36 protein-coding genes (2 of these 36 cut by a window edge) are annotated in these 57,671 nt (G+C 74.3%); 16 read left to right on the forward strand and 20 right to left on the reverse strand.

Features of this window, described 5'->3' with window-relative positions; translation table 11 throughout:
• Positions 1 to 305, reverse strand: partial view of a hypothetical protein gene (locus tag ACFXDE_RS04915; protein ID WP_380490964.1) — the 5' portion only. The gene continues 502 nt to the left of window position 1, outside the view; the window shows 305 of its 807 coding nt (coding positions 1-305); its start codon is at positions 303 to 305; its stop codon lies beyond the left edge, outside the window.
• Positions 306 to 498: 193 nt separating this feature from the next.
• Here ACFXDE_RS04915 and ACFXDE_RS04920 point away from each other — a divergent pair, with 193 nt between their 5' ends.
• The gene (locus ACFXDE_RS04920; protein ID WP_380491187.1) at positions 499 to 6,210 is read left to right on the forward strand and encodes an RICIN domain-containing protein; all 5,712 of its coding nucleotides are present in this window, start codon (positions 499 to 501) and stop codon (positions 6,208 to 6,210) included.
• Between the two features lie 125 nt (positions 6,211 to 6,335).
• Here the strand turns inward: ACFXDE_RS04920 and ACFXDE_RS04925 are convergent, their stop codons facing one another.
• Together ACFXDE_RS04925 and ACFXDE_RS04930 are read right to left on the reverse strand one after the other, a co-directional pair.
• Positions 6,336 to 7,193: a hypothetical protein gene (locus tag ACFXDE_RS04925; protein WP_380490966.1), complete on the reverse strand. Its 858-nt coding sequence runs from the start codon at positions 7,191 to 7,193 to the stop codon at positions 6,336 to 6,338.
• Positions 7,186 to 7,698, reverse strand: a complete 513-nt coding sequence (locus ACFXDE_RS04930; RefSeq protein WP_380490968.1) for a SigE family RNA polymerase sigma factor — start codon at positions 7,696 to 7,698, stop codon at positions 7,186 to 7,188. The genes ACFXDE_RS04925 and ACFXDE_RS04930 overlap by 8 nt, the downstream gene beginning before the upstream one ends.
• Positions 7,699 to 7,951: 253 nt before the next feature.
• Between ACFXDE_RS04930 and ACFXDE_RS04935 the strand changes: the two genes are divergently transcribed.
• Positions 7,952 to 8,782: a hypothetical protein gene (locus ACFXDE_RS04935; protein WP_380490970.1), complete on the forward strand. Its 831-nt coding sequence runs from the start codon at positions 7,952 to 7,954 to the stop codon at positions 8,780 to 8,782.
• 627 nt (positions 8,783 to 9,409) lie between these two features.
• On the opposite strand, the gene ACFXDE_RS04940 is transcribed toward ACFXDE_RS04935, so the two are convergent.
• The 13 genes from ACFXDE_RS04940 to ACFXDE_RS05000 form a co-directional block, all read right to left on the reverse strand.
• Complete coding sequence (locus ACFXDE_RS04940) at positions 9,410 to 11,074, reverse strand: ABC transporter ATP-binding protein (protein WP_380490972.1); 1,665 nt, start codon at positions 11,072 to 11,074, stop codon at positions 9,410 to 9,412.
• Positions 11,071 to 12,060 carry an ABC transporter permease gene (locus ACFXDE_RS04945; protein WP_380490974.1) on the reverse strand — a complete coding sequence of 330 codons (990 nt, stop codon included), beginning with the start codon at positions 12,058 to 12,060 and terminating at the stop codon, positions 11,071 to 11,073. The genes ACFXDE_RS04940 and ACFXDE_RS04945 overlap by 4 nt, the downstream gene beginning before the upstream one ends.
• Complete coding sequence (locus tag ACFXDE_RS04950; RefSeq protein ID WP_380490976.1) at positions 12,057 to 13,019, reverse strand: ABC transporter permease; 963 nt, start codon at positions 13,017 to 13,019, stop codon at positions 12,057 to 12,059. The genes ACFXDE_RS04945 and ACFXDE_RS04950 overlap by 4 nt, the downstream gene beginning before the upstream one ends.
• A gap of 44 nt (positions 13,020 to 13,063) precedes the next feature.
• Positions 13,064 to 14,782: an ABC transporter substrate-binding protein gene (locus tag ACFXDE_RS04955; RefSeq protein WP_380490978.1), complete on the reverse strand. Its 1,719-nt coding sequence runs from the start codon at positions 14,780 to 14,782 to the stop codon at positions 13,064 to 13,066.
• 161 nt (positions 14,783 to 14,943) lie between these two features.
• Positions 14,944 to 15,036, reverse strand: a complete 93-nt coding sequence (locus tag ACFXDE_RS04960; protein ID WP_380435284.1) for an Ms4533A family Cys-rich leader peptide — start codon at positions 15,034 to 15,036, stop codon at positions 14,944 to 14,946.
• Between the two features lie 96 nt (positions 15,037 to 15,132).
• The gene (locus ACFXDE_RS04965) at positions 15,133 to 16,392 is read right to left on the reverse strand and encodes an MFS transporter (protein ID WP_380490980.1); all 1,260 of its coding nucleotides are present in this window, start codon (positions 16,390 to 16,392) and stop codon (positions 15,133 to 15,135) included.
• A complete protein-coding gene (locus ACFXDE_RS04970) occupies positions 16,389 to 17,648 on the reverse strand; it encodes a cytochrome P450 (protein ID WP_380490982.1) in 1,260 nt (419 codons plus the stop codon). The genes ACFXDE_RS04965 and ACFXDE_RS04970 overlap by 4 nt, the downstream gene beginning before the upstream one ends.
• On the reverse strand, positions 17,645 to 18,397 hold the full coding sequence (locus ACFXDE_RS04975; protein ID WP_380490984.1) for a CatB-related O-acetyltransferase: 753 nt from the start codon (positions 18,395 to 18,397) through the stop codon (positions 17,645 to 17,647). Before ACFXDE_RS04975 ends, ACFXDE_RS04970 begins: the two co-directional genes overlap by 4 nt.
• Complete coding sequence (locus tag ACFXDE_RS04980) at positions 18,390 to 25,691, reverse strand: amino acid adenylation domain-containing protein (RefSeq protein WP_380490986.1); 7,302 nt, start codon at positions 25,689 to 25,691, stop codon at positions 18,390 to 18,392. The genes ACFXDE_RS04975 and ACFXDE_RS04980 overlap by 8 nt, the downstream gene beginning before the upstream one ends.
• A 38-nt stretch (positions 25,692 to 25,729) precedes the next feature.
• A complete protein-coding gene (locus tag ACFXDE_RS04985) occupies positions 25,730 to 25,924 on the reverse strand; it encodes an MbtH family protein (protein ID WP_380490988.1) in 195 nt (64 codons plus the stop codon).
• Between the two features lie 56 nt (positions 25,925 to 25,980).
• Entirely contained in the window at positions 25,981 to 32,256 is a 6,276-nt protein-coding gene (locus ACFXDE_RS04990) for an amino acid adenylation domain-containing protein (RefSeq protein ID WP_380490990.1), read from the reverse strand.
• 5 nt (positions 32,257 to 32,261) lie between these two features.
• On the reverse strand, positions 32,262 to 34,898 hold the full coding sequence (locus tag ACFXDE_RS04995) for a condensation domain-containing protein (RefSeq protein WP_380490992.1): 2,637 nt from the start codon (positions 34,896 to 34,898) through the stop codon (positions 32,262 to 32,264).
• Positions 34,888 to 36,669, reverse strand: a complete 1,782-nt coding sequence (locus ACFXDE_RS05000) for a carbamoyltransferase (RefSeq protein WP_380490994.1) — start codon at positions 36,667 to 36,669, stop codon at positions 34,888 to 34,890. Before ACFXDE_RS05000 ends, ACFXDE_RS04995 begins: the two co-directional genes overlap by 11 nt.
• 257 nt (positions 36,670 to 36,926) lie before the next feature.
• On the opposite strand from ACFXDE_RS05000, the gene asnB reads away from it, so the two are divergent.
• From asnB to ACFXDE_RS05050, 10 genes are read left to right on the forward strand one after another with little or no spacing between them, the layout of a single operon-like run.
• On the forward strand, positions 36,927 to 38,819 hold the full coding sequence (gene asnB / locus ACFXDE_RS05005) for an asparagine synthase (glutamine-hydrolyzing) (RefSeq protein WP_380490996.1): 1,893 nt from the start codon (positions 36,927 to 36,929) through the stop codon (positions 38,817 to 38,819).
• Positions 38,816 to 39,601, forward strand: a complete 786-nt coding sequence (locus ACFXDE_RS05010) for an aspartate/glutamate racemase family protein (RefSeq protein WP_380490998.1) — start codon at positions 38,816 to 38,818, stop codon at positions 39,599 to 39,601. The genes asnB and ACFXDE_RS05010 overlap by 4 nt, the downstream gene beginning before the upstream one ends.
• Positions 39,598 to 41,331, forward strand: a complete 1,734-nt coding sequence (locus ACFXDE_RS05015; protein ID WP_380491000.1) for an AMP-binding protein — start codon at positions 39,598 to 39,600, stop codon at positions 41,329 to 41,331. Before ACFXDE_RS05010 ends, ACFXDE_RS05015 begins: the two co-directional genes overlap by 4 nt.
• Positions 41,328 to 43,898, forward strand: coding sequence for an amino acid adenylation domain-containing protein (locus ACFXDE_RS05020; RefSeq protein WP_380491003.1), 2,571 nt, complete (start codon positions 41,328 to 41,330; stop codon positions 43,896 to 43,898). The genes ACFXDE_RS05015 and ACFXDE_RS05020 overlap by 4 nt, the downstream gene beginning before the upstream one ends.
• Positions 43,895 to 46,075, forward strand: coding sequence for an amino acid adenylation domain-containing protein (locus ACFXDE_RS05025; RefSeq protein WP_380491005.1), 2,181 nt, complete (start codon positions 43,895 to 43,897; stop codon positions 46,073 to 46,075). The genes ACFXDE_RS05020 and ACFXDE_RS05025 overlap by 4 nt, the downstream gene beginning before the upstream one ends.
• Positions 46,072 to 47,037, forward strand: coding sequence for a TauD/TfdA family dioxygenase (locus ACFXDE_RS05030; protein ID WP_380491007.1), 966 nt, complete (start codon positions 46,072 to 46,074; stop codon positions 47,035 to 47,037). Before ACFXDE_RS05025 ends, ACFXDE_RS05030 begins: the two co-directional genes overlap by 4 nt.
• A complete protein-coding gene (locus tag ACFXDE_RS05035) occupies positions 47,034 to 48,620 on the forward strand; it encodes a condensation domain-containing protein (protein WP_380491009.1) in 1,587 nt (528 codons plus the stop codon). Before ACFXDE_RS05030 ends, ACFXDE_RS05035 begins: the two co-directional genes overlap by 4 nt.
• A complete protein-coding gene (locus tag ACFXDE_RS05040; RefSeq protein ID WP_380491010.1) occupies positions 48,611 to 50,122 on the forward strand; it encodes an argininosuccinate lyase in 1,512 nt (503 codons plus the stop codon). The genes ACFXDE_RS05035 and ACFXDE_RS05040 overlap by 10 nt, the downstream gene beginning before the upstream one ends.
• Complete coding sequence (locus ACFXDE_RS05045) at positions 50,119 to 51,033, forward strand: kinase (protein ID WP_380491012.1); 915 nt, start codon at positions 50,119 to 50,121, stop codon at positions 51,031 to 51,033. Before ACFXDE_RS05040 ends, ACFXDE_RS05045 begins: the two co-directional genes overlap by 4 nt.
• A gap of 12 nt (positions 51,034 to 51,045) precedes the next feature.
• Positions 51,046 to 53,280, forward strand: coding sequence for a pyridoxal-phosphate dependent enzyme (locus ACFXDE_RS05050; RefSeq protein WP_380491014.1), 2,235 nt, complete (start codon positions 51,046 to 51,048; stop codon positions 53,278 to 53,280).
• Positions 53,281 to 53,305: 25 nt separating this feature from the next.
• On the opposite strand, the gene ACFXDE_RS05055 is transcribed toward ACFXDE_RS05050, so the two are convergent.
• The 4 genes from ACFXDE_RS05055 to ACFXDE_RS05070 all read right to left on the reverse strand — a co-directional run bounded on the left by ACFXDE_RS05055 (position 53,306) and on the right by ACFXDE_RS05070 (position 55,219).
• Positions 53,306 to 54,088 carry a thioesterase II family protein gene (locus tag ACFXDE_RS05055; RefSeq protein ID WP_380435267.1) on the reverse strand — a complete coding sequence of 261 codons (783 nt, stop codon included), beginning with the start codon at positions 54,086 to 54,088 and terminating at the stop codon, positions 53,306 to 53,308.
• A complete protein-coding gene (locus ACFXDE_RS05060; RefSeq protein ID WP_380491017.1) occupies positions 54,088 to 54,732 on the reverse strand; it encodes a LuxR C-terminal-related transcriptional regulator in 645 nt (214 codons plus the stop codon). Before ACFXDE_RS05060 ends, ACFXDE_RS05055 begins: the two co-directional genes overlap by 1 nt.
• An 83-nt stretch (positions 54,733 to 54,815) precedes the next feature.
• Complete coding sequence (locus tag ACFXDE_RS05065; RefSeq protein WP_380435265.1) at positions 54,816 to 55,028, reverse strand: response regulator transcription factor; 213 nt, start codon at positions 55,026 to 55,028, stop codon at positions 54,816 to 54,818.
• Positions 55,029 to 55,033: 5 nt separating this feature from the next.
• Entirely contained in the window at positions 55,034 to 55,219 is a 186-nt protein-coding gene (locus ACFXDE_RS05070) for a hypothetical protein (protein ID WP_380491019.1), read from the reverse strand.
• A gap of 161 nt (positions 55,220 to 55,380) precedes the next feature.
• On the opposite strand from ACFXDE_RS05070, the gene ACFXDE_RS05075 reads away from it, so the two are divergent.
• From ACFXDE_RS05075 to ACFXDE_RS05090, 4 genes are all read left to right on the forward strand, one after another.
• Positions 55,381 to 56,424 (forward strand): LuxR C-terminal-related transcriptional regulator, encoded by a 1,044-nt coding sequence (locus tag ACFXDE_RS05075; RefSeq protein ID WP_380435263.1) that lies wholly within the window; start codon positions 55,381 to 55,383, stop codon positions 56,422 to 56,424.
• 79 nt (positions 56,425 to 56,503) lie between these two features.
• Positions 56,504 to 56,941: a hypothetical protein gene (locus ACFXDE_RS05080; RefSeq protein ID WP_380491022.1), complete on the forward strand. Its 438-nt coding sequence runs from the start codon at positions 56,504 to 56,506 to the stop codon at positions 56,939 to 56,941.
• Positions 56,942 to 57,032: 91 nt separating this feature from the next.
• Positions 57,033 to 57,413 carry a cupin domain-containing protein gene (locus ACFXDE_RS05085; protein ID WP_380491024.1) on the forward strand — a complete coding sequence of 127 codons (381 nt, stop codon included), beginning with the start codon at positions 57,033 to 57,035 and terminating at the stop codon, positions 57,411 to 57,413.
• 111 nt (positions 57,414 to 57,524) lie between these two features.
• Positions 57,525 to 57,671 carry the start of a DUF488 domain-containing protein gene (locus tag ACFXDE_RS05090; RefSeq protein WP_380435260.1) on the forward strand. 219 nt of this gene lie beyond the right edge of the window, so only the first 147 of its 366 coding nucleotides appear in the window; the start codon lies at positions 57,525 to 57,527; the stop codon falls past the right edge of the window.

The following is a 57,671-nucleotide window of genomic DNA, read 5'->3' on the forward strand; positions in this document are numbered from 1 at the left end:
CGGCCCGGGGCGCTCACCCAGACGTGCTCGGTGCCGTCCTTCTCGCCCTTGTCCTCGAAGGTGACGGTGCGGGTGAGCACGTCCTTGACGGAGTTGGTGAGCTGCTTGGCGGTCTCCGGGTCCAGCGACGGCTCGGCGCTGGGGGAGGCCGTCTTGGCGCCGTCGGACTTCTTGGCCTCGTCGGCGGCCGCCTGCAGGTCGAAGGTGATCCACTTGCCGGCCAGGACGTCCCGGACCGGGGCCGGTTCGGCGGGCAGGTCCTTGCCGGCGGCGTCGACCTCGGACGGATCCTCGCCGGCCAGCACGCCGAGCGGGCCGGAGGGCCTCCTGGGATCCGCCGTTGACCTGCGTTGATCAGTTGTATACGGGCGGTCTGTAGCTTCGGCGGGCCCGCGCTCGCCGAGCGTGGGGCTTGATCGGCATGCCAGTACGAAGGTGAGGTCGCCGACGCTCATGCGCCGCGATTTCTTCAGATCCACAATCCGGTCCTTGGCGACCGTGGTGACCGCGGGGGTGCTGATGGTTCCCCTGTTGGGGGCCGTCGCACCGGTCGCGGAGGCGGCCGAGGAGCCGCCGTACCTGCACCCGTGTTTGGACACGAGCAGGAAGCTGCCCACGTTCGTCTACCGTGGGGTCGGCCTCAATCGCGGCAACCCGGGGGACGACAACCAGGGCACGGTGGGTCCCCTCGTCGAGGGTATGGACCCGGACACGATCTTCCGTGACGGATTCAGGTCCAGGGGCTCGGTGGCGGGTTTGTCGTCCTTTGACCTGTACACCCACGTGGACGGAGATAAGGCCACCGGCCACAGCACCGCGGACTCGGGCTACGTCAGCACGAGTGACGAACAAGGGACGGCGAACGCGTTCGCCGCGCGCAACACCGGCTTCAGCGAGGTGGAACGCGCCCCCGACGGCACGGTGGTGAGGGCGTGGAAGGAGGGCTGGGTCTACAAGATCAGGCCGGATAAACGCTTCTTCTACGTTCCGGACCAGTTCCCCCCGGAGGACCTTCCCACGAGTGCCAAGGGCGAGTACGAGTGGGCGGCGATCGGGGCCATCCCCGGCGAGTTCGTGGAATCGGCAGTGCATGTACGCCAGGCGTACAACAGGGTCCTCGGGGGGGCGATTCTGCCCAGCAACGTCTTCGATGTGCTGGACGAGAAGCACAGGACCATCCCGCAGCCGGATCAGACGGCGATACCGGATCTCGGGAAATTCGGCTGGAACTCGCGGCTTTGGGTGGCCGAAGCACCGAACATGGCGAACGAGAAGGAGTGCTTGGACAGCCCCGCCGACGAAGACCCCGAGTGCAAGAAGCCCGACGCGACGACGGGCAGCACACCCGCGACGCTGAGGTCCGCCGCGCTGCGGTCGACCGCGACCACGGTCGCCGCCGCCGGCGCTGCGCCGAAGGTGTCGACGGCGGCGCTGACGGCCTCCGCCGACGCGCCGGTCGCCGCCCCGGCCACCCCGGCCGCCACCGACGCGGGCCGTGCGCGGCCGTTCGACGGTGCGACGTACCAGCTCACGGCGGCGGCGTCGGCCTACGGTCCGACCTTCAACCTGGACGTGCGCGGCGGTGTGAAGGCCGACGGCACGGTGGTCCAGGCGTACGCCCGCAACTGCACCGCCTCGCAGAACTGGCGGCTGCGCGAGGTGGCGAACGGCCGGTACGTGGTGGAGAGCGCCCTGGCCCAGGGCACCCTCCTCCAGCAGGACGCCGACAGCCACAACACCGTCATCCGGCCGGTGCAGAACGACGCGGCGGGCCGGCCCAACGGCAGCACCGGCCAGCAGTGGACGTTCAAGGACACCGGTGACGGCACGTTCAACCTCGTCAGCGCGGCCGACCAGTCCTGCCTGACCATGGCCGGGCAGCAGTCCGCCGGGCTGAGCGTCCGGCCGTGCGACGGCGGGATCCCGCAGAAGTGGAAGCTCGCCGCGCCGTGCGTGCCCGCCGACCCGGGCTCGCCGAGTGGTGCCGGGCGCACGGTGCCCGGCTACCAGGGCCTGCCGTGGCCGGCCGTCAAGGGACACCCCGAGCTGACCTGGCCCGCACTGCCCGGCGCGCCGGGCATCCCGTGGCCGTCGGTGCCCGGCTACCCGGACGTGCCGATGCCGGGCCGACCGGACCTTCCGGCCGTCGACTGGCCGGGCGCGCCGCAGCTGCCGGCCGTCCTCCTGCCGACCCAGCAGGGCAGCACCGGCTGGCCGACGGTGCCCGGATTCCCCGGGGTCGCCTGGCCGACGATGCCGGGCACCAAGAACGTGCCGTGGCCGATCCTGCCTCTGCCGGTCGCTCCTGGCGCCGACCCCGGCAGCGAGGTGATCATTCCCGGCCGGCCCGTACCGGCCACCCCCGGCGTCGCCGGTCATCCGGAGCTGAAGTGGCCGACCGTGCCCGGCTTCCCGGACGTCAAGTGGCCGTCGGTGCCCGGCGCGCCGGACGTCCCGTGGCCGGGGCACCCGGACCTGCCCGCCATCTCCTGGCCGGGCGCGCCGAACCTGCCCACGGGCGGCCGGCCCTCGCTGCCCGGCTTCCCCGCCTGGTCGTGGCCGTCGATCCCGAACTTCCCGAACGTGCCCTGGCCGTCCCTGCCGGGTCTGCCGACGACTCCGTGGCCCGCCGCCTCGGGGTTCCCCAACCTGCCGGACAAGCCGCTCCCGGCGGACCCGCCGGTCCGAGCGTGCAGGAATCCCCACAAGCCCGACCCGGGCAAGCCTGACCCGGGCAAGCCTGACCCGGGCAAGCCCGACCCCGGCAAGCCCGACCCGGGCACCCCCGGTGGCGACAACGGTGGGACCAACCCCGGGACCAACCCCGGGACCGGGACCAAGCCGGCGCCCTCGCTGCCCGGGATCACGCTACCCGGCTTTCCGTTCCTGCCGCTGCTGCCGCCGTTCGGCTGGGGCCCCGGCGGGCCCGGCGGGCCGAGCCTGCCGGGGGGCGGTCCCTCCGGTGGCGGGCAGCAGCCCGATCCGACGCAGGGGATCCGCGTCGTCTCCGCGGCCGATCCGCAGCTCGTGCCGGACGTGCGCGACGGGGTGGCGAACGCCGGCACCCCCGTGCAGGCCTGGCAGCCGAACACCACCGACTCGCAGCGCTGGGCGTTCTGGGACCGCGGCAACGGCAACTGGCTGATCGAGACGCGGCTCACCTACGGCCGGAGCCGGCCGGAGGAGCGGCTGGTGCTCGGCCACGACACCGCCACCCACCGCACGGCGCTGCAGCCGGTGGCGGCCGGCCGGAACGACCTGCTGTGGCGGTTCGCCGACGCGGGGGACGGCCGGAGCACGATCGCCAACGGCGACGGCGGCGGTTGCCTCACCCTCGCCGCCAAGGGCCAGCCGCTGACCGTCGCGCCCTGTGACGGCTCCGACCGCCAGAAGTGGCGACTGAACGGCGTGGTCGCGGACGGCGGCGGGAACGGCCCCGCCCCCGTCACCGTGTACTCGGCCTTCCCCGGCAAGTGCCTGGACGTCGCCGGCGGCAAGACCGCCGACCGGACCCCGACCGACCTGTACGACTGCAACGCGAGCCCGTCCCAGCAGTGGACCCCGTCCGCGCGCAGCGGCGTGCTCACCCTGAAGGCGTTCGGCAAGTGCCTGGACGTCGCCGACGGCAAGACCGCCGGCGGCACCCGGGTCGGCCTGTACACCTGCAACGACAGCCCCGCGCAGAACTGGCAGCAGGGCCCCGGCTACTCGCTGGTCAACCCCGCCTCCGGTCGCTGCCTGGACGTGACCGACGGCAAGGCCGTCAACGAGACCCCGCTCCAGCTCTGGGACTGCAACCAGAGCGACTCCCAGCGCTGGGGCCTGGGCACCGTCCCGCCCCGGCAGGAGAAGCAGCCGGCCCCGCAGCCGGCCCCGCAGCCGGGCACCACGCCGGTGGTGAGTCCCGGCATCGGCTCCTCGCAGGTCGCCACCCTGCGCTCGGCGAACGCCGGCCTGGTGGCGGACCTGGACCGCGCGAACACCGCCGCCGGGACGCCGGTCAAGGCGCTCGGCGCCAACGGCAACGACGCGCAGCGCTGGGCGTTCTGGCCGACGGCCGACGGGCGGTGGATCATCGAGACCCTGCTCACCGACGGGAAGACGGCGGCCGGTCAGGGCATGGTGATGGACCACGACCCGGGCAGCCACCGCGCCCACCTCATCCGGGTCTCGGACGGCAACGCCAACCAGCACTGGGCGTTCCGCGACGCCGGCGGCGGCTGGTACTGGATCACCAGCGACACCGACAACGGCTGCCTGACCGCCGCCAACAGCGGTGAACAGCTGGGCATCTGGGCCTGCGACGGCTCGGACCGGCAGCGCTGGCGACTCGACAACATCCAGAACGGGCCTACCCAGGGCGGCGACAGCGGCTCCGGCGGCGGTAGCACGGGCGGTTCGACCGGTGGTGGTTCGACCGGTGGTGGTTCGACCGGTGGTGGGGGCTCGACCGGCGGCGGCACCGCTGGTGGTGCGGTTCCCGGTGGCAGTGCCGGGAGTCCGGGTTCTCCGCAGGCTCCGGGGGGCAGTGATCCCCGGCACGGTGTGACGGGGTCCTTGGTGTCCGGGAACAACTGGATGGTCGCCGACCTCGACCGTGGTTCCAATGCCTCGGGTACGCGGATCAAGTCGCTTGGTGCCAACGGTGCCCTCGCTCAGCAGTGGACGCTCTGGCAGAAGCCGAACAGCCAGTGGCTGATCGAGACCAAGGTTGGTGGGGGGATGGTCATGGACCACGACCCCAGTACTCACCGCACCCATCTCATCGGTTCGCAGGAGGGCAATGCCAATCAGCTGTGGCGTTTCCAGGAGGGTGCGCGTGGTTGGTACCGGATCATCTCGGCCACGGACGGTGGTTGCCTCACTGCCGTGAACAATGATCAGGACCTGGCCATTTGGCAGTGCCGTGACACCACCGCTCAGTGGTGGAAGCTCGACACGTCGCCCTTCGACGGCGGCGGTGGCAGCACGGGCGGTTCCACTGGTGGCAGCACGGGAGGTGGCAGCACCGGCGGGGGTTCGACCGGCGGCGGCACCGGTGGTGGTGCGGTTCCCGGTGGCAGTGCCGGGAGTCCTGGTTCTCCGCAGGCTCCGGGGGGCAGTGATCCGCGGCATGGTGTGACGGGGTCCTTGGTCTCTGGCAACAACTGGATGGTTGCCGACCTCGATCGCGGTTCCAATGCCTCGGGTACGCGGATCAAGTCGCTCGGTGCCAACGGTGCCCTCGCTCAGCAGTGGACGCTCTGGCAGAAGCCGAACAGCCAGTGGCTGATCGAGACCAAGGTTGGTGGGGGGATGGTCATGGACCACGACCCCAGTACTCACCGCACCCATCTCATCGGCTCGCAGGAGGGCAATGCCAATCAGCTGTGGCGCTTCCAGGAGGGTGCGCGTGGCTGGTACCGGGTCATCTCGGCCACGGACGGCGGTTGCCTCACCGCTGTGAACAACGATCAGGACCTGGTCATTTGGCAGTGCCGTGACACCACCGCTCAGTGGTGGAAGTTCGACACGTTTCCCTTCGACGGCGGCGGTGGCAGCACGGGAGGTGGCGGCACCGGCGGTGGTTCGACCGGCGGCGGCACCGGCGGTGGTGGCAGCACGGGAGGTGGCGGCACTGGCGGTGGCTCGGGCGGCGGGTTCCGCGGCCCCGACTCCCTGCCCCTTCCCCTCCCGCTCCCCAACTGCCAGGACCTGCCGAACGGTCCCAGGGACACCTGGGACGGCACGGTCGACCACCTGGACAGCGGCCGCTGCCTGCGCCCCGGCCAGCACATCGACACGTCCATCAAGTACGGCAGCTCCGGCCTGTTCGGCATCAACACCACGGAGGAGGGCTGGAAGCTGGAGTACCAGACCGACGGCAACCTCGTGCTGTCCCACTGGGAGGCGGACATCCCGTTCTGCGGCGGCCCCGGCTGCCAGCAGGGCACGACCACGACCGAGGTGATCTGGAACTCGGGCACCGCCGGCACCCGCCCCGGTGTGGCGATCATGCAGGAGGACGGCAACTTCGTCGTCTACGGTGCCGACGGCCGGGCCGCCTGGAACTCCGGCACCGGACCGTCCTGCGGCGGCCGGAACGTCTGGCTGCGCGTCCAGCAGGACGGCAACCTCGTCCTCTACAAGGGCCACGCCGCCGGCGAGGGCGCGGACCGGTGGAAGGCGATCTGGTCCACCAAGTTCGGCCGCACCGCCGAGCCCTGCTGACCCGAACGACCCCGCCCCACCCCGCCCCACCCCGCACGACCCACGGGCGCCCCGGCGCCGGCCACCCGCCGGCGCCGGGGCGTCCGTGGCACCACCGGGCGTCCGAGGTGATGCCTGCTGGCGGGCTACGGGCGGGCGTCCTTGACCGTGGGCTGGGTCTTCTGGTTGTAGATCTCCTTGCCGTCGGCGTTGTAGGCGTGGACGTAGGGGAACGGGGGGAAGGAGTCGCGGGTGAGCTCGGTGGAGATGGCGGCGCTGTAGACGAATGCGCCGTCTGCCATGACGGCCGGGTACTGGGTCGGGTCGTCGCCGTAGCTGATGGTGACCTTGGCGACGCCGGGTTCGTAGTGCCCGGCGCCCAGCGAGAGGATCTGTCCGGTGCCGGCCGGCGAGCTGACGGCGTCGAAGAACTCGATCAGGTGGCCGGTGCCCCACAGGCGGTCATTGATGAACGTCGGAGGGGTGGACATGCTGGTGCCCTTGTTGCCCTTCGACTCGCACTGCACGTACTGGTGGGCGGAGTTGACGGCGAGGACCACACCGTCCTTGGTCGCCGAGGCGACGGGAGTGCGGACCGCGATCACCGCGTGGTACTGCGACGCGTCAGAGCCCAGGCAGGAGGCCAGGATCTCGGCAACGGCCCCGGCATCGATCGGGACCGTCCTCGTACTGGTGACCGTGAAAGCGGCCGGGGGGTGGGGGGAAGCCGACGCGGAGGAGGCGGCCGTGGTGGCTGCTCCTTGTTGTGGCTCCGGTGAGTTCAGCGCGGATCCTTGGTGTGGTCCCGGTGAGTGCAGCACGGACGGGACAGCCAGGCACAGGGCTGCTGCGGTGCAGGCCGCGGTCGCGCCCAGGGCGTGCCGCCGGCGGCGGCGCCGGTCGGCGCGTCGGCGGATCTCCGCAGCGGGCAGGGTCGGTGCGGGCATCTGCGTGCCGAGCAGCCGCAGCCGGTCGCCGAGGGTGTCGTGGACGGGGTCAGACACGGATTTTTCCTTCCTCGCTGGTCGGGGTTCGGTCGGCGAGTCTGGCCGCGAGCGCGGTCCGGCCGCGGGCGAGACGGCTCTTGACGGCGCTGACGCTGGCGCCGGTCTCGACCGCGACCTGCTCGACGGAGAGGTCGCACATGTGGTGCAGGACCAGGGCGCTCCGCTGCGCCTCGGGCAGGTCGCGGAGCGCGGTGACCACCAGCAGGTGCTCCTCGGTGGGCGGCTCGACGGTGGGTGGTTCCTGGCCGTGGTGGCGTCCGGCCAAGTGCAGGCCCCGGGCCAGACGCCGCCAGCGGGAGAGGGCCAGCCGCCGGGCCGTGGTCCGGATCCACGCCTCCGGGGCATCGTCCGGGTTGAAGGTGAGCCTTCGGTCCCACGCGCGGATGAAGGCCTCCTGGACCACGTCCTGCGCCTCGGACCAGTTGCCGGTCATCGCGTAGAGCTGCCCGGTCAGGCGGGAGAAGGACGCCGCGTAGAACGCGTCGAACTCCTGGGGCGTCATCAAGGGCCTCTCTTCCGGGACTGTCCGTCGGCTCGCGGCACAGGCGGCTCGCGAGGAAGCACTCCTCGGCCGCGGCGGTGGAGCCGTGCGTCCTGGGCGGAGCCTCCCGGCCTGTACGCACGAGAACCGTCCCCGGGTTGCGCCCAGGGCCTATGACCTGGATCACGTGTGCGGGGTGCGACCTGCCGGGCGCAGGGAGGCGTACAGGGGCGCGGGCTTCAACCGGACGCCCCGCAGGAAAGGACACGGATTCATGCGCATCCGCCCGATCATGCTCATCGCCGCCTCCGCCGCGGTCATCGCGACCGCGGGGGGAGCGGCCACCGCCGCGACCAGCACCTCCACGCCCACCCCCGCGGCCCACGGCAAGCCCTCCGAAGCGCCCACCCTCACGGCCGGCGGCAAGCCCTCCGAAGCGCCCACCGCCACGCCCACCCCCGCGGCCGGCGGCACCGGCTCGGCCGGCGCCCCGGCGGTCCCCAGCAGCGGCTCATCCGATGCCCGCGTCACTGTCACCCAGGCTCCTTTCACCGTCACCAGCGCGAAGACGGTCCCGATCGATGCCGGGGCCGTTGCCGAGATCCTGGCCTCCTGCCTGGGCTCTGACGCGTCGCAGTACCACGCGGTGATCGCGGTCCGCACTCCCGTCGCCTCGGCGACCAAGGACGGCGTGGTCCTCGCCGTCAACTCCGCCCACCAGTACGTGCAGTGCGAGTCGAAGGGCAACAAGGGCACCAGCATGTCCACCCCTCCGACGTTCATCAACGACCGCCTGTGGGGCACCGGCCACCTGATCGAGTTCTTCGACGCCGTCAGCTCGCCGGCCGGCACCGGACAGATCCTCTCGCTGGGCGCTGGGCACTACGAGCCCGGCGTCGCCAAGGTCACCATCAGCTACGGCGACGACCCGACCCAGTACCCGGCCGTCATGGCAGACGGCGCGTTCGTCTACAGCGCGGCCATCTCCACCGAGCTCACCCGGGACTCCTTCCCCCCGTTCCCCTACGTCCACGCCTACAACGCCGACGGCAAGGAGATCTACAACCAGAAGACCCAGCCCACGGTCAAGGGCACCCGCCCGTAGCCCGCCAGTAGCCATCACCTCAAACCGGCCCGGATCGGGGCGGGCAACCGGTTGACGGCGTGGCGAGCCGTCACTCGGGGCCCTGGCTACTCTGGGTGACAGTCTGGTCGGTGTGACAGTTAGATCGTTTGAACTCGGATCATTTTCTGATGGAGCGTCGGCGAATCGTTGCACGTCAGAGCGGTTAACCGTCCCATCGACGGCTCGGCGAAGACCTCGGACCCCGCCACCACCTCGGTGACCGGCGCGGCGATCAGCGGCTACGCCGCCGACGCCGACACCCGCACCGTCCGGACCGTCTACGACTGGACCGTCGGGAAGCCGACCAGGAAGGTCGTCGACCCGGCAGGTCTGGCGATCACCACGGTGACCGCCTACAACCAGGCCGGCCAGACCACCGCCGTCTCCCAGCCCGCCTCCAACGGGACGGACGCCGGGACCAGCACGACCGCCTACTCGTCTACCGGCTTCCCGCGCCGATCTCGCTCGGCGCTGTCCTCGGGATCCTGGCCTCCGCGGTCACCCTCGCGTTGTACCGACGGCGAGGTTGGTCGGGCTGATGCTCCGGTCGGCGGGAGTGCCCGGCTTCGGGGGCGGGGTGGCCGCGCCCGAAGCCGGGGGTGGCGGTCAGGCCCGGGTGGCCGCCAGTCTGGTGTGGCGGCGGGCGGTGGCCTCGGTCGGGTCGAGGACCGGGGCGGCGGCCAGCAGGGATTTGGTGTACTCGTGCTGCGGGGATTCGTACACCGCCGTCGCGTCGCCCTGTTCCACGATCCGGCCGGCCCGCATCACCGCGACCCGGTCGCTCACCTGCCGGACCACGGCGAGGTCATGGGCGATGAAGACCAGGGCGAGGCCGAGGTCCCGCTGCAACTCGGCGAGCAGACGGACCACTTGGGCCTGTGTGGTGACGTCCAGTGCGGAGACCGGTTCGTCGCAGACGAGCAGGCGCGGCCGGGGTGCCAGGGCCCGGGCGATGCCGACGCGCTGGCGCTGGCCGCCGCTGAACTCGTGCGGGTAGCGGTGGTACCAGTCGGCGTCGAGGCCCACGCGTTCGAGGAGGTCGCCGACCCGGGCGCGGATGCGGCGTTCGTCGCGCTCGCCGGCGATGCGCAGCGGGTCGGCGACGGACTCGCCGATGGTGCGGCGCGGGTTGAGGGAGGACACCGGGTCCTGGAAGACCATCTGCAGTTCCTGCCGGAACGGGCGCAGGTCCTTGTCGCCGAGCGTCCCGATGTCCCGGCCGCGGTAGTGGAGCCGGCCGCCCGTCGGGTCCAGGAGGCGGACGAGCATCCTGCCGAGGGTGGTCTTCCCGGAGCCGGACTCGCCGACGACGCCCAGCGTCTCGCCGGCCCGCACGGTGAGCGAGACGCCGTCCACGGCGACCACGGGGGCGGCGCGCCGCCCGAGGGGGCCGCGGGTGGCGAACTCCTTCCGGAGGCCGGTGGCTTCGAGCAGGACCTCGCCCCCGGATGCGGCCGCCGGGCCGGGCGCCTCGGCGGCGTCGACCCGGGGCACCGCCGACAGCAGCGCGCGGGTGTACGGCTCGCGCGGAGCGCCGAGCACCTCGGTGACCGGGCCGTGTTCCACCGCCCGGCCGTCCTTCATCACGAGCACCCGGTCGACGCTCCCGGCGACGACGCCCAGGTCGTGGGTCACCAGGACCAGCCCGGCCCCGGTCTCGGTGCGCAACTCGTGCAGCAGGTCGAGGACCTGGGCCTGGACGGTGACGTCCAGCGCGGTCGTCGGCTCGTCGGCGACCAGCAGGCGCGGTTCGCAGGCGAGGGCCATCGCGATCAGCACCCGCTGGCGCATGCCGCCGCTGAACTCGTGCGGGCGCGAGCGCGAGCGGCGCGCCGCGTCGGCGATGCCGACCCGGTCGAGCACCTCGACGGCCCGGGCCCGGGCGTCCCGGCGCGAGACGTCCCGGTGCACCCGCACGACCTCGGCGATCTGGTCCCCGACGGCGTGGTACGGGTCGAGCGCGGAGAGCGGGTCCTGGAACACCATGGCCGCCAACCCGCCGCGCAGGAGGCGGAGTTCGTCGCGCCCGGCGGTGACGGCGTCGACGCCCGCGACCCGGACCGAGCCGCCGGTGCGGGCGCCCGTCCCGCGGTGCAGGCCGAGCAGGGCGTGGGCGACGGTGCTCTTGCCGGAGCCGGACTCGCCGACGATGCCGAGCGCCTGCCCGGCCGCCAGGGTGAAGCCCACGCGGTCGACGGCGCGGACGCGGCCGTCGCCGACCGGGAAGTCGACGACCAGGTCCCGGACGTTCACCAGCGGTTCGGCGCTCACGCCAGGACCACCCTTCGGTCGGCCACCGCGTAGAGCACGTCCGCGACGACGTTGGCGAGGACGACGGCGAACCCGGTGACGAGGGTGAGGCCGACGACGGTGGGCAGGTCGATCAGGCTCACCGAGCCGACGAGCAGCTTGCCGAGGCCCGGGAGGCCGAACAGCGACTCGGTCAGCACGGCGGACCCGAACATCGTCCCGAGGTCCAGGGCGGTGAGCGCGATCACCGGGGTGAGCGCGCCGCGCAACGCGTGCCTGGTCACCAGGTGCCGTTCGCCGACGCCGTACGCCCGGAAGGTCCGGATGTGGTCCTCCGCGAGGGTCTCCAGCATGGACGCGCGCGTCAGCCGGGCGTACTTGGCGGACTCGATGAGCGCGAGCGAGATCCAGGGCAGGAGCAGGCCCCAGAACCACTGCTGCGGGTCCTCGGTGAGCGGCACGTAGCTCGGGAACGGCAGCCACTGGAGCTGGGCGCAGAGGACGATGAGCAGCACCAGTCCGATGACGAACACCGGGACGGCGGTGCCGGCCAGGGTCAGCGCGGTGAGCAGGCGCTCGGTCGGCCCGCCCCGGCGCAGCGCGGAGAGCAGCCCGGTGCCGACGCCGAGGACCAGCCAGAGCACCATCGCGCCGAGGGCCAGCGAGGCCGTCACCGGGAGCCGGGCGGCGATCATGTCGGTGACCTGCTCGCCGCTGCGGTAGGAGACGCCCAGGCAGGGCGCCGGGCAGTGCAGCGGGCCCGTGCCGGCGCTGAAGTCGCGCCCGGCGACGACACCCTGGAGGAAGTGGGCGTACTGCAGGTACACGGGAGCGTCGAGGCCCAGCCGTTCGCGCACCTGGTGGACCTGGGCGGGGCTGCACTTCTCGCCGCAGGCCAGCTGGGCGGGGTCGCCGGGGGCGATGTAGAACACCGCGTAGACGATCAGGGAGAGGACGATCAGGACGCCGATCATGCCGACGGCCCTGCGGAGCAGGAAGCGGGTCATGCGGCGGCCTCCTCGGTCTTCGGGGCAGCCGGGGAGCCGGCCCGCAGCCGGGAGGCCGCGCGGGGGTCGAGCGCGGTGCGGACGCCGTCGCCGACCACGGTGAAGGCGAGCACGGTGGTGAACAGCAGCGCGGACGGGAGCAGTACGTACATCGGGTCCGCGCGGAACCAGGTGGTCGCGCCGGAGAGCATCTGGCCCCACGACGAGGTGGGCGGCTTGACGCCCACGCCGAGGAAGGACAGCCCGGCCTCGGAGACCACGTTGGACGGCAGCAGGACGGCCGCGTAGGTGATGACCGGCGCGGCCAGGGCCGGCAGCAGCTCCCGGCGGGCGATCCGCCACCGGGAGGCGCCGGCCAGTCGCGCCGCGGCGACGTGGTCGAGCTGCCGGAGGCTCAGCGTCTGCGCCCGGACCAGCCGGGCGGTGCCGGCCCAGCCCAGCAGCCCGATGACGAGCGTGAGCAGGACCGGGCGGGGGAAGCCGGAGGGGACGACGGCCATCAGGGAGATGGCGAAGACCAGCGAGGGCAGGGCGAGCATCACCTCGGAGGTGTTGCCGATCAGCTGGTCGAGCAGGCGGTTGCCGAGGCCGGCGGCGAGGCCGAGCAGGACGCCGGTCGCGACCTGGACGAGCGTGGCGCCGACGGCGACGAGCAGCGAGATGCGGGCGCCGTACACGAGCCGGGCGAACACGTCCCGCCCGGTGCCCGGTTCGACGCCGAGCCAGTGCTCGGCGGTGATGCCGCCGAACGAGCCGGTGGGCACGCCGCCGGCCGCGGAGTCGAGCAGGCCGTCGTGGTAACTCGTGGGGTCCTGGCCCTCGATCGCGGCGAGCAGCGGTGCCGCGGCCGCGGTCAGGGCGAGCAGGAGGATGACGAGGCCGCCGGCGAGGACGGCGCGCCGCGCGAGCAGCCGCCGCCACACCGGCCGTCCCCCGGCAGCGGGATTCCGTGGAGCCATGGTGGTCCGATTTCCGTCCGATCCGTTCCGTCCGGTCCCGTCCGCTACTTGACCGCGACCTGGGAGATGTCGAGCACGCCGGTCCAGTCGCTGATGACGATGTTGCGCACGTCCTTGCCGGACAGCCGCTTGTAGACGGGGTGGAACAGCGGGACGGTGAGGGCCTGTTCGCCGAGCCGCTTGTCGAGGGCGCCCCACAGCTTGGCGGCCTCGGCGTGGTCGGTGATCTTGTTGATCCGGTCGATCTCCTCGTTCACCGAAGGGTCGTCCAGCTGCGCGGAGTTGAAGTTGTAGCCGTCGGTGACGATCTGCCGGCCGTCGAAGACCGGTGCGAGGAACGGGCCGCCGGAGGGCCAGTCGGCGCCCCAGCCGGAGAGGAACAGGCCGGGCTCGGTGGCGACGGTGTGGATCGTCTTGGAGTACCGGCTGGACTCCAGGGCGTCCAGCCGGACGGTGATCCCGGCCGCCTTCAGGCCGTCCTGGACGGCGGCGGCCAGGTCCGGGCCGTAGCCCCGGCCGGTGGCGGTGGAGTGGGTGAGCGTGATGGTCAGGCCGTCGGGGTAACCGGCGTCCTTCAGCAGCTCCCTGGCCTTCTGCGGGTTGCCGGTGGGGCCGGCTGGGAACGGGTCGTAGGGCGTGTACCCGAAGGTCTCCTGGGCGGGCAGGTAGGTGGTCGCGGCCTCGGCGAGCGAGGAGCCGCCGGCGGCGTTGACGACCGAGGTGCGGTTGAGCGCGTAGGCGACGGCCTGGCGGACCTTCGGGTCGTCGAACGGCTTCACCTTGGGGTTGAAGGCGAGGTAGTCGACGTAGCCGAAGTGCCCGGTGCCGACCCGGGCGGCGAGGGCCTTGTCGTCCTTCACCTGCGCGAGTTCGGAGGGGCCGAGGTTGGTGTCGGTGGTGACGGCGGCCGCGTCGGCGCCGGTGCCCGCGGAGAGCCGCTGGTTGATCACCGCCGGGTCGAGCCCGGACTGCACGTCGATGGTGTCCGGGTACGCCTTGCGCTGGTCGTCCGTCGCCGCGGACCAGTGGGGGTTCCGCGCGAGGACGAGGTGCGTCCCGTCGTTCTCGTTCTTGACGACCTGGTAGGGGCCGGACGAGACGGGGTGGTCCTGGTACTTCGTCCCGGTGTCCTTGGCCTTCGGCACGGGCGCGAACTGGGTCTGGGTGGCCAGGTACGGGAAGTCGCCCTCGGGCTTGTTCAGGCGGAAGACGATGGTCTTGTCATCGGGGGTCTGGACGGCGTCCAGGCCGCGGCCGTCCTTGTACGGGCCCTGGTAGTCCGCCGCGCCGACCAGCCAGTCCCTCAAGTACGGCGCCCCGCCCGAGAGTTCAGGGGCGAACGACCTCTCGATGCCGTACTTGATGTCGGCGGTGGTGATCGGCGAGCCGTCCTCGTACGTGAGGCCGTCCTTGAGGTGGTACGTCCACACCGCCGCGCCCTCCGACGGGGTGCCGGTGTCGGTGGCGAGGTCCGGGATCACCTTCGTGCCGGCCGCGCCGTCGGCCCGGTTGCGGGTGGTGAGGGTGCGGAAGACCAGCGAGGGCACGTTGCCGCCGCCGGAGGTGTAGAGCCGCGCGGGGTCGAACTGGTCCTCCGGGTTCTGGTTGAGGACGGTGAGGGTGCCGCCCTGCCGCGGCGCGGCGTCCTTGCCGGTGCTCCCACCGCCGTCGGCCTTCGGGCCGCACGCCGCCAGTCCGGCGACCAGGGCGACGGTGACGGCCGCCGCGGCGAGGCGGCGAGGGGTGAAGGTGGTTCGAGACATCGGAAAGGGAGCCTTTCGCTACCGATGGTGCACGGAGGAAGGCGGGCGGCAGTGCGGCCTGGGGAGGAGTGAGGCCTGGGGAAGGGTGAGCGGCACCGCGCCCGCGGGAAGGGGCGACGCCCCGGCGCGGCGGTCACCGCAACGCGTCGGGGCAGGCGGGTTCAGCGACAGAGGTTGTCGGCGACGCAGTGCGCGGCCACGCCGATCAGCGCCAGCTCGATGGCGGCGCACTCGATCGGGTGACGGGCAGACATGTCGAGAAGACTGTATGACGATAGGCGGATTGTCAAAGGTCCCGAGGTGCCGTCCTGGCGGGGCGGAGCCGACCGGCTCCGCCCCCGCCGACGGCCTCAGTGCTGCGCCGACGGCGCGGAGTCGGTGGCCTCCCGGTTCTCCGGCCCGTCCGGCGCCGAGGTCACGAACGTCCGCTCGGTGAGTGCGGCGGTCGGCCGAAGCACCAGGACCGCCGCGCAGCAGGCGGTGACCGCCGCCATCACGACCAGCAGCGACCGGTAGTCGAACCGGTCGATGAGGACCGTGCCGGCGGCGAGCGAGAGCGACTGCGGTACCAGCACCAGCATCGTGCACATGGCGTTGACGCGGCCCTGGAGCCGTGGCGGCGTGTGGAGTTGGGCCGCCGACGACAGCACCACCATGAGCCAGGTGATGGCGATGCCGTCGGCGACCTCGCCCGCGACGACGAACGCCATGTGCGGCACGCAGTAGGCGAGCGCCGCCACGGTGAAGGCGCCGATCCCGAGGCCCGCCGTGCGCGCCATGCCGGCCCGTCGGATCAGCGCGGAGACCGTGAGGCCGCCGGCCACGGCGCCGACGCCCTGGACGGCGTTGAGCGTGCCCAGCGCCGAGGGCGGCCGGCCCAGCCCCTCGTCCACGACCGCGAACATGACGGTCTGGCTCAGGCCGATGACGCAGAACGCGCAGGCGGCGGCGTAGCCGATCTGCGCCAGGACCGGAGTGGCGTTGATGTGCCGCAGGCCCGCGAGGGCGCTGCGCGGGAACGGTTCGCCGGAGGCCTCGGGACCGACGGACTCCTCGACCCGCAGGCCGGCGAGCGCCAGGATCGCGGCCAGGAAGGTCAGGGAGTTGAGCACGGCGAGCGTGCCGCCGCCGGCGACCGCGTAGACGGCCACGCCGGCGAGCGGGGCGAGGATGCGCAGCCCCTGCGTGGTCGTCTGGAGGATCGCGTTGGCGCCGGTCAGCTGGTCGTCGGGGAGGAGGTCCCGGCGGATCCCGGCCGACGCGGCGCCGAGGACGCCGAAGGCCACGCCGTAGCAGACCGCCACCAGGTAGATGATCCAGAGCTGGTCGCCGCCGCGCACCGCGAGCAGGGACAGCACGGCCAGCCCCATGAGGGCGTTGGTGACCATGAGCAGCGGGCGCCGCCGCACCCGGTCGGCGAGGTGGCCGAAGAGCGGCGACAGCACCATGGGCGCGCCGAGGGCGGCCTCGACCCCGCCGGCGGCGGCGTTGCTGCCGGTGAGGTCCTTGGCCCAGATGCCCAGGGTCAGGTAGAGGGCGCTGCTGCCGAAGCCCGAGAGCGCCTGGCCGATGAGCAGGCGGCGGAACCGGGGGTCCGCGAGTGGTTTCACCGCCTCTCCCGGCTGTCGCTGGGGTGCAGCAGGACGGGCGCGGACTCGAAGCCCCGGATGAGGTTGGAGTGGAGCCGCCGGGCCGGTCCCGCGGGTTCGGCGCCCGCGGCCTGGGTGAGCAACTCGCCGAACAGGACACGGAGTTCGGTGCGGGCCAGTGCCCCGCCGAGGCAGAAGTGCGGACCGCTGCCGAAGGCGACGTGCGGGTTGGGTGTGCGCCGGACGTCGAAGGCCTCGGGGGCCTCGAAGACCGTCTCGTCCCGGTTCGCGGACGGCATCCAGACCGTCACCGGATCGCCGGCCCGGATCGTCACCCCGGCGACCTCGACGTCCCGGGAGGCTGTGCGCAGCACGTGCATCGCGGGGCTGGTGAAGCGCAGGACCTCGTCGACGACGGTGTCCATCCCGTCGGGGGAGGCGGCCGCGAGCCGCCACTGGTCGGGGTGGGCGGCGAAGGCGAGGAGGCCGCCGACGGTGGCGTGCCGGGTGGTCTCGTTCCCGCCCGAGATGAGGCCGTCGCAGTTGAGGAAGATCTCCTCGTCGGTGAGCGGGACGCCGTCGACCAGGCCGTTCGCCATGGCGCTGACGACGTCCTCGCCCGGCTCCTCGCGGCGGAAGTCGACGAGGTCGGCGTAGTAGGCGAGCATGCCGGCGTGCGCTTCGAGCCGGGCGATCGGGTCGACGCCGGAAGCGCCGAACGCGGCCCGGGTGGAGTCGAGCATGAACCGCCAGTCGCTCTTCGGCACGCCCAGCAGGTCGCAGATCACCGCGACCGGCAGGACCGCGGCGAAGTCCGTGAACTCGCAGGGCTCGCCGGTCAGGACGGCCGCCAGCTCCTCGCGCACGATCGTCCGCATGTTCTGCTCCAGGCGGGCGACCATGCGCGGGGTGAACGCGGAGCTGATGACCCGCCGGATCTTCGCGTGCCGGGGGGCGTCGGTGACGATCAGCATCTTCCCGGCGGCCTCGGCGGTGGCGGTCGGGTTGTGGCCGATCCGCATGCCCTGGGCGGAGGTGAAGGCCGCGGTGTCCTTGAGCACGCGCTGGACGTCGGCGTGCCGGGTGACGGCCCAGAAGCCGCCGCCGTCCGGGCCCTCGTTCCAGTGGACCGGGTGGTCGCGGCGGAGCCCGGCCCACACCGCCTCGGGGTCGCCGGTGCCGTACAGGGCCGGGTCGGCGAGGTCGACCGCCGTGGGGTCGACCGCCGCGGGTTCGACGGTCGGCGGGGCGCCGCGGCCGCCTGCTGCTGTCGTCATGATGCGCTCCCCTGGGGGGTGGCCGGCGCCGGGCCGAGCAGGTGCTCGGCCCGGGCGATGGACAGGATCCGTTCGGGCCGGCCGAGGACCAGCTCCGGGAGGTGCCGGGAGACGGCCGCCACCGGCCAGTCCCACCAGCGGGCCGCGAGCAGCCGCTCGACGTCCTCGGGGCCGTAGCGGGCGCGGATCACCCGGGCCGGGTTGCCTCCCACGATCCGGTAGGGCGCCACGTCGGAGGCGACCAGGGCGCCGGCGCCGATGATGGCGCCGTCGCCGACGGTCACCCCGGGCATGACGGTGGCGCCGCGGCCGATCCAGACGTCGTTGCCGATCCGGGTGTCGCCCTTGCGGTCCGGTCCCCGGGCGATCAGCTCGTCGATCAGGCCGTCGCGCCAGTCGCCCTCGAAGGTGAGGAACGGGTAGCCCGTGGGCCCGTCGAAGACGTGGTTGGCGCCGGCCATCACGAAGGTGACGCCCGCGGCGATGGAGCAGTAGCGGCCGATGAACAGCCGCTCCGCGCCGAACGCGTAGCGGACCCGGGCCTCCTCGAACCCGGCGGTGTCCTCGGAGGCGTCGTAGTAGGAGAAGTTCCCGGCGACGACCTTCCCGCCGGGTTGGAGCACCGGGCGGATGAAGACGCAGCGGTCGTCGCCGAGCGGGCGCGGATCGCGGGGGTCCGGGATGTCCAGGTCGGGGTCGAGGTCGGGGTCGAGGCGGCGGGTGTCGGTGGCGTCGTGGCGCTCAGTCACCGTCGGCCTCCGTGCGCCGTGCGGGCAGAGACGTCAGGGCGGCCGTGACCAGCGGGCCCGACTGCTCCAGGACGGCGGGCGTCATCATCGCGTCGTGGTCGGCGTCCACCACGTGGTGCTCGGCGTCGGTGAGGTACGGCTGCCAGGCCTGTTCGGCGGAGCCGCGCTCGGCGACGGTCTTGGCGGCGGCGATGCTCAGCACGCGCCCGTGGTAGCCGTCCGGGTGCGGCGGCCCGAGGAGGGCGGCGACCCCCTTGGCCGCGCGGACCAGGGCACGGCTCTGCCGGGCGTCGAGGGTGCCGTCGGCGGACGGGCCGGCGATGACCTCGCCGGTCACCCAGGCGGCGAAGTCCCCCTCCAACTCCTCCGGGGTCACCGGCCGTTCGTACGGCCAGGCGTCGAAGAGGACGACCAGGTCGACGGTCCGGCCGGCGGCCTCCAGCAGGCGGGCCACCTCGTAGGACAGGACTCCGCCGAGCGACCAGCCCATGAGGACGTACGGGCCCTCCGGGTGCGTTGCGGTGATCAGGTCCGCGTAGCGCCGGGCCAGCGCGTCGAGTGACTCCACCGCCTTGAAGCGGCCGTGGCTCTCCGTCACCTGGATCCCGTGGACCGGCTGGTCCCGCTCCAGGTGCGGCAGCACGGAGCCGTAGCACCAGCCGAGGCCTCCGATGGGGTGGATGCAGAAGACCGGACGGGCGCCGGGCCGGCCGCGCCGGAGCTCGATGACGTTGGCGTACGGGTCGGCCGGGGCCCGGTCGAGCCTGGTCGCGAGCTCCGCGGCGGTGGGCGCCTCGAACAGCGTCGCGATGCCGATCTCGGCCCCGAGCAGGGCGCGGATCCGGCCGATCAGCCGGGTCGCCAGCAGCGAGTGGCCGCCGAGCTCGAAGAACGAGTCCTCCGGGCCGACCCGGTCCACGCCGAGCTCCTGCGCGAAGAGCCGGACCAGGACCGCCACGCGCGGGTCGTCCGTGGCGGTCGCGCCGCTCACGGCCGGGCCGTTCTCGCTCGGGCCGTTCGCGCGATGGCCGGTCGCGCTCTGGCCGTTCGCCGAGGGTGCGGGGAGGGCCTTGCGGTCGACCTTCCCGCTCGGCGTCAGCGGCAGGTGGTCGAGGACCACCACGTCGCCGGGGACGAGGTACTCCGGCAGGTGCTCGGCCGCGTACCTCCGCAGTGCCGTGGCGGGGTCCGCCAAGGATCGACGGTCCGCCAGGACCGTGTAGGCGACGAGCCGGACGTCCCCCGGGCGGTCCTCGCGGGCGATCACCGCGGCGTGGGCGACCTCCGGGTGGCCGGCGAGCACCGCCTCCACCTCGCCGGGCTCGACGCGGAAGCCCCTGATCTTGATCTGCTCGTCGGTGCGGCCGAGGAAGACCAGCTCGCCCTCCGCCGTCCAGCGCACCAGGTCGCCGGTGCGGTACATCCGCTCCCCGGCGCCGCCGAAGGGGCTGGGCAGGAAGCGCTCGGCCGTCAGGGCGGGCCGGTCCAGGTAGCCGGTGGCCAGCCCGGCGCCCGCGAGGTACAGCTCCCCGGGCACGCCGGGCGGGACGGGGCGCTGCCGCGCGTCCAGAACGAACACCCGGGTGTTCGCGACCGGACGGCCGATCGGGACGGCCTGCGGCACCCCGTCGACGGTGCGCATCGTCGCGCACACCGTGGACTCGGTGGGGCCGTAGGCGTTGACCACCTTCGCGAAGTGGCGGGCCGCGTCGAGGACGGCGGGCGTGCAGGCCTCGCCGGCGGTGACCAGGGTGACCCCGGCGACGTCCTCGTCGAACTCGGTGGCGAGCACCACGGCGGGCGGCAGGGTGGCGTGGGTGATGCCGTGGACGCGCAGGAAGTCCGCCAGGGCCGGGCCGGGGATCCGGTGGGACTCCGGCACGACGACCAGGCACCCGCCGGTGAGCAGCGCCATCCAGGTGTCCCACACGGAGGCGTCGAAGCTCATCGAGGCGAACTGCAGGACCCGGCTGTCGCCGCCGACGCCGAGCGTCGCCGCCTGGGAGCGGACCATGCTGGGGAGGCCGCGGTGGGAGACCACCACGCCCTTGGGGCGGCCCGTCGACCCCGAGGTGTAGATGACGTACGCCGGGTGGGCGGGGAGCAGCGGTGCGGTGCGGTCCGCGTCGGTGGGCGCGGTGGCCGGCCGCTCCGCGACCGAGCGCCGCACGTGCGCGTCGTCCAGGGCGAGGACCGGGAGGCCGGAGCCGCCGGGCAGCCCGGCGGCCACCTCGGTGGTGCTGAGCACGCAGGCGGGGGCCGCGTCCCGCAGCATGAAGGCGACGCGGTCGGCGGGGTAGGACGGGTCGACGGGGAGGTAGGCCGCGCCGGCCTTCAGGACGGCGAGCAGGGCCACGACGATCTGCTCCGAGCGGGGCAGGGCGAGGGCGACGAGCCGCCCCGGCCCGATGCCGCGGGAGATCAGCTCGTGCGCCAGCCGGTTGGCGCGGGCATCGAGTTCGGCGTAGGTCAGCTCGGTGTCGAGGTGGCGCACCGCCGGGGCGGCGGGGGTGCGCGCGGCCTGGGCGGCGAACAGCGCGGGCACCGGGAGCTCCGGCACCTCGGCGGCGGTGTCGTTCCACTCCCGCAGGACCTGCCGCCGCTCCTGCGCGGAGAGCAGGTCCACCTCGCCGACCCGGCCGTCCGGGTCGGCGGCCAGCGCCTCCAGCACCCGCACCAGCCGGTCGGCGACGGCCTCGACGGTGGCGTGGTCGAACAGGTCGGCGTCGTACCCGATCGCGGCGACCAGCCCGCCGGCCTGCCCGGCCGCGGCGCCCGGGCGTTCGCCGAACACGAAGGACAGGTCGAAGGCGGAGATCCCCATGCTCAGGTCGTGGGACGCCACCTCCAGTCCGGGGAGGGCGAGTTCCGCGGTGATGCTGTTCAGCATGGAGACGCTCACCTGGAACAGCGGGTTGGCGCCGGGCACGCGGGCCGGGTTGAGCGCCTCGACGAGCGTCTCGAACGGGACGTCCTGGTGGGCGAAGGCGCCGAGGTCGGCCTCCCGGACCCGGCCGAGGAGTTCGGCGAACGTCGGGTCGCCCGAGAGGTCGGTGCGCAGCACGAGGGTGCCGGCGAAGAAGCCCACGAGGCCGTCCAGCGCGGCGTCGGCGCGCCCGGAGGTGGCCGTGCCGAGCGGGATGTCCGGCCCCGCGCCGGAGCGGGACAGCACGACGGCGACGGCGGCCTGGAGCGCCATGAACACGGTGCAGTCGTGGGCCCGCGCGGCGGCGGCCAGCGCGGCGTGCAGCGCCGGGCCGACCTCGACCGCGACCTCCCCGCCGCGCAGGCCGACCGTGCCCGACCGCGGCCGGTCGAAGGGCAGCGCCAGCTGGTCCGGGAGGCCGGCGAGCGTCCGGCGCCAGTACTCGGTCTGCTGCGAGAGCCGGCTCTCCGGGTCGTCCTCGGTGCCGAGCAGCTCGCGCTGCCACAGCGTGAAGTCGGCGTACTGGACGGGCAGCGGCGGCCAGGCCGGCGCGGTGCCGGTGCGGCGCGCGCCGTACGCCTCGGCGAGGTCGTCGAGCAGCGGCTCCAGCGACCAGCCGTCGCAGGCCACGTGGTGGACGACCAGCAGGAGGACGTGCTCGTCCGGGCCGAGGCGGAAGAGGCGGGCGCGCAGGGCGGGTTCCGTGGTCAGCCGGAAGACGCGTTCGCTCTCCGCGGCGAGGTCGGCGTCCAGCGCGTCCGGGGTGGTGTCGGTGACGGTGAGGTCCGTCCGGGCCTCGGCGCCGGAGAGGATCAGCTGCCAGGGCCGGCCGTCCTCGGTGGGCAGGACAGTGCGCAGCGCCTCGTGCCGCTCCACGACGTCGGCGAGCGCGGCGGTCAGCGCGTCGACGTCCAGGGCGCCGGACAGGCGGGCCGCGTACGGGATGTTGTAGGCCGCTCCGCCGTCGAGCTCGTTGAGGAACCAGAGGCGGCGCTGGGCGAAGGACAGCGGCAGGCGCTCCGGGCGCGCCGCGGGGCGCACGGCGGGCCGGGCCCGCTGTCCGAGGGCGACGGCCGCGGCCAGGCCGGCCGGGGTCGGGGTCTCGAACACGGCCCGGATGGACAGTTCGACGCCGAGGGCGCCGCGGATCCGGTCCACCAGCCGGATGACCAGCAGCGAGTGTCCGCCGAGGTCGAAGAAGGCGTCCTCGACGCCGACCCGTTCCAGGCCGAGGACGTCGGCGAACAGCCGGCACAGGGCCGCCTCGGTCGCGTTCGCGGGCTCGCGGCCGGTGGATCCGGAGGCGAACTCGGGTGCGGGGAGGGCGGCGCGGTCGATCTTGCCGTTGCGGGTGAGGGGGAGGGCGTCCAGGGGGACGATCGCTGCGGGGACCATGTAGGCGGGCAGGTGGAGGGCGGCGAAGTCGCGCAGCTCGCGCGGGTCGGCTGTGCCGGTTCCTTCGGATTTGTCGGCGCAGGCGGCGTAAGCGACGAGCCGGGGGTCGCCGGGGGTGTCCTCGCGGACGACGACGGTGACACCCCGGACGGCCGGGTGGCGGCCGAGAGCGGCCTCGATCTCGCCGAGTTCGATGCGGAAGCCGCGGATCTTGACCTGGTCGTCCGCGCGGCCGAGGTATTCGAGTTCCCCGTCGGCCGTCCACCGGGCGAGGTCGCCGCTGCGGTACAGGCGGGCGCCGGGCGCGTCGCCGAAGGGGTCGGGGACGAAGCGCTCGGCGGTGAGGCCGGGGCGGCCGAGGTAGCCCCGGGCGACCCCGGCGCCGCCGACGTACAGCTCGCCGGGCACACCGACCGGGACGGGCTCGCCGCGGCCGTCCAGGACGAGCGTCCGCCAGCCGGGCAGTGCGCGGCCGATCGGGCTGCGGGCGGTCTCGGTCCCTTCCGGGGTGAGGACCCGCCAGGTGACGTGGACGGTGGTCTCGGTGATCCCGTACATGTTGACCAGGACCGGGCGGTCGGGCGCGTGGCGGCGCCACCAGCCGCGCACGGGGGCCAGGTCGAGCGCCTCGCCGCCGAACACGACCAGGCGCAGGCTCAGTTCGCCGGCCGGGCGGCGCTCCTCCGCGGTCACGAGCTGGCGGAACGCGGACGGCGTCTGGGAGAGCACGGTGACGCGTTCGCGGACCAGGAGGTCGAGGAAGGCCGCGGGGTCGCGTGTGACCTCGCGGGGGACGACGACGAGCCGTCCGCCGTAGGCGAGGGCGCCCCAGATCTCCCAGACCGAGAAGTCGAAGGCGAAGGAGTGGAACAGCGACCAGACGTCGCGCTCCGACGGCTTCGCCAGGTCCTCGGTCGAGGCCAGGAGCCCGGCGAGGTTGCCGTGGGTGACTTCGACGCCCTTCGGTCTGCCGGTGGAGCCGGACGTGTAGATGACGTAGGCGAGTTCGGTCGGATCGGGGCGGACGGGGCCGGTGTGGACGGCGTCCGTCGCCTGGGAGGTGTCGAGGGTGTGCCAGGGTCCGGCGGGGACGCGGTCGGCGGCGTCGGTGAGGACGAGCGGGACGCGGGCGTCGCCGAGGACGTACGCGATGCGGCGAGCCGGGTTGTCCGGGTCGACGGGGACGTAGGCGGCGCCGAGGCGCCACACGGCGAGGACGGCGGCGGGCATGTCGACGGTGCGGGTGAGGCACAGGCCGATGCGGTCGCCGCGGTTCACACCGGCCCCGGCGAGCAGGGTGGCGAAGTTCGAGGCACGCTCGTCGAGTTGGCGATATGTCAACTCAAGGGTGCCGTCGCTCACCGCGACGCTGTCACCGGCCGCGGCCACCTGCTCGGCGAACCGCTCCGCCGCCGACGGCCGCACCCCGGGCAACGAGGCGTCCGTGCCGGCCCGTTCGAGCACCCACCGCCGCTCGGCCCCGTCCAGCACCGGCAGTTCGCCGATCGGGCGCCCCGGCCCGGCCAGCACCCCGGCCAGCAGCAGCTGCCAGCGGCGGGCCACGGCCTGCGCCGTGGTCCGGTCGAACAGGTCCTCGGCGTACTCCAGCACCCCGCTCAGACCGGCCGGTCCGCCGTCCCCGTCGCGGTGCTCGGTCACGCCCAGGCTCAGGTCGAACTTGGCGGAGCCCGCCTCGAAGGGCTCGTCGGTGACCTCCAGGCCAGGGAGGACCAGGCCGCCGTCCCCGCCGGCCTCCAGTGCGAAGCTCACCTGGAACAGCGGGTTCCCGCCCGCAGTGCGGGCGGGGTTGACGGCCTCGACCACGCGGTCGAAGGGGACGTCCTGGTGGGCGATCGCGGTCAGGGCCGTCCGGCGCACCCGCTTCAGGAGCTCCGCGAACGTCGGGTCGCCGGAGCAGTCGAGCCGGAACACCAGGGTGTTGACGAAGAACCCGACGACCTCCTGCAGGTCCTCGTCGGTCCGGCCGTCCACCGGCGAGCCGATGGGGAGGTCGGTGCCCGCCCCCAGCCGGCTCAGCAGCGCCGCGAAACCCGCCTGGAGCACCGTGAACAGCGTGACCCGGTGCTCGCGGGCCAGCCGGGCCAGCCCGCGATGGGTGTCGGCGTCGAACTCGAAGTGCACCGTCCCGGCGCGGGAGGGACTTGTCGTTGAGGAGTCGGCCCGGGAGGAGTCGGTCGGGGAGGACCCGGCCCGGGCGGACCCGGCCGACTGCGGCCACGGGCGGTCGCGGGGGAGCCGCAGCTCCGGCGGCGCTCCACGCAACTCCTCCCGCCAGTAGTCGAGTTGCCGCGAGACGAGGCTGTCGGGATCGTCCTCCGCGCCCAACGACCGCCGCTGGCGCACCGCGTGGTCCGCGTACTCCGTCGGCAGGGCCGGCCACTCGGGCGCGGCGCCGGCGCGGCGCGCGGCGTAGGCCGTCCCGAGGTCGCGGTCCACCAGGCCGACGGACCACCCGTCCGCGGCGATGTGGTGGATCACCAGCGCCAGCACGTGCTCCTCGGGGCCGGTCGCGAACAGCCAGGCCCGCACCGGGAGTTCGGAGGTCAGGTCGAAGTCGTGCCGGCAGGCCCGGCCGATCCGCTCGGCCACCTCGCCGGAGCCGCACTCGGCGAACTCCACCGCGAACCGCGCGGCGACGTCACCGGCGGCCACGACCTGCTGCCACGGCTCTCCGGCGACCTCCGGGAAGACCGTCCGCAGCGCCGCGTGCCGGCGCACGACGTCGCCGAGCGCCGCCGTCAGCGCCGTCCGGTCCAGCCGCCCGGTGATCCGGACCACCCGGGGCATGTTGTATCCGGCTCGGAACTCCCCGAGCCTGGAGAGGAACCACAGCCGCTGCTGCGCCAGGGACAGCGGCAGCCTGCCGGTGCCCGCCGCGGCGGGTGTGTCCGGCCCGGCGGGAGCCGGGACGGGGGTCGACCCGTCCTCCGGGGCGTCCAGACCACGAGACATCTCGATGTACCTCCTCACTCCGTCCCGACCGACCGTTCCTAGGCGCTGCGCAGGCTCTTGGGCCGCATGTCGGTCCAGTTCCGCTCGATCCACTCCAGGCACTCGGGCTTCTTGCCGCGCGCGCCGGCGTCCCGCCAGCCGGCCGGGTTCTCCCGGTCCTGCGGCCAGATCGAGTACTGCTCCTCGTCGTTCACCACGACCTTGTAGTCCAGGTCCAGTTCGTCGTTCGACATGCCAGCCTCCACGGCCTTCAGAGGGATTAGGGATGGGTGTGCTCGCGGTGGGACGGTCAGGCCGACAGGTGGCGGGCGAGTTCCGCGACCGTCGGGTGGAGCTGGACGTCGACCGGCCTGAGCGCGATGCCGAGCCCGCGCTGCACCCGGAAGGCGATCTGCACGGCGCGGATGGAGTCCCCGCCGAGGTCGAAGAAGTCGTCCTCCATGCCGACCCGGTCGACCTTGAGGATCTCCGCCCACACCCGGGCCAGGCCCTCCTCGACGGGGGTGCGCGGCGCCACGTAGCCGGCGGCGTCGCCGGAGAACTCCGGTGCCGGCAGGGCGGCGCGGTCGATCTTCCCGTTGGGGGTCAGCGGCAGCGTCTCCAGGACGACGAACGCCGAGGGGGCCATGTACGCGGGCAGGTGCACGGTGGCGAAGTCGCGCAGCTCGCGCGGGTCGGTCCCGTCCGGGCAGGCCGTGTAGGCGACGAGCCGGCGGTCGCCGGGGGTGTCCTCGCGGACGACCACGGCGACGCCGCGGACGGCGGGGTGGCGGCCGACGGCGGCGGCGACTTCGCCGAGTTCGATGCGGAAGCCGCGGATCTTGACCTGGTCGTCGTTGCGGCCGAGGTATTCGAGGTCGCCGTCGGTGGTCCAGCGGGCGAGGTCGCCGCTGCGGTACAGGCGGGCGCCGGGCGCGTTGGTGAAGGGGTCGGGGACGAAGCGTTCGGCGGTCAGGGCGGGTCGTCCGAGGTAGCCGCGGGCCACGGCGTCGCCGCCGACGTACAGTTCGCCCTGCATGCCCACCGGTGCGGGATTGCCGTCGGCGTCGAGGACGAGTGTCCGGTAGCCGGGCAGTGCGCGGCCGATGGGGCTGCTGCTGGTCTCGATCCTTTCCTCGTCCAGGACTTGCCAGGTGACGTGGACGGTGGTCTCGGTGATCCCGTACATGTTGACCAGGACCGGGCGGTCGGGCGCGTGGCGGCGCCACCAGGCGCGCACGGAGGCCAGGTCGAGCGCCTCGCCCGCGAACACGACCAGGCGCAGAGCCAGTTCGTCCCGAGGGTGCTGCTCCTCCGCGGTCACGAGCTGGCGGAACGCGGACGGTGTCTGGGAGAGCACCGTGACGCGTTCGCGGACCAGGAGGTCGAGGAAGGCCGCGGGATCGCGCGTCACCTCGCGCGGGACGACGACGAGCCGTCCGCCGAAGGCGAGGGCACCCCACATCTCCCAGACCGAGACGTCGAAGGCGAAGGAGTGGAACAGCGACCAGACGTCGGAGTCCGACAGGCCGACCGTCTCCTCGCCCGCGGCGAGCAGCGTGGCGAGGTTCCCGTGGGTGACCTCGACGCCCTTCGGTGTGCCGGTGGAGCCCGAGGTGTAGATGACGTAGGCGAGTTCGGCCGGTCCGGGGCGGACGGATCCGGTATGGACGGCGTCCGTCGCCTGGGTGGTGACGAGGGTGCGCCAGGTGCCCGCGGGGATCCGGCCGGCGGTGTCGGGGTCGGTCAGGACGAGCGGGACCCGCGCGTTCCCGAGGACGAATTCGAGCCGGGCCGCCGGGTAGTCGGCGTCGACGGGGACGTACGCCGCGCCGAGGCGCCACACGGCGAGGACGGCGGCGGCCATGTCGACGGTGCGGGTGAGGCACAGGCCGATGCGGTCGCCGCGGTTCACACCGGCCCCGGCGAGCAGGGCAGCGAACGTCGAAGCACGCTCGTTGAGTTGACGATATGTCAGTCCCGCTCCCGTTCCGTCGGCGACCGCGATGTGGTCGCCACGGGCCGCCACCTGGGCCGCGAACCGCTCCAGTGCCCCCGCCGGAGCCGTCGGCGCGCTCAGCGGCACGGCCGCCGGCACAGCCGTCGCGGCCGGCCCGGTGAGCTCGCCCTCGGGGTCGTCGACCAGCAACTCCAGTGCCCTGACGTGCTGTTCGGCGATCTCCTCGATCTGCTCCGGGGCCAGCCGGTTGGCGTCGTAGTCGATGCACAGCTGGAGACCGTCGGTCAGCGGGTTGCGGAAGAACGTGACGGTGAGCGGGACGTCGGCCGGCTCCACGCGGCGGATGGCGGTCAGCTCGCCCAGTCCGCTGAGCAGCTCGGCGTGTTCGCCGTCGCCCATGGTGTCGCGCATGACGTGGAAGTTGTTGAACGTGAAGTTGGTCGTGAACAGGTCGCGGCCGCCGGTGAACTGCCGGATCCGGGCCAGCGGCATCCGCCGGTGCGGCAGGATCCGGGCCTCCGCGTCGAAGACCCGCCGGACGAGGCCGGCGCGGCTGCCCCCGGCGGTGCCGACCCGGAACGGGACGGTGTTGAGGAACAGTCCGCGGGCCTCGGTGCCGCCGTTCTCCTCCAGCCGGCCGTTGAGCGTGAGCCCGCAGCAGACGTCGTCGAGGCCCGTCTGCGCGGCGATCACCTGGAGGTGCGCGGTGAGCAGGACGGTCTTCTCCGGCACGCCGAGGCGCTTGGCGAGCGCCGTGACCCGCGGGGCCAGGCCCGCCGGGACGTGCGCGTCGCGCCAGCCGTAGCCGTCGACCACGCCGCTCGCGCCGTCGCTGCGCAGCGACGGCCCGGCGGGCGCGGGCGCCTCCCCGGCGCGTGCCGGGAGCTGCGGCGGGGTGCTCCCGGCGAGTGTCTCCGTCCAGAACCGCCGGGCCTCGGGCGAGGCCGAGGCGCGCTGCTCCAGGGCGACGAAGTCGCGGTAGGCCGAGGCCGGGGCCGGGAGTTCGGCCAGGCCGGCGCCGTCCAGGAGCCGGGTGTACTGGAGGAGGATCTCGGTGATCGTCGACCACAGGCTCCAGCCGTCGAGGATCGCGTGGTGCTCCACCATCGTCCACTGGAAGCTGTCGTCGGTGAGCACCTGCGCGGCCAGGCGCAGCATGGGCGGGCGCTCCACGTCGAACGGGCGGCGGCGCTCGCGCTCCATCAGCTCGTCGACGGCCCGCTCCTGCTCCGCCGGGGTGAGGGCCCGGAGGTCCTCGACGGCGACCGGCAGTTCGGCCTCGCGGTGCACGAGTTGCATCGGTTCGGCGAAGGTCGCCAGGTCGAAGCCGGTCCGCAGCACGGGGTGCCGGGCGACCACGGACCGCACGGCCCGGTCGAAGGCGTCCTCGTCGAAGCGGTACGGCAGGCGGTAGCTGGCCGCGTTGACGTACGGGAGGACGCGGGGGTCGGAGGCCATGTGGTAGACCATCCCGACCTGGAGCGCCGTCATGGGGTAGGCGTCGTCGAGGCCGGCCGCGGGGCCGTCGCCGATCCGGGCCCGGTCGGCGGGGGAGAGCAGTTCGAAGGGCTTGGTGCCCGCGCGGTCGCCGGCCGTGTCGGCGGCGGCGGCGAGGCCGGCGAGGGTGCGGTGCTCGTAGATCTGCGCGACGGCGAGGCCGAGCCCGCGCCCCCGGGCGAGGGCGGCCACCTGCACGGCGCGGATGGAGTCGCCGCCGAGGTCGAAGAAGCCGTCGTCCGCGCCGACCTTGTCCACCTGGAGGATCTCGGCCCAGATCTCGGCGAGGATTTCCTCGGCCGGGGTGCGCGGCGCCACGTAGCCGGCGGTGTCGCCGGAGAACTCCGGTGCGGGGAGGGCGGCGTGGTCGATCTTGCCGTTGCGGGTGAGGGGGAGGGCGTCCAGGGTGACGACCGCGGCCGGGACCATGTGGGAGGGGAAGTGGGCGGCGGCGAGGTCGCGCAGGTCGTGCGGGTCGGTTCCGTCGGGGCAGGCGGCGTAGGCGACGAGCCTGTCCTCGCGGACGACGACGGTGACGCCGCGGACGGCGGGGTGGCGGCCGACGGCGGCGGCGACTTCGCCGAGTTCGATGCGGAAGCCGCGGATCTTGACCTGGTCGTCGTTGCGGCCGAGGTATTCGAGGTCGCCGTCGGTGGTCCAGCGGGCGAGGTCGCCGCTGCGGTAGAGGCGGGCGCCGGGCGCGTCGGTGAAGGGGTCGGGGACGAAGCGCTCGGCGGTCAGGGCGGGTCGTCCGAGGTAGCCGCGGGCCACGGCGTCGCCGCCGACGTACAGTTCGCCCTGCACGCCCACCGGCACCGGCTCGCCGTACTCGTCCAGGACGAGCGCGCGGTAGCCGGGCAGCGCGCGGCCGATGGGGCTGCTGCTGGTCTCGATCCGTTCCTCGTCCAGGACTTGCCAGGTGACGTGGACGGTGGTCTCGGTGATCCCGTACATGTTGACCAGGACGGGCAGGTCGGACGCGTGGCGGCGCCACCAGGCGCGCACGGAGGCGAGGTCGAGCGCCTCGCCGCCGAACACGACCAGGCGCAGGCCGAGTTCGCCGGCCGGGTGGCGTTCGTCCTCCGCCACGAACTGGCGGAACGCGGAGGGGGTCTGATTCAGGACGGTGACGCGTTCGCGGACCAGGAGGTCACGGAAGGCCGCGGGGTCGCGTGTGACCTCGCGGGGGACGACGACGAGCCGTCCGCCGTAGGCGAGGGCGCCCCAGATCTCCCAGACCGAGAAGTCGAAGGCGAAGGAGTGGAACAGCGGCCAGACGTCGGTATCGCGCAGGCCTACGGTGTCCTCGCCGGCGGCGAGGAGCGTGGCGAGGTTGCCGTGGGTGACTTCGACGCCCTTCGGTCTGCCGGTGGAGCCGGACGTGTAGATGACGTAGGCGAGTTCGGTCGGATCGGGGCGGACGGGGCCGGTGTGGACGGCGTCCGTCGCCTGGGAGGTGTCGAGGGTGCGCCAGGGTCCGGCGGGGACGCGGTCGGCGGCGTCGGTGAGGACGAGCGGGACGCGGGCGTCGCCGAGGACGTATTCGATGCGGCTCGCCGGGTTGTCCGGGTCGACGGGGACGTACGCTGCGCCGAGGCGCCACACGGCGAGGACGGCGGCGGCCATGTCGACGGTGCGGGTGAGGCACAGGCCGATGCGGTCGCCGCGGGTCACCCCTTCTGCGGCGAGCAGGGCGGCGAAATTGGCGGCACGGTCGTTGAGTTGACGATATGTCAGAGTCAGAGTTCCGTCGCTCACCGCGACGCTGTCACCGGCCGCCGCCACCCGCCCGGCGAACCGCTCCGCCGCCGACGGCCCCACCCGCGGCGCCGGAGCCGCGCCGACGAGCCGCGCCCGCTCCTCGGCCGACAGCAGTTCGGCCCGCGCCACGAGCGCCTCCGGCTCGGCCAGGAGCGCCCCGAGCAGCCGGCACCAGTGCCCGGCCAGGCGCGCGGCCTGCGCCGCGTCGATCAGCTCGGGCCGGTGCTCGACCTCGACCTCGATCCTCTCGCCGTCGTCGTTGACGTTCCAGGTGAGGTCGAACTTGGCGGTCGCGGTGTTCACCGGGACGTGGGCGGTCTCCAGCCCCGCCATCCGCGGTGCGGCGTGCCCGCGGCTGTAGCCGAACAGGACCCGGAACAGCGGCGAGCCGTCGCGATCGGTGCCCAGGCGCCGGGCGAGGTCCTCCAGGACGACGTCCTGGTGCTCCAGGGCGTCGATGAACGCGTCCCTGGTGGTGCCGAGGAGCCCGGCGAAGTCGGTGCCCGCGCCGGCCGTGATCCGCAGTGGGACCACCTTGACGAGGCAGTCCACCAGCCGCTCCGTCGCCGGGTCGTCGCGGCCGGACAGCGACGTGCCGATGACGAGGTCCTGCTGCCCGGAGCAGCGGGTGAGCAGCGCGGCGAATCCGGCGAGGAGCGTCACGGCGGGGCTCACCCGGCGGGTCCGGCCGAACTCGCGGATCGTGGCGCAGAGTTCGTCGGGCAGGGTGAATCGGGACGTCATGCCGCGGTTGGTGCGGCCGGACGGCCGGCGGCCGGAGCCGAGCGGCTCGGTCGCCGCGGGGGCGTCGCGCAGCGTCCGCTCCCAGAAGGCGAGGTTCTCCTCGGCGGTGGCGGCGTCCAGCGGCGGGAGCTCGGGCTCAGACGGTGCATCCACGGAGACGGGGTCCCCGTCGGCCCGGTAGTGGGCGGCGAGCTCCTCCAGCAGGACGTCCACAGACCAGCCGTCGCTCACGAGGTGGTGGGACACCAGCAGCAGGAAGCACTCGTCCTCGGCGTAGCGGATGACGGACACCCGCAGCAGGGGGTCGGTGGCGACGGCGAAGGGCCGCGCGATCTCCTCGTCCATCGCCTGCCGGGCCGCCGCCTCGTCGGGCAGCCGCAGCACCCGGACCGGGACGTCGGCGTGGTCGAGGACGGTCCGGCGGGGGAGCCCGGCGGCGGACACGAACCGCGTCCGCAGCGCGCGGTGGCGCCGGACGAGCGCCTCGACCGCGTGCCGCAGGCCGTCCGGGGACAGCTCGCCCCGCAGGCGCAGCGCGGCCGGCACGTTGTAGACCGGCTGCCCCGGGTTGACCTGCTCGGCGAGCCAGATGCCGTGCTGCGTGGGGGACAGAGAGCGGGTCATGGTGGTCACATCCCTTCCTGGTCGGCGGTCTGCCGCTGCCGGTGGGTGTCCGCCCGCGCGAGCCGGATGACCCGGACGGTCCGCTGCAGGCCGGGGAGGTCGGGCTCGTGCGCCTCGACGTAGGCCGCGAGCGAGGCGACCGTCCCGTCGACGAGCAGGACGCGCAGCGGCACCGTGACGGACAGCTCGCGGCGCAGCCGTGCCACGATCCGCGTGGCGGTGAGCGAGTAGCCGCCGAGCGCGAAGAAGTCCTCGTCGGCGCCGACGGTGGCGACGCCGAGCTCGTCGGCCCAGATGCCGGCCAGGACGGTTTCGAGGGCGTCGCGCTGGCGGGAGGCCGGAGTGGCGCCGCCGTCCTGTTCCTGGTCGGCTGCGACCGCCACCGCCTGGGCGGCCGGGCCCGGAACGGCCGGGTCCCCGGCGGGCAGCCACTGGTCGGCCCGCAGCTCCGGGTCCCGCACCACGGCCGCGAGGAGCGAGAGGTAGTGCTCGACGAACCGGGCGATGCGCGCCGCGTCGTAGCGGTCGGCCCGGTACTCGACGTTGCCGATGGTCCCCGACGCGGTGGCCTCCAGCGTCACCATCAGGCCGAACTTCGCCGAGCCGACCCGGACGGGCACCTCCTCGGCCTCGGCGCCCGGGAGCGTCAGCCGCACCGGGTCGACGTTGAGCAGCTCGAAGATGACGGAGGTCGGCGGCGTGCCCGGGGCGCCGTGGGCCCGCCGCTCCCGCAGGGCCGCCTCCAGCGGGTAGTCCTGATGCGCGTAGGCGTCGATGACGGTGGTCCGGGCGCGGTCCAGGAGCTCGCGGAACGGGACGCCGGGGGCGAGCCGGGTGCGCAGTTGCACGAGGTTGACGAACGAGCCGACCACCGTCTCCAGCTGGGGGTGGCCGCGGCCGGCGACGGAGGTGCCGACGGTCAGGTCGTCCTGGCCGGAGTAGCGGTGGAGGAGCCCGAGGAACGCGGCGTAGAGCACCATGAACGGGGTCGCGCCGCTGCGCCGGCCGAGGGCCTCGACCTCGCCGAGGAGCCCGGCGGGTATCTCGAAGCGGTGGCAGCCGGCGCGCAGGCCGGGGCCGGCGTCGGCGCGGTGCAGGGCCGTCAGGTCCACCTCGGGGGCAGTGACGACGTCCTCGCGCCAGTGCTCCCGCAGCGCGGGCAGCCGCTCGGCCAGCACGTCCCGGTGCCAGGACGCGTAGTCCAGGTAGCCGGTGCGCGGTCCGTCCTCCGGCGCGCCCTCCCGGCCGGCGTACAACGTGCCGAGCTCGTCGACGAGGTGGGCGAGGGACCATTGGTCGCAGACGATGTGGTGGACGACGAGGACGAGGGCCCAGTCGTCGTCCGCGAGGCGGACGAGCAGCGCGCGCAGCGCGTTCTCGGCCAGGTCGAAGGGCGCGTCGACGGTGCGCCGGACCAGCGCGGCGAGGGCCGCGTCGTCGTGTCCGGGCAGGTCGAACGTCTCGAAGGGGACCGCCGGGACGGGGGCGACGCCCTGGACCGGGCCGGTGTCCGACTCCGTGATCCGCAGCCGCAGCGCCTCGTGACGCCGCACCAGCCCGTCCAGGGCCCGCCGCAGCGCCGCCGGGTCGACCGTGCCGCGCAGCCGCCAGTACAGCGGGAAGTTGTACTGCGCCGCGCCCGGGTCGAGCTGTTCGGCGAGCCAGATGCCGGTCTGCGCGGAGCTGAGCGGGTGGGCGCCGCCGGCCGGTGCCGCCGGGATCGGCGCCACCGTGGTCGGCGCGGCCCGGCCGATCAGGGCGGCGAGGCCGGACAGCGTCGGGTGGTGGAAGAGGTCCTCGACGGTGACCTCGGCGCCGAAGACGGTGCCCGCCCGCATGGCGACCCGGGCGGCGAGCAGCGAGTGCCCGCCGAGGGCGAAGAAGTCGGAGCCGGCCTCGATCTCGGCGGGGGAGACGTCCAGGACGTCGGCCCAGATGCCCGCCAGGAGGGCTTCGGTGGAGCTCAGCGCGGGAGCGTCCGGGGCCGTGGCGTCGGCTGCTTCCGGGTCGGGGCTCTCCTCGACGTCGAGCACCGGCAGGTCCGGCGAGTCCAGGAGTGCGGCCAGCACCTGGCGGACGTCCGCGCAGAAGGCCGTCACGCCGGCGGGGTCGTAGAGGTCGCGGTCGAACTCGCAGCCGGCCTCCTTGCGGTCCGGGTCGATGCTGAGGACCAGGTCCCGGTCGGCGAGCCGGGGTCCGAGGCCGCGCCACTGCTCGGCCGGGCGCCCGAACAGCACGGCGACGCCGGAGCGTTCGGCGGACTCCGGACCCGGCTCCGCTTCGAGTTCGGCGTCCAGCCCGGCTTCGAGGTCGGCCTCCAGCCGGCCGAGGGCCACCGCCGCTGCGGTCCGCCCGCCCAGCTCGACCCCGAGGTCGACGAGCCGGGCCGGTCCGAGGTCCGTCCCGACCGCGAGCACCGTGCGCCCGCGCCGGTGGCGGGCGGCCAGCGCGGCGGCGACCGCGGCGACGGCCGCCGTCCGCGGCTCGATCCCGTAGCGGGCCGAGACCTCCGTGAGGCACTCCGCGAAGGCGGCGCCGTCGACGCCCACCGTCGCGCGCCGGAACTGCGGCACCGGCGGGCGCGGCCGGTCGGGCGGCAGGGTCGCGTGGGCGGCCGGGGACGGGAAGGGGCTAGCCGACATCGGCGATCGACTCCTCGGCGCCCTTGACGACGACGGTCCGGCCGAGGACGAGGGCGTCCAGCTTCGAGCGCAGGAACGTCCGCAGGGCCTCCTGCGGGGTCGCGATGATCGGCTGGCCGCGCAGGTTGAACGAGGTGTTGAGCACCACCGGGGTGCCGGTGCGGCGGCCGAAGGCGCCGATCAGCTCGAAGAACCGCGGGTTGCTCTCCGGGCGGAGCACCTGGACGCGCGCGCTGCCGTCGACGTGGGTGACCGCGCCGAGGTCGTCGCGGCGCTCGGCGCGGGTCTGCGTCACGAACAGCATGTGGGCGTACCGGGATTCGGTGCCGGGCTCGATCTCGAAGTACTCGCCGGCGTCCTGGACGCGGACCACCGGCGCGAACGGCCGGAAGCTCTCGCGCTCCTTGACCACCTCGTTGAGGCGGTCGCGCATGGCCTCGGTCCGCGGGTCGGCGAGGATGCTGCGGTTGCCGAGCGCGCGGGGGCCGAACTCCATCCGGCCCTGGACCCACGCGGTGATCCGGCCGTCGGCCAGCAGCTCCGAGACCCGCTCGGCGAGTTCGGCGTCGGTGGCGTACTCCTCGACGGTGCAGCCCGCCGGCTCGCCGACCGCCGCCGCCAGCTCCTCGTCGGAGAACCCGGGTCCCCAGTACGGCATGGACATCCGCCCGGCCCCGGCGGACGCGGTGGCGTCCGCCGCGAGCGCCGCGCCGATCGCGGTGCCGTCGTCGCTGGAGGCCGGCTGGACGAAGACGTCGTCGAACAGCCGGCTGCGCGACACGAGGCCGTTGAGCGTGCAGTTGAGCGCGACGCCGCCGGCCAGGCAGAGCCGGCTGAGGCCGGTGCGCTCGCGGGCCGCGCGCAGGACGTGCAGCATCGACTGCTCGGTGATCGCCTGGAGGGCCGCGGCGATGTCGGCGTGCTCCTGGGTCGAGGGCTGCCCCGGGAGCCGCGCGGGGCCGAGCACGGCCGCCAGTTCGCGCAGGACGCCCTCGTGGGTCTCGTGCTCGAAGGCCGTGCGGTCCCGGGCCAGCACGGGGACGGTGTACGTGCCGTCCTCCCGCAGCCGCACCATGTCGGCGAAGCGGTCGTAGTAGCGCTGAGGGTCCCCGTAGGGCGCGAGTCCCATCACCTTGTACTCGTCCATGAAGGGGACGAAGCCGAGGTGGTGGGTCACCAGGCTGTAGAGGATCCCGACCGAGTGCATGGCCGGGACGGTGCGCAGGACCTCGATCTCCTCGCCCCGGCCGACCGCGACGGTGAGGCTCTCGGACTCGCCCATCCCGTCGCTCACCACGATCAGCGACTCCTCGAACCCGCTGGGGTAGAAGGTGCTCGCGGCGTGGGCGAGGTGGTGCGGGACGGGCCGGAAGCGGTCGCCCCAGGGCCGGCCGGGAAGGAACTTCTCGGCCAGGGCGATCTGCGACTCCGTCGAGTACACCTCGCGGAACCGGGTGGCCGCGTGGGTGCTCCCGGCGCCGCCGGCCGGCTCCCCGTAGGCGAAGCCGTGCGCCAGGACGTCGACGTCGTCGGGTTTCAGCCCGCCCTGCTCCAGGCAGAACGCGATCGCGTTGGCCGGGAACGACCCGGTGGTCTTCTCGCCGGTGAACCGCTCCTCCGCGGCGGCGGCCACGACCTCGCCGTCGATCACCAGGGCCGCCGCCGAGTCGTAGCCCTGGGCGAACCTGTGCAGCCGGGGATCGAGCCCGGGGAAAGCCGCCCGCTTGAATTCCAGTCCGCCGTTCAGCCCGCTGTAGCCGAGGACGCGCATAGTCTCCAACCTCACCGTCGTTGCCACGCGAAATCGTTCGGCCCTCACGCTAGGCCGGGAAAGCGCCGCGCGTCGCCGCCCGCAGGTCGAGAACCGACCTGTACTCCGGTAGGGCCGGGATTCTGTCCCAAAGGACGAGCGGTAAATCGTTGACCCGTGTGCGGCGCCGCTCCTAATGTGACCGGCGGACATATCGAAAGAACAGCGGATTCCGTCAGGATTCGTGTGGGCGACCGGGTGATAGGAGCCTGAGCTCGATGTGCGGAATAGCCGGGGTCTACGGATTCGACGACCCGGCCGGCCTGGACCCCGACGTCCTGACGGCCATGACCGACGCGCTGGTGCACCGGGGGCCAGACGCGCACACCACCTGCGAAACCGGCGCGTTCACCGCCGGGTTCCGCCGCCTGTCGCTGGTCGACCTGGCCGGCGGGGGACAGCCCCACGCCACCCCGGACTCCTCGGTGGTCTCGGTGTGCAACGGCGAGATATTCAACCACCGGGAACTGCGCGAGGAACTCCGGAGAAAGGGCCACACATTCCGCTCCGGTTCGGACACGGAAGTCCTGGTCCACCTCTACGAGGAATACGGCACCGAACTCACCGGCCACCTCGACGGCCAGTTCGCCTTCGCCCTCTACGACCGGCGCGAGGACCGCCTCGTGCTCGCCCGCGACCATTGCGGAGTGCTGCCGCTGTTCTACACCGAGGTGGCCGGCCGGATCGTTTTCGCCTCCGAGGTCAAGAGCATTCTGTGCCACCCGCTGGTGGACCGCCGGGTCGACCTGCGCGGACTCGACCAGGTCCTCTCGCTGCCCGGACTGGTCAGCCCCCGGACGATGTTCGAGGGCATCAGGTCGCTGCGCCCCGGCGAGCGGCTCGTCGCGGACCGCTCGGGCCACCGCACCGAGCGCTACTGGGACCTCGACTACCCGCTCTGGGACGACGAGGCCCGCCACCGCGACGCCGCCGCCCTGCGCGACCCGCGCGTCCTCGACACCTGCGCCGACCGCACCCGGGACCTCCTTGAAGTCGCCGTCCGCTCCCGCTCGGTCGCGGACGTCCCCGTCGGGACCTACCTCAGCGGCGGCCTGGACTCCAGCCTGATCGGCGCGCTCCTGGCCGCCGGCCGCCCCGGCCACGCGTGGCCCAGCTACGCGGTCACCTTCCCCGGCAGCAGCATCGACGAGGCGCGCTACCAGCGGCTGGTGGCCGGCAAGATCGGCACCCGCCACCACGAGGTGCCGGTCGATGCCGCCGACACCGCCGGCCTGCTCGGCGCCATGGTCCGGCACGCCGAGACCCCGGTGAAGGAGTCCTACAACGTCTGCTCGATGCTGCTGGCCCGTGAGGTCCGCGCCACCGGCACGGTCGCGGTGCTCAGCGGCGAGGGCGCCGACGAGCTGTTCGGCGGCTACCCGGGCTACCTGTTCGACACCGGCGGCCCCGGCCGCGGCCCGGCCGACCTCCTGGAGGAGCAGCTCGAACGCGCGGCCGCCCACCGGATGTGGGGCCTGGACCTGCGCTACGAGACCGACCAGGTGCCCGCCCACGACCTGCGCCGCCAGCTCTACAGCGGCCCGCTGGCCGAGGAGTTCGACGCCTTCTCGGTCACCTCCCAGCGCCTCGTCGACCCGGAGCGCCTGATCGGGCGCCACCCGCTGCACCAGCGCTCCTACCTGGACTTCCACCTGCGGCTCGCCGACCACCTGCTCGGCGACCACGGCGACCGGATGGCCATGGCGAGCTCGGTGGAGATGCGCTTCCCGTTCCTGGCCAGGGACGTCGTCCGGCACGCGACCACGATCCCGCCGTCCCTGATGACGGCCGGCGGCCGGGAGAAGGCCGTGCTGCGCCGCGCGGCCGAGGGCCTCGTCCCGCAGGAGGTGCTCGACCGCCGCAAGTTCGGCTTCCGCAGCCAGACCAGCACCGAACTGCTCCTGGCCGGCGACGAGTGGTTCGACGACCTGCTCTCGCCCGCGACCGTGCGCCGGCAGGGCTACTTCGACCCGGCCGTCGTCGCCGAGCTGATCCGCCGCCAGACCTCGGGGGCCCGCACCGTGCACCCGCACCTCGACACGGACTACCTGCTCGTCATCGCGACCTTCGCGATCTTCCTGGAGGAGTTCGGCCTGCCGTGCCTGGGATGACCCGAGAACGCGTCACCACGCCCCCGGCGGCCGCCGCGCGGCCCCTGCCGGCCGGCGCCCCCGCGCGCACCGGGGAGCCCGGGGCCCGCAAGCCGCTGATCGGTGTGATCGGCGGAATGGGCCCGCTGGCCTCCACCGAGCTGCTCAACACCGTGTACGGGCTCGAACCGCCCGAGCACGAGCAGCTCGCCGCCCGGATCCTGCTGTGGTCCGACCCGGCCGTGGCCGACCGGACCACCGCCATCCAGTCCGGGACGGTCGGCCTCGTCCGCGACGCGCTGGAGGACTCGGTCGAGCGCCTGCTCACCGCCGGCGCCGACGTCGTCGTGGTGGCCTGCATCACCGCGCACCCCGCGATCCGGCTGCTGCCGGAGGCGCTGCGCTCGCGCTGCGTCTCCCTGGTGGACCTGGTCTTCGAGCAGCTCGCCGAACGCCCCGGCCGGCACCTCGTGCTGTGCACCCGGGGCAGCGTGCTGGCCGGCGTCTTCACCGGCCACGAGCGGTGGCCGCAGTACGCGCAGCGCCTGGTCCTGCCCGACGAGGTCGACCAGGAACAGCTGCACCACCACATCTACCGGCTCAAGCGCAACGCCGACCGGCTCCCGACGGTCGACTTCGTCCGCGGCCTGCTGCCGAAGTACCGGGCGTCCGCGTTCGTCGCCGGCTGCACCGAACTGCACCTGGTGACCAGGGCGATCGAGGCCCGCGGACTGACCCGCCACCTGCCCAGCATCGACCCGATGACCGTCATCGCACGGCGGATCAGGAACGGAGAGATATGACCACGCCGACGGTTCTGACGCGATGGGCGGACGGCCTGGCCCGCGACGGCGCCCGCTGCGCCGTCAAGTCCGGTGATCGGGAGGTGAGTTACGAAGAGCTGGCGGGCCGGGTGGCCGGCTACCAGGCCGCCTTCGAGGGGGTGCGGCCCGCCGACCCGGTCCTGATCTCCTGCGCCGACCCGGTGGAGGTGATCGCGGCCGTCCTCGGCTGCGCGGCCGCCGGCCGCACCTTCGCGCCCGTCGACCCCAGGCTGCCCGCGGCCGTCCTGGACGGCGTGCTCGCCGCCCTGCGGCCGGGCGCGGTCGTGGCCGACGCCCCGGGCCGCGCGGCGCTCGCGGAGCGCGAACCGCCCGGCGGCGCACGGCTCGTGCGCCCGGAGGAGCTGGAGCCTCGGGCGTGGTCCGCGGAGGCCTGGCAGCGCTCCGCCCCGGAGGACCGCGGGTACGTCTACTTCACCTCGGGGACGACCGGGCGCCCCAAGGGCATCCGCGGCAGCCTCCGGGCGGTCCACCACTTCGTCGACTGGGAGATCGCCGAGTTCGGGATCGGCGCGGGCACCAGGGTCTCCCAGCTGACCTCGCCGGGCTTCGACGCGTTCCTGCGCGACGCCTTCGCCCCGCTGTGCGCGGGCGGCACCGTCTGCGCGCCCCCGGCCGGCGGGACTCCGGTCGGCGAGGGCCTGGCGCGCTGGCTCACCGAGCACGAGGTCGAGGTCCTGCACTGCGTGCCGACCCTCTTCCGCACCCTGCGCTCCGCCGCTCTCACCCCCGGCTCATTCCCGGCGCTGCGCGCCGTGCTGCTCGCGGGCGAGCCGCTCCACCCCTCGGACGTCGCCTGGTGGCGCGGCCTGTTCGGCGGCGGCAAGGAACTGGTCAACCTGTACGGGCCGTCCGAGACGACCATGACGAAGCTCTTCCACCGGACGACGGAGGAGGACGCCCACGCCCGGCTGGTGCCGGTCGGCCGGCCGCTGCCGGGCGTGTCGGCCCGGGTCCTGACCGGGCCCGGCGATCCGCCGGACGCGCTCGGCGAGGTGGAGATCGAGGTCCCGTTCCCGCTCCTCGGCTACCTCGGCGACGACGAGTGGCGCGGCACGGCCACCACCCACCGCACCGGCGACCTCGGCAGGTTGCGGCCCGACGGGAGCCTGGAGCTGTACGGCCGCCGCGACCAGCAGGTCAAGGTCCACGGCGTGCGCGTCGACCTCGGCGAGGTCGAGAACGCCCTGCGCGGCCGCCCCGGGGTGCAGGACGTCTGCGCGGCGGCGGTCACGGAGGACGTGACGACCGCCCTGGTCGCCTACGTGGTGGCCCCGGACGTCTCCGACGCCGACCTGCGCGCGCACGCCGCGCAGCGCCTCGCGCCCGGCCTGGTGCCCTCGGTGTTCGTCCGCATGGCGGCGATCCCCCGGACGCTCAACGGCAAGGTGGAGCGCCGCTCCCTGCCGAAGGTCGCGCTGCAGCGGGCGGCGGAGGCCGCGGAACCGCCGAAGGGTCCGACGGAGACCGGGATCGCGGCGATCTGGAGCGAGCTCCTCGGTCTGGCGGACATCGGCCGCGACGACGACTTCACCCTCCTCGGCGGCGACTCCCTCGCGATCGCGCGCCTGATGGACCAGGTCCGGCACGAGTACCGGGTGGACCTCCCGTTGCGCGCGTTCCTCCAGGACCCCACCGTCGCCGGGCTCGCCGCCGCCGTGACGGACCGCACGGCGGGGAGCCCGTCGTGACCGCCTCCGTCGCGAACGCGCTGCTCCGCGCCCGTCTGGCGGGCGAGCTGGACGTCACCGCGCTGTCCGCGGCCCTCGACGACGTGGTGGCCGCGCACCCGCAGCTCAAGGGCGAGCGGCCCGGCCGGGTCCGGCTGAGGGTCATCGACCTCGCGCGGTCCGGCGGGGAGCAGCAGGGGCGCGTCCTGGCGGACCTGGCGGCGGACGAGGCCGCCCGGCCGGTCGGGGCCGCCGGCCGCCCCCGGCTGCGGGCCTGCCTGGCGGGGCTGGGCGCCGGGGCGTACGAGCTCCTGATCGCGGTGGACGCGGCGCGGGCCGACGAGTGGTCGGTCGCGGCGCTGACCGGGGACCTCGGCGCCGCCTACCGTGCGCGGACCGGGGCCGCTCCGGCGCCCGGGCCCGGTCCCCGGCCGGGCGCCCGGTTCCCGGGGGAGCGGGCGGTCCGCGAGCTGCCCGACGGCGCCGGCGCCGAGCGGGTGCTCGCCGCCTTCGCGGCCGTGCTCGGCAGGTACGCCGGGATGGCCGAGGCGGCGGTGACGGTGGCGGACGGTCCGGAGCAGCGGGCGATCCGGCTGGACCTCTCCGGCGCCCTGACGTCCGCCCAGTTGGTCGCCCGGGTGCGCACCGCACCGGAGGCCGACGACGTACCGGACTTCCCGATCCGCGCCGTGTTCGCGGGGCGGGACCTCCCGGTGGCGGTCCTGGACCTGCCGGGCGTCGCGGCCGAGGTGACCGTCGACGCCCCGCCCGACCCGCGGGGCCGGCTGACCCTGGCCGTGACCGGGCCGTACGGGTTCACCGTCGCCCTCACCGGCACCCTGCCCGGCGAGACGACGGCGGAGGGCTTCGCCGACCACCTCGTCCGGGCGCTGCGCTTCGGGCAGGACGGCCCGGACCGGCCCCTGGCCGAACTCGACCTCTCCGGCCGCCCCGCGCCCCACCCGGCGCCCGCCCCCGCCACCGCGCGGCCGTACGGCGACTACCTGGCCTTCCTGGACGAGGAGTTCGCGGCGCGCGTGCGGGAGGCCCCCGAGGAGGTCGCGGTGCGCTCCCCGGAGGGCACGCTCGACTACCGCGGGCTCGACCGGTGGAGCTGCCGGATCGCCCACGCCCTGGCCGGCCGCGGCGCGGGCCCCGGGCGGGTGGTGGCGGTCCTGCCGGGCGGCGGCGCCGGCGCGATCGCGGCCGTGCTCGGCGCCATGCGCACCGGCGCGACGTTCACCTGCCTGAACCCCGCCGACCCGGACGCCCGCCTGCGCGACATCCTGGCCGGAACGGGCGCCGTCTGCGTGCTGGCCGACGGGGCCGCCGCCGCGGCGCACCCCGAACTGCTCGGCCCGGACGGCCGGTTCGCGGGCCTGCCGGTGCTCCCACTGGAGCCCGCCCCGCGCGACGAACCGCCGGGGGAGCTCGACCGTTTTTCGGCCCCGCCGGCCGCCGACCACCCGCTGTGCATCGTGCACACCTCGGGGAGCACCGGGACGCCCAAGGGGATCGCGCTGTCGCGGGCCGCGTTCGCGCAGTTCGCCGAGTGGCAGCGGGAGCGGTTCGGGATCGGGCCGGGGAGCCGGATCGCCCAGTGGGCGCCGCTCACCTACGACGCCGCGTACACCGAGGTGTTCGCCGCGCTCACCGCCGGTGCCGCGCTGTGCCTGCCGCCCGGCGGGGCCCGGCGCGACCCGGTCGCGGTGGTGCGCTGGCTGCGGCGGGAGCGGATCGGCCAGATCCAGACCGTGCCGTCGTTCCTCCGGCTGCTCACCGAGGCGCTGGACGCGCAGGGCGGCGAACTGCCGGACCTGCGGCACGTCCTGGTCGCCGGCGAGGTGTTCCCGGTGGACCTGGCCGAGGCCTGGGCGCACCGGCCGGTGCGCCCGGCGCTGCACAACCTGTACGGGCCCACCGAGTGCATCCTCGCCACCCACCACGAACTGCCCCCGGGCGCGGCGTTCCCGGCCACCGTGCCGATCGGCGGGGCGATCCCGGGCCGGGAGGCGCTCGTCCTCGACGCCCTCGGCCGGCCGTGCCCGGCCGGGGTGCCCGGCGAGATCCACCTGCGCAGCCCGTTCCTGGCCGGCTCGTACCACCGCCGTCCCGCCGAGACGGCCTCGGCGTACCCGCCCGACCCGTGGCGGCCCGGCCGGACGCTCTACCGCACCGGCGACCGCGGGTACTGGCGGGCGGACGGCACGCTGGCGTTCACCGGCCGGACCGGCAACCAGGTGAAGATCCGCGGGAACCGGGTCGAGCTGGACGAGGTCGAGGCGGTCCTGGAGCGGCAGGCCGGGGTGCGGGAGGCCGCCGCGGCCGTGCGCACCACCGCGACCGGCGACCCCTGCCTGGTGGGCTACGTGGTGGCCGACGCCGGGGTCTCCCCGGAGGAGCTGCGCCGGCTCGTGGCCCGGCGGCTGCCGGCGCCCGCCGTGCCCGACCTCATCGCGGTGCTGGCCGATCTGCCGCGCACCGCCACCAACAAACGTGATCGTGCGCGGCTGCCCTGGCCCCTGCCGGCACGTCGGAACGAGCCGGCGGACGAGCCGGCGAACGAGCTGGAAGGTGACGAGTCATGAGGAACGCCGAAGCGGCGGTCGCGGCCCTGGCGGCCGAGGCCGGGGTCGATCCGGACACCGTGCGGCTGGCCGCGTCGTTCAAGGTCGCGGCGGTGCTGACCGGCTCCGACGCGCTCGGCGACGGCGGCCGGAGCTGGCGGGAGCTGATCGCCCGGGTGGCCGCCCCGGAGGGGCGGGCCGATGCGGAGAGGGTCCTCCAGGAGGCGGCGGAGCAGGGACACGTGGGCCCCGACCGCACCGAGGGCTACGTCCGTGCGGTCCTGGAGCGGATGACCGGCTCCCCGGACGAGGCGCACGACGCACACGGCCTGGTCGCCGGCGAGGAGTTGGCCGCCGTGCTCTCGGCCTCCGCCGGCCCGGTCCGGGCGCTGCCGGACCGCCGGTTCCACGAGCTGTTCGAGGAGCGCGTGCGCCGGCACCCCGACGCGGTCGCCGCGGCGCAGGACGGCCGGAGCTGGACGTACGCGGAGCTGAACGGCCGCGCCAACCGGATCGCGTGGTCGCTGCGGGAGCAGGGGCTGGCCGACGAGGACGTGGTGGCCGTGGTGGCCGAGCGCTCGCTGGAGTGGCTGGCGGCCGTCCTCGCGGTCTTCAAGGCGGGCGGCTGCTACCTGCCCCTGGACCCGGCGTTCCCGGCCGAGCGGATCGCCGTCGTGCTGGAGCGCAGCGGCTGCCGCCGGGTGCTGGCGGACGACGGGCTGGCGCAGCTCGACGAGGCCGTGCGCGGCCGGGAGACGGTGACCGTCTCGGTGCTGACCGAGGTGCTGGCCGCGCCCGGCCGCGAGGACGACCTCGGACTCGCGGTCGCAGCCGACCAGTTGGCGTACATCTACTTCACCTCGGGCTCGACCGGCGAGCCCAAGGGCGCGATGTGCGAGCACGCGGGCTTCCTCAACCACCTCTACGCCAAGATCGAGGACCTGGGCGTCCGGGAGGGGGACGTGATCGCCCAGACCGCGCCGCAGTGCTTCGACATCTCGCTGTGGCAGCTGGTCTGCGCGCTGCTGGTCGGCGGCCGGACGGAGATCGTCGGGCAGGAGACCGTCACCGACGTCCGCCGGTTCGTGGAGACCGTCACCGGGGCCGGCGTCCAGGTGGCCCAGCTGGTGCCCTCCTACCTGGACCTGGTGCTGGAGACGCTCCGGGGCGACAGCCCGGGCCTGCCGTCGCTGCGCTGCCTCGCGGTGACCGGCGAGGCGCTCAAGACCGAGCTGGTGCACCGCTGGTTCGCCGCCTTCCCCGGCATTCCGCTGGTCAACTGCTACGGCACCACCGAGGTTTCGGACGACACCAACCACGGCGTGCTGCACGGCCCGCCGGCCGGCCGCTCCGTCCCGCTCGGCCCGCCGACCCGCAACGTCCGGGTGTACGTGGTGGACGAGCGGCTGCGCATGGTCCCCGACGGGGCGCCGGGGGAGATCGTCTTCGCCGGGGTGTGCGTCGGCCGCGGCTACGTCAACGACGCCGCCCGCACCGACGCCGCGTACCGCGCGGACCCGTACCGGCCGGGCGAACGGCTCTACCGCTCGGGCGACTTCGGCCGCCGGCTGCCCTCCGGCGAGTTCGAGTACCTCGGCCGCCGGGACTCGCAGGTGAAGGTGAGCGGCTTCCGGATCGAGATCGGCGAGATCGAGAACCGGCTGCTCCAGGTCCCCGGCGTGCGGGACGGTGCCGTGGTGATCGCGGGGACGGCGGAGGACCCGCAGCTGGTGGGCTTCTACAGCGGCGCCGGCGCGCCCGAGCCCGGGGCCGTGGAGCGGGCCCTGGCCGCCGTCCTGCCCCACTACATGGTGCCGGGCCGGCTGCACCGCCTCGACCGGCTGCCGCTGTCGGCGAACGGCAAGATCGACCGGAAGGCGCTCACCGCCACCGCCCGGACGAACGCCCGGACCAACGGCCCGGCGGCAGCCGAGGGCGACGCGGCACGCCCGGAGACCGATACCGAGCGCCGGGTCGCCGGGCTCTGGGCCGAGCTGCTCAACGTGCCGCTCGACCGGGTCGGCCGCGGCTCCCGGTTCGTCGAGCTCGGCGGCACCTCGCTGGCCGCGATCCGGCTGGCGATCGCCCTGGACCGCGCGGTGACGGTGGGCGAGCTGAAGGCCACCCCGACCGTCGCCGAGGTGGCCGCGCTCCTCGACCGCAAGGCGGCCGGCCGCACCGCGGAGGCGCGCCGATGACCCCCGCCGCCGACGCCGTGCCGGTCCTGCGCGTGCTCGCCGCCGCCCCCGGCCCGGAGTGGGCCGCCGAACACCGCGAGGAGGTCCTCGCCGAGGTCGAGGCCTCCGGGGCCGTCCTCCTGCGCGGCCTGGGCGTCGCCTCGGCCGCCGGGCTCGCGGCCGTCACCGCCGCGCTCGGGATCGAGCCGATGGCCGAACGGGAGGGCTTCGCGCCCCGCGACCGCCTCGGCGAGGGCGTCCACTCCGCCTCGCACTGGCCCGCCGACACCCCGATGTGCATGCACCACGAGCAGAGCTACGCCGCCGAGGTCCCGGGCCTGCTGGTGTTCGGGTGCCTGACCGCCCCGCGGCGCGGCGGCCGCACGATGCTCGCCGACTCCCAGCAGGTGCTGCGCGCCCTGCCCCCGGAGCTGGTCGAGCCGTTCCGCCGGGACGGCTGGCGGCTGCTGCGCGCCTACCAGGACGTCGGCGTGCCGTGGACCGACGCCTTCGGCACCGACGACCGGGCCGCGGTCGACGCCTACTGCGCGGCCGAGGGCATCGCGCACGCGTGGTCCGGCGACGGCGCGCTGCGCACCGTGCAGCGCCGGGCCGCCGTGGTCGCCCACCCCCGCACCGGCGTACCGGGCTGGTTCAACCAGATCGCCTTCCTCAACGAGCTGACCATGGACCCGGCGGTCCGCGAGTACCTCCTCCACCAGTACGGGCCGACCGGCCTGCCCTTCACCACGGCCCACGGCGACGGCGCCCCGGTCGGGGCCGGCACCGTCGCGGCCGTCAACGCGGTCTACGACGCGGCCGCCTTCGGCGAGACCTGGCGGGACGGCGACGTCCTGGTCGTCGACAACATCCGGATGGCCCACAGCCGCGAGCCGTACGAGGGCCCCCGCGAGGTCGCCGTGGTCCTCGGCGACCCGGTGCGGCTGCCCGGGCACGTCCTGCCCGGCGGTGCGGCCGGATGACCGCCGCGTCCTTCGCGCAGGAACGCGCCTGGCTGGCCAGCCGGTTCGCGGCCGGCACCGCCCTGTACCACGTCGCGGACCAGTGGCCGCTGCACGGGGACCTCTCCGAGCGGCAGATCCGGTCGGCGCTGGCCGCCGTGGTGGCGCGGCACGAGCCGCTGCGCACCGGGTTCCGGGTCGTGGACGGCGTGCTGACCGCGGTCGTCCACGACCGCGTCGACCCCGACGTCGAGGTCGTCGACCTGTCCGGCCGCCCCGAGGAGCGGCAGCGCGAGGACCGCGAGGCCCTCGCCGACCGGCTGAAGCACACGGCCTTCGACCTCTCCCGCGCGCCGCTGTGGCGCGCGGGGCTGGTCCGGCTCGGCGCGGGCCGCTGGCGGCTGCTGTTCGTCGCCCACCACGCCGCCTGCGACGCACCGTCACTCTTCAACCTCCACGCCGAGATCGCCGAATTCTGCGCGGCCTTCGAGCAGGACCGTGCGCCGCACGTTCCCCAACTCCTCGTCTCCTACGGCGATTACGCGCGGCAGCAGCGCGATCGGCTCGGCGGCGACGGGCTCGCCCCGCTGGCCGGCTACTGGCGGGAGCAGCTGGCCGGCCTGCCGCCCGCGCACGGCCTTCCGCTGGACCTGCCGCGCCCGGCCCGGCGCTCCTTCGCCGGCGCGGAGCTCCGGGCCGCGCTCCCGGCCTCCGTCGCGCGGGCGCTCGCGGCGGCCGGCCGGTCCGAGGCCACGCCGTTCGAGCTCCTGCTCGCCGGGTACGCCGCCCTCGTCCACCGGCGCTCCGGCCGGGACGACCTCGTCCTCGGGGTGCCGCTCTCCGGCCGGGACCGGCCCGAACTGCTGCCCCTCGTCGGCACGTTCGTGAACACGGTGGCGCTCCGGATCGACGCCTCGGGCGACCCCTCGTACGCCGCGCTCGTGGACCGCGTCCGGGCGGTGTGGCGGGCGGCCCGCGACCACCAGGAGATGCCGTTCCAGGCCGTGGTCGAGCAGCTCGCGCCGCAGCGCGCGCCCGGCCTGCCCCCGCTCTACCAGCTGGCGTTCAACGTCACGGCGGCCGAGGGCTTCGGGCCCCCGTCCACGGCGGCCGAGGACGATCTGCTGCTGGAGGTCTCGGGCACGGCGGTCCGCCTGGAGTACAACACCGCGCTGTTCGGAGGGGATACCGCCGCAGGGCTGCTCTCCGACTACGCGGCGGTGCTCACGGCGGCCCTGGCCGACCCGGCGACCCCGCTGTCCCGGCTCCCGGCCGGCCCGGGCCCGGGGCCGGGAGCGGCACCGGCCCCACCGCCCGGCCGCGTACCGCCGCGCACCGCCGCCGAGGCCTTGGTGGCCCGCGTCTGGGCGGAGGTCCTCGGCGTCGACCGGGTGGGCGTCGACGACGACTTCTTCGCGGCCGGCGGCCACTCGCTGCAGGCACTGCGCCTGCTCGCCCGGCTGTCGTCCGACCACGGCGTCGAGACCACCGTCGACGCCTTCTTCGCGAACCCGACCGTCGCGGGGCTGGCCGCCGAGCTGGACCGGTGCACCACGTCCTACCGGCACGAGCAGAACGACCCCGAGGGAGAGACATGGCAGTGACCGGCCGGATCGACGGCGTGCCCAGCGAGGTCTGGGACGAGGAGGTGCTGGCCCCGCAGTTCGCCTACGAGGCCGAGGCCCTGCTGCCGCACTACGTCTCCATCGAGAAGGTGCTGCTGCTGGAGTACCGCAGGATGGGCCTGGTCGACCCGGAGGGGGCGGCCGCGATCGCCGGACGGCTCGACGAGCTGACCCCCGAGCTGATCCGGGCGGACCCGCGGGACAACATGTCGGACATCTTCTTCGCCATGGAACGCCACGTGGCCCGCGGCGCCACCGCCCCCTTCGCGGCCTGGCACGTGGACCGCAGCCGCAACGACTTCCAGGCCTGCGGCCAGCTACTGTCCTGCCGGGAGAACGTCCGGGCCGTCGCCGGGGACCTCATCGCCCTGGGACGCACGGCGGCGGCGCGCGCCGCCGAACTGCCGGACAGCCCCATGCCCGGCTACACCCACGCGCAGGCCGCGCAGACCATCACGCCCGCCTTCTACCTCTCGGCGCTTTCCGAGGAGATCCTCGGCGCGGCCCGGCGCCTGCTGACCGCCTACGACGAGATCGACCGCTCGCCGCTCGGCGCGGGCAGCATGGCCGGCCAGGAACTGCCCTGGGACCGCGAGCGGATGGCCGGCCTGCTGGGCTTCCGGCAGCCGCAGCCGCACGCCCTGGTCTCGGTGGCTTCCCGGTCCTGGGCCCTCGCGGTCGCCTCCGCGCTGGCGGACCCCGCCGTGCTGCTCAGCCGCTTCACCACCGACCTGATGACGTGGAGCGGCGCCGGCTTCGGTTTCGTGGACTTCCCCGACGCGCTCGCCGGGATCTCGGCCGCGATGCCGCAGAAGCGCAACTTCCCGGTCCTGGAACGGATCCGCGGCCGCTGCTCGCACGTGGTCGGCTGCGCGACCCAACTCGCGTTCGCCCAGTGCGGCACCCCGTACGCCAACAGCGTCGAGGTCTCCAAGGAGGCCGGACGCCACCTCCAGGCCCAGGTCGCCGCGCTGCGCTCGGCCCTGCGGCTGGCCCGCACCGCCCTCGCCGGCGCGGTGTTCCGCACGGACCGCATGCGCGAGGCCTGCGAGGCGGACTTCCTCGGCGGTTTCACCCTCGCGAACCTGCTGACCCTGGAGGCCGGCGTCCCCTGGCGGACGGCACAGGTGATCGCCGGAGCCTACGTCAGGGCCGCCGTCGCGAAGGGCCTGACCGCCGCCGACCCCGACGGCCCGCTGCTCGCGGCGATCGCCGGGGAGCACGGCCACCGGGTGCCCGAACCCGCCGCACTGCTGTCCGGTGCCTTCGACACCGACCGGGCGGTCCGGGTCAAGCACTCCGCCGGGTCGACGCACCCCGACGCCGTCCGCGCCATGCTCGCCGCGCAGGAACGCGGCTACCGCGAGGTCGCCGGCCAGTGGCGGCTGCGCGAGGAGGCGGCGAGCGTCGCCGCGGCGCGCGTGGACGCCCTGCTGGCCGTCGAGGACACCGCCGAGCGCACCCCGGCGGGCACCTCGTGACGGGCTCCGGCCTCATCACCCGCCGCCCGGGCGCGGACCTGCGCAGCGGCCGGGCCGACGCCTCGGGCACCTTCGGCGAGCTCCTGCAGGGACGGCTGCCCGACGGCACGGACTTCCTCGTCACCCTGCCGATCACGCTCCGCTCCCGGGCCTGGTTCCGCTTCGACCCGGCCGGCCCGCTACGCGTCTTCCCCGCCCACAAGACGAAGTCCCTGCGGCTGGCCGGGGCCATGCTGACGGCCCACCAGCCCGGCGGCGGCGGGACCCTGATCCTGGACAGCGACCTGCTCATCGGCAAGGGCCTCGCCAGCTCCTCCGCCGACCTGGTCGCCACCGCGCGCGCCGTCGGCGGCGCGCTGGGCCTGGACACCGGCCCGGCCGAGGTGGAGCGCTGGCTGCGCCCGATCGAGCCGACCGACGGGGTGATGCACCCGGGCGTCGTCGTGTTCGAGCACCGCGCGGTGCGCCTGCGCGAGGCCCTCGGCGGGCTGCCGCCGGCCACCGTGGTGGCGGTCGACGAGGGCGGCCGGCTGGACACCGTCGCCTTCAACAAGCGGCCCAAGCGCTACTCGCCGGCCGACACCGCCGAGTTCACCGGACTGCTGGACGCCCTGACCGCGGCCGTGCGCGCCGGGGACCTCGCCGCCGTGGGCCGGGTGACCACCCGCAGCGCCGTCCTCAACCAGCGCTTCGCGCCCAAGCGGCACCTCGACGCGATGCTGGCCGTCGCCCGGCGGACCGGTGCGCTCGGCGTGGTGTGCGCCCACAGCGGCACCATGCTCGGCCTGCTGTTCGACGACGCGGACCCGGACCGCGCCGCCAAGGTGGCCGAGGCGCACGCGGCCTGCGAAGCCCTGGGCGACGACGTCCTGCTGTTCCGCACCCTCACCCGCCCTTCTCACGAACCCTAAGGACGTACCGACATGCGGCAGGAATCGGTCATCGACGGCATCGGCCACACCCCGGCGGTGCGGCTGCGGGTGGACGCCCCGGACGGCGTCGAGGTCTTCGCCAAACTGGAGATGCAGAACCTCTTCGCGATGAAGGACCGGGTGGCCCGGCAGGTGATCCTCGAAGCCCGGCGCACCGGTGCGCTGGCCGAGGGCGGGCCGATCGTGGAGAGCTCCTCGGGCACGATGGCGCTCGGGGTGGCCCTGGTCGGCACCTACCTCGGCCATCCCGTGCACATCGTCACCGACCCGCGCATCGACCCCGTCACGCTGGCCAAGCTGCGCACCCTGGGCTGCGAGGTCCACGTCGTGGAGGCGATGACCGGCCAGGGCTGGCAGAGCGCCCGGCTGGAGCGCCTGGCCGAGCTGATGGCCGGCCTGCCCGGCGCGTTCTGGCCGCGCCAGTACAGCAACCCGCAGAACCCCGCCGCCTACCGCGGCCTGGCCGGCGAACTGCTCGCCGACCTGGGGACGGTGGACGTCCTGGTGGGGGCGGTGGGCAGCGGCGGCTCGCTCTGCGGGACGTCGAAGGCGCTGCTGGAACGCCTGCCCGGCGTCGCGGTGGTGGGTGTGGACTGCGTGGGCAGCGTGCTCTTCGGCCAGCCGGACCGCCCGACCCGCCGGCAGGGCGGGCTCGGCAACAGCCTCTTCCCGGACAACATCGACTACCGCGTCCTCGACGAGGTGCACTGGCTCTCCGACGACGAGGCCTTCGACGCCACCCGCCGGCTCGCCCGGGAGCAGAAGATCTTCGGCGGGAACACCTCGGGCTCGGTCTACCGGGTCCTCACCCACCTCGCGGCCCGCGCCGAGCCGGGCACCCGGCTGGTCGGGATCATGCCGGACCGCGGCGACCGCTACGTGGACAGCGTCTACGCCGACAGCGCCCCCGGGGGTGCCGTCGCCGAGGCCCCCGAGGAGGTGGAGTACGGCGCCACGGTGTCGAGTTGGTCGTTCGCCCGGATCCCCCGCCGGGACCGGCGGCTGCTGCTCTTCGTCGAGTCCAACACCACCGGCACCGGGATGATCGCGCTGCGGACCGCCGTCCGGCTGGCCCTGGAACCGGTGCTGTTCACCAAGGACGCGGCGCGCTACCCGGACCTGCCCGCCACCGGCTGCCGGGTCGAGGTCTGCGACACCGACGACGAGGCCGCGCTGGACGAGGCCGTCGCCCGGGTGAGCGCCGGACGCCGGGTGGCGGGCGTCACGACGACCAGCGAGTTCTACCTGGAGCACACCGCCCGGGCCGCCGCCGCCCTGGGCACGCCCGGCAACCCGCCGGAGGCGATGGCCCGCTGCCGCGACAAGGCGCTGACCCGCACCGCGCTGCACGAGGCCGGGGTGCACCAGCCCGGGTTCGCGGTCGTCACCGACCCGGACGGCGCCGCGGCCGCCGTCGCGGCCGTGGGGCTGCCCTGCGTCGTCAAACCGGTCGGGGAGTCCGGCTCGCAGTCCGTGCTGTGGTGCGAGGACGCCGCCACGGCCGTCGCGCACGCCACCGGGCTGCTCGCCGTCACCCACAACGTCCGCGGCCAGCGGACGGCGGGCGCGGTGCTGGTCGAACAGTACCTGGACGGGCCCGAGTTCAGCGCGGAGATGTTCGGCGTGGACGGCGAGGCGCGCTGCGTCGGCGTCACCCAGCGCACCGTCAGCCCGCTGCCGCACTTCGTCGAGACCGGTCACCTCTTCCCCGCCGACGTCGACGACGCGCTGGCGGGACGGATCGCCGACACCGCCCGGCAGGCCCTGAAGGCCCTCGGCTTCGAGCGCGGCCCGGCCCACGTCGAGCTCAGGCTGACCGCCGACGGCCCGGCCGTCATCGAGGTAAACGGGCGGCTGGCCGGCGGCATGATCCCGGAGCTGATCCGCCCGGCCACCGGGATCGACCTGCTGGAGCAGCAGATCCGCGCCGCCGCGGGCCTGCCGCTGAACCTCTCGGCCGGCCACGATCGCCGGGCCGGCCTGCGGTTCCTGACCGCGCCGAGGCCGGGCCGGCTGACCGGCGTGGACGGGGTCGCGCGGGCCGGGCGGGTGCCGGGCGTGGAGCGGGTCGTGGTGAGCGGGACGCCGGGGCGCGAGGTCCGGCCGCCGCAGAGCGCCTACGACCGGCTGGGCCACGTCATCGCGGTCGGTTCCTCACCGGAGGAGGTCGGACGCGCGCTGACCGAGGCGACCGGACTGATCGAGGTCGGCGTGGAAGAGGAGTGACGATCCATCAAGAGATGATGGTCCGTCACATCGCCTCCGGCGCGGGCCGTCCGTGGAGCTCGGCCGCCATCCGGCCGAGCATCCGGTCCATCTCCTCCCGGAGGAAGAAGTGTCCGCCGGGATGGACGTGGAGGGCGAACGACGCCGACGTGTGATCGGCCCAGCCCGCGGTCGGCTCCACCGGGACGACCCGGTCGTCCCGGCCGGCGAACGCCGTGATGGGGCAGGAGACCCGGCTCCCGGCCGGCGCCCGCCACCGTTCGAACAGGGTCAGGTCGGCCCGGATCACCGGCAGCATGAGCTCCATCAGCTCGGCGTTGGCGAGGATCCCGGGAGGCGTGCCGCCCATCGCGGACAGCTCCGCGAGGAGCTCGGCGTCCGGCAGTGCGTGCAACGGCCTCGGCTCGGCGGCCGAGGCCGGCAGGGCCCCGGAGACGAAGAGCCGGGCGGGCGGGGTGGCCCCCGGCCGCCGCTCCAGCTCCTCGGCCACGGCGTACGCGATCTTCGCGCCCATGCTGTGCCCGAGGATCGCGTAGGGCCCGCTCTCCCGCCGGAGGACCTCCTCGCACAGCGCGTCCACCACGGCGGCCATGTCGGTCAGCGGGGGATCGAGCAACCGGGTGCCGTGGCCCGGCAGTTCGACCGGGACGACCTCGACGGAGAGCGGCCGGGCGGCCGCCGTCCACGGGCGGAAGAACTGTGCCGCCCCGCCGGCGAAGGGGAGGCAGTAGAGGCGGGGCGAACCCGTTGTCGTCGTCCTGGTCCAGGGCAGCCAGCGGGCGCCGTGGTCACGGTTCTGTCGCAGCATCAGATGACACCGTTCTGGTGGGCGAACACGGCGGCCTGGAGGCGGTCCCGGAGGCCGAGTTTCCTGAGCAGCTGGGAGACGTGGAACTTGACCGTCGACTGCACGATGCAGAGCCGCTTGGAGATCTCGGCGTTGGACATCCCGTTCGCCAGCAGCGCCAGGATCTCGCGTTCGCGGAAGGTGAGGAGGTTGAGCCCGAGCGCCGGGAACAGCGCGGGCCGTCTGTCGCGCACCCAGCTGAGGAGCAGGGCCGCGATGTCGGGGGAGAGGAAGGAGTGGCCGGCGGCCATGGCCCTGATCGCCTGGGGGAAGTCCTCCGCCAGGGTGTTCCGGGTGACGATCCCGGTCGCGCCGGCCAGGACGGACTCCAGGACGGCGTCGTCCTCGGCCGGTGTCATGAGCAGCGTGCGGGGGGCCGGCCGGCTCGGCCCCTGGAGGTCGCGGACGAGCTCGATGCCCGTCATGTCCGCGAGTTCGTAGTCGGCCACGACGACGGCGGGGTTCAGCTCCCGGGCCAGCGCGCTGGCGGTGCTCCCGTCCGCGGTCTCGCCGACCACCCGGAAGTCCGGCTCGGCCACGAGGGCCGAGGAGAGTCCGCTGCGCATCAGCGGCTGGCCCGCACAAATCAGGATCGGTATCTCCATCGGTCCGTGACATCCCCTTTCTCCGGAGTGGTCCTCCCGGCCCGCCGGCGTCCCGCCGGGCGGTGCTTCGGATGCGGACCGGATCAGCCCGTACCGGGCCCGGCGGGCCCGGCGGTGTCGAGCCCGAGCGCGATGGCCAGCAGCTGCGTGCGGCTGCTGGCTCCGCTCTTGGCCCGCATGTTGCGGATGTGGGTCTCGACGGTGTGGTGGCTCAGGTGCAGCAGGCGGCCGATCGCCCGCGACGTGTGGCCGTGCGCGAGGTGGTCGAGGATCTCCCTCTCCCGCGTCGTGAACAAGGGGTTCAGCCTCCCCAGGAGGTGTCGTTGCAGCGGGTGCGCGGCGGGCAGGTGAACGGGGCGGACGGCGTGGGACCGCTGCGCTGGGCGGTCGTGGTGTGACCGTCGTGGGCGCGCGCCGAGGCCGTCGGCGGGAGCCAGGCGGCGACGGCGGCGAGGAGCGCCACGGTGGTGAGGACGATGCGCTTCATGGGGTGTCTCCCGTGGTTCGTTGGTATTCGCCCCATCCGCTGAAGGGGCGGTGGCCTCACTCTGGCGGGCATCGAAGATCGCCGACATGCTTGGAGCCGTTCATCAACGTGCCTGGCAACAAAGGGGTGTGGGTGTAAACATGGACAAAAGTGATCACGATGTGACAGGGCGTCGGGCCGAACCAGGTCAGGGGCAGGAATCCGACCTGTCCGTCTACGCATGGTTCGCGGAGAACCGGTTCGCCGGGGCCCACGATCCGGTGGTCGTCGCGCAGGCGACGGGACTGGCCCCGTCCGGCGTGACGGCCGCGGTCGAGAGACTCCTCGACACGGGACTGCTGGCGCCGGCCGGCGCCCGGCAGGACGCGCTGCGGGTGGTGTCCCCCGACGCGGCCTTCTTCCGGCGCGCCGCGCCCGTCGAGGCGGAGATCCGGCAGCGCCAGGACGACATCGCCCGAATGCGCAGCCGGTACGACGAGTTCTCCACGCTCTTCCCGGAGAGCCGGGAGACCGGCGCGGGCATCGAGGTGATCCCCACGCTCGCGGAGGTGCGCTTCCTGCTCAACCGGCTGGGCGAGCAGTGCACCACCGAAGTGGTCTCCTGCCAGCCCGGCGGCGGCGCCCGGCTCCCCGAGGCGATGTCCGAGGCCCTCGTGCGCGACCGGGCGATGCTGGAGCGCGGCGTGCGCATCCGCACCCTCTACCACCACACCGCCCGCTTCAACGGCCCCAGCCAGGCCTACGTCGCCGCCGCCTCCGCCCTGGGCGCCGAGTACCGCACCACGCACGAACTGGCCGGGCGGGTCATCATCATGGACCGCGAGACCGCCTTCCTCCCCTCCACCGGCCCGGGCCTCGGGGCCACGGTCATCCGCGAACCGTCGACCGTCGCCTACCTGTACGAGATGTTCGAACTCACCTGGGGCCAGGCCACCCCGTTCCAGGAGTCGACCGGACGCGAGATGGAGGCCGTCGCCCGGGAGATGCACGGCACGATCCTGCGCCTGCTCGCCGACGGGATGAAGGACGAGGCGATCGCGCGCCGGCTGGGCATGTCGCTGCGCACCGCGCGCCGGCACATCGCCGAGATCCTGGAGCGGCTCGGGGCCGACAGCCGCTTCCAGGCGGGCGTCGCCGCCAGCCGGGCGGGCCTGCTGGACACCCGGGAGCCGGATACCCGAGGGCCGGATACCCGAAAACCGTGATGCCGTCCGACACGCCGATGCACCATGCTTGACATCCCGACATCAGCGGGGTGAGCGGTACCGCCGAAGGAGACGACACGTGGACTGGGAACGCCTGAGCGAGCGCCCGGGGCAGGATCCCTACCTCCAGGAGCTGGCGCTCTTCCTGGACGCCCACTTCGCCCGCACCTTCGGGCTGGTCTGGCCCGAGAACGAGCCCGTCGTTCCACGGGGGACGGGCGGACCACCGGACACCGTGCTGGCCAGGTACGTCGCCGACGGCCTCACAGCCCTGCTCGGCTGGCGGGTCGAGCACGCCGCCGGCCCCCGGCCGCCCTCCGGCCACCTCCTGGTGATCCAGTCCGCCGGATCGAGCCGCTGGACGCTCAGCTCGCCGGGGGACCCCGCCGCCGAGGTCTCCACCCTGAGCGGAGAGGCCCTGTACGTCCCGCCCGGTTACCGGTCCAGCGCCGTCCACAGCGACGACGCGCGGCACGTCGTCCTCGTCGTCACCGAAGCCGAGGGGGCACAGGCCTAGGGCGACGACGCCCACCTGCCCCCACCTGCGGGCTTCCGTAGAATCCACGGGCGCCCATCCGGCCGCGCCCGCCCGTCCGCAGGAGGAAGCCTTGACGTCCGACCCGCGACCCGGTGTGCTCACCTGCCTGGACGGCCTGCTCGACCGGGCCCCCGCCGACCGCGGCGGCGCCCTGTGGCGGCTCGCGGAGGAGGGCCGCCAGCTGGACGCGAACGTCATCCGCCTGCTGCCGCACGCCGAGGTCGCCGCCCACGTGGAGCCGGACCTCGACGTCCTCGTCCAGGTCCTGGAGGGCAGCGGCCACCTGGAGACGGCCGCCGGCCGGCAGGTCCTGGCGCCCGGCTGCACGGCCTGGCTGCCGCACGGCGCCCGCCGCGCCGTCTCGGCCGGCCCGGACGGCCTCGTCTACCTCACCGTCCACCGCCGCCGCCCCGGCCTGTCCGTCCGCCCGGCTCCGGCGGACGCCCGGTGAGGGGCTGACGGGCGCGCGGTACGCCCGCGCGGGTGTGCCCCGCTTGTGGACGGGCGTGGTCGCGGGTTCTCGTGGAGACCGGTGTCCGGACAGAACCGGGAGGGTCCCGTCATGGCCGCACGAGTCGCCTACCGGCGGATCTACGAGGAGTCCTCGCCCCAGGACGGGCGGCGGGTGCTCGTCGACCGGGTCTGGCCGCGCGGGATGACGAAGGAGGACGCGCACCTCGACGAGTGGCTGCGGGACGTCGCCCCGTCG

The sequence above is a fragment of the Kitasatospora sp. NPDC059408 genome (assembly GCF_042751525.1).
Lineage (GTDB): Bacteria > Actinomycetota > Actinomycetes > Streptomycetales > Streptomycetaceae > Kitasatospora.

Excerpts from the sequence above, each read along its gene's own strand:
- ACFXDE_RS04985 (WP_380490988.1), bottom strand. The coding sequence starts at position 25,924 with ATGTCGAACGACGAACTGGACCTGGACTACAAGGTCGTGGTGAACGAC.
- ACFXDE_RS05040 (WP_380491010.1), top strand. The coding sequence starts at position 48,611 with ATGGCAGTGACCGGCCGGATCGACGGCGTGCCCAGCGAGGTCTGGGAC.
- ACFXDE_RS05060 (WP_380491017.1), bottom strand. The coding sequence starts at position 54,732 with ATGGAGATACCGATCCTGATTTGTGCGGGCCAGCCGCTGATGCGCAGC.
- ACFXDE_RS05025 (WP_380491005.1), top strand. The coding sequence starts at position 43,895 with ATGAGGAACGCCGAAGCGGCGGTCGCGGCCCTGGCGGCCGAGGCCGGG.
- ACFXDE_RS05000 (WP_380490994.1), bottom strand. The coding sequence starts at position 36,669 with ATGCGCGTCCTCGGCTACAGCGGGCTGAACGGCGGACTGGAATTCAAG.
- ACFXDE_RS05070 (WP_380491019.1), bottom strand. The coding sequence starts at position 55,219 with ATGAAGCGCATCGTCCTCACCACCGTGGCGCTCCTCGCCGCCGTCGCC.
- ACFXDE_RS05035 (WP_380491009.1), top strand. The coding sequence starts at position 47,034 with ATGACCGCCGCGTCCTTCGCGCAGGAACGCGCCTGGCTGGCCAGCCGG.
- ACFXDE_RS04950 (WP_380490976.1), bottom strand. The coding sequence starts at position 13,019 with ATGGCTCCACGGAATCCCGCTGCCGGGGGACGGCCGGTGTGGCGGCGG.
- ACFXDE_RS04980 (WP_380490986.1), bottom strand. The coding sequence starts at position 25,691 with ATGTCTCGTGGTCTGGACGCCCCGGAGGACGGGTCGACCCCCGTCCCG.
- asnB (WP_380490996.1), top strand. The coding sequence starts at position 36,927 with ATGTGCGGAATAGCCGGGGTCTACGGATTCGACGACCCGGCCGGCCTG.
- ACFXDE_RS05055 (WP_380435267.1), bottom strand. The coding sequence starts at position 54,088 with ATGCTGCGACAGAACCGTGACCACGGCGCCCGCTGGCTGCCCTGGACC.
- ACFXDE_RS05030 (WP_380491007.1), top strand. The coding sequence starts at position 46,072 with ATGACCCCCGCCGCCGACGCCGTGCCGGTCCTGCGCGTGCTCGCCGCC.
- ACFXDE_RS05015 (WP_380491000.1), top strand. The coding sequence starts at position 39,598 with ATGACCACGCCGACGGTTCTGACGCGATGGGCGGACGGCCTGGCCCGC.
- ACFXDE_RS04930 (WP_380490968.1), bottom strand. The coding sequence starts at position 7,698 with ATGACGCCCCAGGAGTTCGACGCGTTCTACGCGGCGTCCTTCTCCCGC.
- ACFXDE_RS04960 (WP_380435284.1), bottom strand. The coding sequence starts at position 15,036 with ATGTCTGCCCGTCACCCGATCGAGTGCGCCGCCATCGAGCTGGCGCTG.
- ACFXDE_RS04945 (WP_380490974.1), bottom strand. The coding sequence starts at position 12,060 with ATGACCCGCTTCCTGCTCCGCAGGGCCGTCGGCATGATCGGCGTCCTG.
- ACFXDE_RS04955 (WP_380490978.1), bottom strand. The coding sequence starts at position 14,782 with ATGTCTCGAACCACCTTCACCCCTCGCCGCCTCGCCGCGGCGGCCGTC.
- ACFXDE_RS04995 (WP_380490992.1), bottom strand. The coding sequence starts at position 34,898 with ATGTCGGCTAGCCCCTTCCCGTCCCCGGCCGCCCACGCGACCCTGCCG.
- ACFXDE_RS04970 (WP_380490982.1), bottom strand. The coding sequence starts at position 17,648 with ATGACGACAGCAGCAGGCGGCCGCGGCGCCCCGCCGACCGTCGAACCC.
- ACFXDE_RS05010 (WP_380490998.1), top strand. The coding sequence starts at position 38,816 with ATGACCCGAGAACGCGTCACCACGCCCCCGGCGGCCGCCGCGCGGCCC.
- ACFXDE_RS05050 (WP_380491014.1), top strand. The coding sequence starts at position 51,046 with ATGCGGCAGGAATCGGTCATCGACGGCATCGGCCACACCCCGGCGGTG.
- ACFXDE_RS04990 (WP_380490990.1), bottom strand. The coding sequence starts at position 32,256 with ATGACCCGCTCTCTGTCCCCCACGCAGCACGGCATCTGGCTCGCCGAG.
- ACFXDE_RS04935 (WP_380490970.1), top strand. The coding sequence starts at position 7,952 with ATGCGCATCCGCCCGATCATGCTCATCGCCGCCTCCGCCGCGGTCATC.